Source organism: Pauljensenia sp. C0170B4, from assembly GCF_056590235.1.
Genome location: NZ_JBWPVS010000001.1, coordinates 519,043 through 569,522, shown reverse-complemented (window position 1 = coordinate 569,522; position 50,480 = coordinate 519,043). Strand labels below are relative to the sequence as shown.

General features: G+C 60.1%; 38 protein-coding genes, 4 tRNA genes and 1 pseudogene (1 of these 43 running past the window's edge). 6 read left to right on the top strand and 37 right to left on the bottom strand.

Annotation, left to right across the window (positions count from 1 at the left end; all coding sequences use genetic code 11):
• Positions 1 to 650: 650 nt before the first annotated feature.
• From AC1EJ1_RS02510 to AC1EJ1_RS02460, 11 genes are all read right to left on the bottom strand, one after another.
• Entirely contained in the window at positions 651 to 4,556 is a 3,906-nt protein-coding gene (locus AC1EJ1_RS02510) for a DNA-directed RNA polymerase subunit beta' (RefSeq protein WP_285014737.1), read from the bottom strand.
• Between the two features lie 150 nt (positions 4,557 to 4,706).
• Entirely contained in the window at positions 4,707 to 8,186 is a 3,480-nt protein-coding gene (gene rpoB / locus AC1EJ1_RS02505; RefSeq protein ID WP_480289465.1) for a DNA-directed RNA polymerase subunit beta, read from the bottom strand.
• Between the two features lie 760 nt (positions 8,187 to 8,946).
• Positions 8,947 to 10,296 (bottom strand): serine hydrolase domain-containing protein, encoded by a 1,350-nt coding sequence (locus AC1EJ1_RS02500; protein WP_092648788.1) that lies wholly within the window; start codon positions 10,294 to 10,296, stop codon positions 8,947 to 8,949.
• 399 nt (positions 10,297 to 10,695) lie between these two features.
• Positions 10,696 to 11,709, bottom strand: a complete 1,014-nt coding sequence (gene rfbB, locus AC1EJ1_RS02495; protein ID WP_070725390.1) for a dTDP-glucose 4,6-dehydratase — start codon at positions 11,707 to 11,709, stop codon at positions 10,696 to 10,698.
• A 255-nt stretch (positions 11,710 to 11,964) separates the two neighbouring features.
• Positions 11,965 to 12,351, bottom strand: coding sequence for a 50S ribosomal protein L7/L12 (gene rplL, locus AC1EJ1_RS02490; RefSeq protein WP_070725389.1), 387 nt, complete (start codon positions 12,349 to 12,351; stop codon positions 11,965 to 11,967).
• Positions 12,352 to 12,453: 102 nt separating this feature from the next.
• Complete coding sequence (gene rplJ / locus AC1EJ1_RS02485) at positions 12,454 to 12,975, bottom strand: 50S ribosomal protein L10 (protein WP_058237180.1); 522 nt, start codon at positions 12,973 to 12,975, stop codon at positions 12,454 to 12,456.
• Positions 12,976 to 13,983: 1,008 nt separating this feature from the next.
• Positions 13,984 to 14,697, bottom strand: a complete 714-nt coding sequence (gene rplA / locus AC1EJ1_RS02480; RefSeq protein ID WP_058237181.1) for a 50S ribosomal protein L1 — start codon at positions 14,695 to 14,697, stop codon at positions 13,984 to 13,986.
• 74 nt (positions 14,698 to 14,771) lie between these two features.
• On the bottom strand, positions 14,772 to 15,203 hold the full coding sequence (rplK, locus tag AC1EJ1_RS02475) for a 50S ribosomal protein L11 (protein ID WP_480295286.1): 432 nt from the start codon (positions 15,201 to 15,203) through the stop codon (positions 14,772 to 14,774).
• Between the two features lie 200 nt (positions 15,204 to 15,403).
• Positions 15,404 to 16,393, bottom strand: coding sequence for a transcription termination/antitermination protein NusG (nusG, locus tag AC1EJ1_RS02470; protein ID WP_307876267.1), 990 nt, complete (start codon positions 16,391 to 16,393; stop codon positions 15,404 to 15,406).
• Positions 16,394 to 16,493: 100 nt separating this feature from the next.
• Positions 16,494 to 16,790, bottom strand: coding sequence for a preprotein translocase subunit SecE (gene secE, locus AC1EJ1_RS02465; protein WP_058237861.1), 297 nt, complete (start codon positions 16,788 to 16,790; stop codon positions 16,494 to 16,496).
• Positions 16,791 to 16,873: 83 nt separating this feature from the next.
• Positions 16,874 to 16,947, bottom strand: a tRNA-Trp gene (locus AC1EJ1_RS02460).
• A 205-nt stretch (positions 16,948 to 17,152) separates the two neighbouring features.
• Between AC1EJ1_RS02460 and AC1EJ1_RS02455 the strand changes: the two genes are divergently transcribed.
• The 4 genes from AC1EJ1_RS02455 (at position 17,153) to AC1EJ1_RS02440 (ending at position 21,512) form a co-directional block, all read left to right on the top strand.
• Entirely contained in the window at positions 17,153 to 18,367 is a 1,215-nt protein-coding gene (locus AC1EJ1_RS02455; RefSeq protein ID WP_058237183.1) for a pyridoxal phosphate-dependent aminotransferase, read from the top strand.
• Positions 18,368 to 18,564: 197 nt separating this feature from the next.
• The gene (locus AC1EJ1_RS02450; RefSeq protein ID WP_058237184.1) at positions 18,565 to 19,404 is read left to right on the top strand and encodes an alpha/beta hydrolase; all 840 of its coding nucleotides are present in this window, start codon (positions 18,565 to 18,567) and stop codon (positions 19,402 to 19,404) included.
• 25 nt (positions 19,405 to 19,429) lie between these two features.
• Positions 19,430 to 20,530 (top strand): adenosine deaminase, encoded by a 1,101-nt coding sequence (locus AC1EJ1_RS02445; protein WP_480295296.1) that lies wholly within the window; start codon positions 19,430 to 19,432, stop codon positions 20,528 to 20,530.
• Position 20,531: 1 nt separating this feature from the next.
• Positions 20,532 to 21,512: an esterase/lipase family protein gene (locus AC1EJ1_RS02440; RefSeq protein WP_285014747.1), complete on the top strand. Its 981-nt coding sequence runs from the start codon at positions 20,532 to 20,534 to the stop codon at positions 21,510 to 21,512.
• On the opposite strand, the gene AC1EJ1_RS02435 is transcribed toward AC1EJ1_RS02440, so the two are convergent.
• From AC1EJ1_RS02435 to AC1EJ1_RS02410, 6 genes are all read right to left on the bottom strand, one after another.
• Positions 21,509 to 22,723 (bottom strand): UDP-N-acetylmuramate dehydrogenase, encoded by a 1,215-nt coding sequence (locus AC1EJ1_RS02435; RefSeq protein ID WP_285014748.1) that lies wholly within the window; start codon positions 22,721 to 22,723, stop codon positions 21,509 to 21,511. The two genes, AC1EJ1_RS02440 and AC1EJ1_RS02435, sit on opposite strands and share 4 nt — an antisense overlap.
• A 1-nt stretch (position 22,724) precedes the next feature.
• Entirely contained in the window at positions 22,725 to 23,957 is a 1,233-nt protein-coding gene (locus AC1EJ1_RS02430) for an MFS transporter (protein ID WP_285014750.1), read from the bottom strand.
• A gap of 151 nt (positions 23,958 to 24,108) precedes the next feature.
• Entirely contained in the window at positions 24,109 to 24,279 is a 171-nt protein-coding gene (rpmG, locus tag AC1EJ1_RS02425; RefSeq protein WP_074026201.1) for a 50S ribosomal protein L33, read from the bottom strand.
• Positions 24,280 to 24,334: 55 nt separating this feature from the next.
• A tRNA-Met gene (locus AC1EJ1_RS02420) sits at positions 24,335 to 24,408 on the bottom strand.
• 33 nt (positions 24,409 to 24,441) lie between these two features.
• Positions 24,442 to 24,514, bottom strand: a tRNA-Thr gene (locus tag AC1EJ1_RS02415).
• A gap of 116 nt (positions 24,515 to 24,630) precedes the next feature.
• Positions 24,631 to 24,712 (bottom strand) — tRNA-Tyr (locus AC1EJ1_RS02410).
• 137 nt (positions 24,713 to 24,849) lie between these two features.
• Between AC1EJ1_RS02410 and AC1EJ1_RS02405 the strand changes: the two genes are divergently transcribed.
• Positions 24,850 to 25,353 (top strand): YajQ family cyclic di-GMP-binding protein, encoded by a 504-nt coding sequence (locus AC1EJ1_RS02405; protein ID WP_480295285.1) that lies wholly within the window; start codon positions 24,850 to 24,852, stop codon positions 25,351 to 25,353.
• Between the two features lie 351 nt (positions 25,354 to 25,704).
• Here AC1EJ1_RS02405 and AC1EJ1_RS02400 read toward each other — a convergent pair whose 3' ends face one another.
• The 19 genes and pseudogenes from AC1EJ1_RS02400 to AC1EJ1_RS02310 form a co-directional block, all read right to left on the bottom strand.
• On the bottom strand, positions 25,705 to 26,595 hold the full coding sequence (locus tag AC1EJ1_RS02400; protein WP_480295284.1) for a M48 family metalloprotease: 891 nt from the start codon (positions 26,593 to 26,595) through the stop codon (positions 25,705 to 25,707).
• Positions 26,596 to 26,607: 12 nt separating this feature from the next.
• Positions 26,608 to 28,107 (bottom strand): FAD-dependent oxidoreductase, encoded by a 1,500-nt coding sequence (locus AC1EJ1_RS02395; protein ID WP_480295295.1) that lies wholly within the window; start codon positions 28,105 to 28,107, stop codon positions 26,608 to 26,610.
• Between the two features lie 123 nt (positions 28,108 to 28,230).
• Positions 28,231 to 29,256, bottom strand: a complete 1,026-nt coding sequence (locus AC1EJ1_RS02390; protein ID WP_227469105.1) for a polyprenyl synthetase family protein — start codon at positions 29,254 to 29,256, stop codon at positions 28,231 to 28,233.
• On the bottom strand, positions 29,253 to 30,821 hold the full coding sequence (nuoN, locus tag AC1EJ1_RS02385; protein ID WP_480295294.1) for an NADH-quinone oxidoreductase subunit NuoN: 1,569 nt from the start codon (positions 30,819 to 30,821) through the stop codon (positions 29,253 to 29,255). The genes AC1EJ1_RS02390 and nuoN overlap by 4 nt, the downstream gene beginning before the upstream one ends.
• A 5-nt stretch (positions 30,822 to 30,826) precedes the next feature.
• Positions 30,827 to 32,470 (bottom strand): complex I subunit 4 family protein, encoded by a 1,644-nt coding sequence (locus tag AC1EJ1_RS02380; protein ID WP_480295283.1) that lies wholly within the window; start codon positions 32,468 to 32,470, stop codon positions 30,827 to 30,829.
• A gap of 18 nt (positions 32,471 to 32,488) precedes the next feature.
• Complete coding sequence (gene nuoL / locus AC1EJ1_RS02375; RefSeq protein ID WP_480295282.1) at positions 32,489 to 34,444, bottom strand: NADH-quinone oxidoreductase subunit L; 1,956 nt, start codon at positions 34,442 to 34,444, stop codon at positions 32,489 to 32,491.
• Between the two features lie 15 nt (positions 34,445 to 34,459).
• Complete coding sequence (gene nuoK / locus AC1EJ1_RS02370) at positions 34,460 to 34,759, bottom strand: NADH-quinone oxidoreductase subunit NuoK (protein WP_058237190.1); 300 nt, start codon at positions 34,757 to 34,759, stop codon at positions 34,460 to 34,462.
• Positions 34,760 to 34,950: 191 nt separating this feature from the next.
• Positions 34,951 to 35,844, bottom strand: a pseudogene (locus tag AC1EJ1_RS02365) (NADH-quinone oxidoreductase subunit J); the annotation flags it as partial.
• 20 nt (positions 35,845 to 35,864) lie between these two features.
• On the bottom strand, positions 35,865 to 36,557 hold the full coding sequence (gene nuoI / locus AC1EJ1_RS02360) for an NADH-quinone oxidoreductase subunit NuoI (RefSeq protein ID WP_058237191.1): 693 nt from the start codon (positions 36,555 to 36,557) through the stop codon (positions 35,865 to 35,867).
• Positions 36,550 to 37,890: an NADH-quinone oxidoreductase subunit NuoH gene (gene nuoH, locus AC1EJ1_RS02355; protein WP_480289522.1), complete on the bottom strand. Its 1,341-nt coding sequence runs from the start codon at positions 37,888 to 37,890 to the stop codon at positions 36,550 to 36,552. The genes nuoI and nuoH overlap by 8 nt, the downstream gene beginning before the upstream one ends.
• Complete coding sequence (locus AC1EJ1_RS02350; RefSeq protein ID WP_285014763.1) at positions 37,890 to 40,484, bottom strand: NADH-quinone oxidoreductase subunit G; 2,595 nt, start codon at positions 40,482 to 40,484, stop codon at positions 37,890 to 37,892. Before AC1EJ1_RS02350 ends, nuoH begins: the two co-directional genes overlap by 1 nt.
• Entirely contained in the window at positions 40,481 to 41,782 is a 1,302-nt protein-coding gene (gene nuoF, locus AC1EJ1_RS02345; protein WP_058237193.1) for an NADH-quinone oxidoreductase subunit NuoF, read from the bottom strand. Before nuoF ends, AC1EJ1_RS02350 begins: the two co-directional genes overlap by 4 nt.
• Complete coding sequence (nuoE, locus tag AC1EJ1_RS02340) at positions 41,779 to 42,468, bottom strand: NADH-quinone oxidoreductase subunit NuoE (protein WP_092648796.1); 690 nt, start codon at positions 42,466 to 42,468, stop codon at positions 41,779 to 41,781. Before nuoE ends, nuoF begins: the two co-directional genes overlap by 4 nt.
• Positions 42,465 to 43,820 (bottom strand): NADH-quinone oxidoreductase subunit D, encoded by a 1,356-nt coding sequence (locus tag AC1EJ1_RS02335; RefSeq protein ID WP_092648797.1) that lies wholly within the window; start codon positions 43,818 to 43,820, stop codon positions 42,465 to 42,467. The genes nuoE and AC1EJ1_RS02335 overlap by 4 nt, the downstream gene beginning before the upstream one ends.
• Positions 43,820 to 44,506, bottom strand: coding sequence for an NADH-quinone oxidoreductase subunit C (locus tag AC1EJ1_RS02330; RefSeq protein WP_480295293.1), 687 nt, complete (start codon positions 44,504 to 44,506; stop codon positions 43,820 to 43,822). Before AC1EJ1_RS02330 ends, AC1EJ1_RS02335 begins: the two co-directional genes overlap by 1 nt.
• Before the next feature lie 53 nt (positions 44,507 to 44,559).
• Positions 44,560 to 45,114, bottom strand: coding sequence for an NADH-quinone oxidoreductase subunit B (locus AC1EJ1_RS02325; RefSeq protein ID WP_058237196.1), 555 nt, complete (start codon positions 45,112 to 45,114; stop codon positions 44,560 to 44,562).
• Between the two features lie 16 nt (positions 45,115 to 45,130).
• On the bottom strand, positions 45,131 to 45,490 hold the full coding sequence (locus AC1EJ1_RS02320) for an NADH-quinone oxidoreductase subunit A (protein ID WP_058237197.1): 360 nt from the start codon (positions 45,488 to 45,490) through the stop codon (positions 45,131 to 45,133).
• A 73-nt stretch (positions 45,491 to 45,563) separates the two neighbouring features.
• Positions 45,564 to 46,844: a geranylgeranyl reductase family protein gene (locus AC1EJ1_RS02315; protein ID WP_480295281.1), complete on the bottom strand. Its 1,281-nt coding sequence runs from the start codon at positions 46,842 to 46,844 to the stop codon at positions 45,564 to 45,566.
• A gap of 158 nt (positions 46,845 to 47,002) precedes the next feature.
• Positions 47,003 to 47,695 carry a class I SAM-dependent methyltransferase gene (locus AC1EJ1_RS02310; protein WP_285015077.1) on the bottom strand — a complete coding sequence of 231 codons (693 nt, stop codon included), beginning with the start codon at positions 47,693 to 47,695 and terminating at the stop codon, positions 47,003 to 47,005.
• A 114-nt stretch (positions 47,696 to 47,809) separates the two neighbouring features.
• On the opposite strand from AC1EJ1_RS02310, the gene AC1EJ1_RS02305 reads away from it, so the two are divergent.
• Complete coding sequence (locus AC1EJ1_RS02305; protein WP_480295280.1) at positions 47,810 to 49,096, top strand: isochorismate synthase; 1,287 nt, start codon at positions 47,810 to 47,812, stop codon at positions 49,094 to 49,096.
• A gap of 431 nt (positions 49,097 to 49,527) precedes the next feature.
• On the opposite strand, the gene AC1EJ1_RS02300 is transcribed toward AC1EJ1_RS02305, so the two are convergent.
• A protein-coding gene (locus tag AC1EJ1_RS02300) for a glycoside hydrolase family 31 protein (RefSeq protein ID WP_480295279.1) crosses the window boundary here: on the bottom strand, positions 49,528 to 50,480 show its final stretch. Its footprint extends 1,639 nt past the window's final position; only the last 953 of its 2,592 coding nucleotides appear in the window; the start codon falls outside the window, past its right edge; its stop codon occupies positions 49,528 to 49,530.

Here is a 50,480-nt window from a genome sequence, read left to right as displayed (position 1 = left end):
ACCCCAGGAAACCCCTACCCCAACATGGTGCACACACACTCATGGCAAAACGAATCACCCCACCAAACCGTCACACTCACCACCACGTGGGACGTCACACTAACCAACCCATTCACCAACACCACGCACACAATCCCTAGCATTACAAGCACAAGAGAAACCAGCGCCCCATTCCTGTTAACAAAACCCCACCAAGTCCTCACCGACCACGCCGAAAAAACCCACGGACACTAACCAAACAGAGAAACCACAAAGTAAACCGAGAAAACACCAGCTCATTCAAGAAAGATAACCGCCTCGACATCGCAATCGGTACTTCCTTGAAAGAGACAGTGACTGAGCGGGGAGGGAGTCGCCAGACCACACAATGAATCTCTCTCGCGCACCTTAAGCTTTCCCTCACCGCACAAGCTCTCCTTCACCGCACAAGGAAATTCGCCACTCCACAACGAGGAGCCTCCACCACACCGCTTAAGGCAACTCGCCCAGTCGCGGAGGAAATACTCCCCTCAGCGCACAAAGAGCCTCACCACGCCGTAACGAGGGACCTCATCACACCGTGCAAGGCACCATACCGCGCCATAAAAAGAAGCGGCTGGTGCAAGCCCGCCGCAATTCGCGGGCTTACACCAGCCACCTGAGGTTAACGGTCAGTTCTGGCCGTGGAACGGAATTCCGAAATCGATCGAGTCGAGCGAGGCCAGGAAGGACTCAGGAACTTCTCCATCCTGGAAATCCAGTTCGGAATAGTTCGCATCGGCCATTGCCTCAGCAGTGGGCTCCACGACAACCTCGTTGTAGCGAGCCAGGCCGGTGCCGGCCGGGATCAACTTTCCGAGGATGACGTTCTCCTTCAGACCCACCAGGTGATCAACCTTGCCGTTCATGGCGGCTTCGGTCAGGACCTTTGTGGTCTCCTGGAAGGACGCAGCCGACAGCCACGAATCCGTTGCCAACGACGCCTTGGTGATACCCATCAGCATCTGGCGACCTGACGCGGGCTGACCGCCCTCGGCGGCAACTCGACGGTTGGCCGACAAGTACGCTGAACGATCCACCAGCTGACCCGGCATGAACGAGGTGTCGCCCGGCTCCAGAATAGTGATCTTGCGCAGCATCTGGCGCACGATGACCTCGATGTGCTTGGCGTGAATACCCACACCCTGATCGCGGTAGACCTTCTGCACCTCATCAACCAGCTGCTTCTGAGCCACATTGCGGCCCATAATACGCAGGACCTCCTTGGGATCCAACTGGCCTTCAGTCAACGGGGTTCCAGCTTCGATGTGGTCGCCCTCGTTCACCAGGAGTTTCTGGCGACGAGTCACCTCGATGACTGAATCCTCACGGCCATCATCGCGAGTGATCACGATCTTACGTGAACCGGGATCTTCGTCGTCAATATGGACGCGACCGGCGGCCTCGTTCATCTTGGCTTCAATCTTCGGGCTGCGCGCCTCGAAAAGCTCCTGAACACGCGGCAGACCCTGGGTAATGTCAGCAGCCGACGCAGCACCACCGGTGTGGAACGTACGCATCGTCAGCTGGGTACCAGGCTCACCAATCGACTGAGCTGCGATAATACCGACAGCTTCACCGATCGAGACGCGCTTACCGGTGGCCAGCGAACGGCCGTAGCAGCTGGCGCACACGCCCACCGCCGACTCACAGGTCAGCACGGAACGGGTCGTCACCTCGGTCACACCGGCGGCAACCATCTGAGCAATCAGGTCATCACCAATGTCGGTGCCAGCCTCCGCCACGACAGTGCCATCTTCACCCACCGCATCGCGGGCAAGCGTACGGGCGTACGCAGTAGTCTCAACCGCTTCAACGGCTTCCCACTCGTCAAACTCGTTCTTGCGGGCGATCGGCACGCGAATGCCGGCGCGGGTACCGCAGTCCTCTTCACGCACAATCACGTCCTGCGACACGTCGACCAGACGGCGGGTCAGGTAACCAGATTCGGCGGTACGAAGAGCGGTATCAGCCAGACCCTTACGAGCGCCGTGAGTTGCGATGAAGTACTCCAGAACCGTCAGGCCTTCACGGTAGTTTGCCTTAATCGGACGCTCAATGAGCTTCTGCTTCGGGTCAGACACCAGGCCACGCATACCGGCGATCTGCTGGACCTGGCTCCAGTTACCACGAGCACCCGACGACACCATGCGGTAGACGGTGTTGCGCGCATCGAAGTTCTGACGCATGTCGTCAGCAACTTCCTCAGTGCACTTCAGCCACAGCTTGACCAGTTCCTCGTACCGGGTTTCTTCCAGGATGATACCGGTGTCGAACTGGTCCTGAATCTCCGCAGCCTTGGCTTCGTAACGCGCCAGGATTTCTTCCTTGCGGTCTGACGCCTGAATGTCAGAGAACGCGATTGTGATGCCAGACCAAGTTGACCAGTGGAAACCGGCAGCTTTCAGTGCGTCCAGAGATTCGGCGACGAGGACGTTCGGGTAACGCTCCGTCAATGTGTTAACGATTGTTCCCAGCTGCTTCTTACCCACAACGTAGTTGACGAACGGGTAGTCGACCGGCAGAGTCTCGTTGAAGATCGCGCGCCCCAGCGAGGTTTCCAGCAGGATCGGATCGCCTTCTTCCCAGTTCTCCGGGACTTCCCAGCCCTTGGGCGGCACAATGTCGGTGAAGCGGATCCGTGCACGGGCATTCAGATCCAGTTCGCCACGATCAAACGCCATACGTGCCTCAGCCACTGACGAATAGCACGGTACAACCGGCTCACCGTTTTCATCAGTCGCCACCTCAACAGCCGGATCAGGATCACTGGTCAGGTGGAACAGACCAATGATCATGTCCTGCGACGGCATTGCAACAGGGCGACCGTCGGAAGGCTTGAGGATGTTGTTCGTCGACAGCATCAGGATGCGTGCCTCAGCCTGAGCCTCAGCACCCAGCGGGAGGTGGACTGCCATCTGGTCACCGTCAAAGTCAGCGTTGAACGCGCCACAGGCCAGCGGGTGCAGCTGAATAGCTTTACCTTCAATCAGCTGCGGTTCGAAGGCCTGAATGCCCAGGCGGTGCAGTGTAGGTGCGCGGTTCAGCAGCACCGGGTGCTCACGAATAACGTCGTCGAGGACGTCCCACACCTCGGGGCGCTGGCGCTCAACCTTACGCTTGGCTGCCTTGACGTTCTGCGCGAACGACTTCTCAACCAGGCGCTTCATCACGAATGGCTTGAACAGTTCCAGAGCCATCTGCTTGGGCAGACCGCACTGGTGCAGTTTCAGCTGCGGGCCCACCACGATGACCGAACGGCCCGAGTAGTCCACGCGCTTACCGAGCAGGTTTTGACGGAAACGACCCTGCTTGCCTTTGAGCATGTCAGAGATCGACTTCAGCGGGCGGTTACCAGGACCGGCCACGGGGCGGCCACGACGGCCGTTGTCGAACAGGGCGTCCACAGACTCCTGCAGCATGCGCTTTTCGTTGTTGACAATGATCTCGGGCGCACCCAGCTCCAGCAGCCTCTTCAGGCGCGTGTTGCGGTTGATGACGCGACGGTACAGATCGTTCAGGTCCGAGGTCGCAAAGCGGCCACCGTCCAGCTGAACCATCGGGCGCAGATCCGGCGGGATGACGGGGATAGCGGTCAGCACCATCGACTCCGGCTTGTTACCGGTTTGCACAAAGGCGTTGACGACCTTCAGGCGCTTGATCGCACGGGTCTTGCGCGGGCCCGACTCGTTGGCGATCGTGTTGCGCAGGTTCTCCACTTCGGCATCCAGGTCGAAGGTCTGCAGACGCTTCTGAATGGCGGCTGCACCCATATCGCCCTTGAAGTACGTGCCGTAACGCAGCTGCATGGCGCGGTACAGGCGCTCGTCACCTTCCAGGTCACCAACCTTGAGGTCGCGGAAACGCTCCCACACGGTCTCCAGCTGTTCCAGGTCGCGGTCGAAACGGCGGCGAATCTGCCCCATTTCGCGTTCCCCTGCCTTGCGTTCACGGTCGCGATCGGCAGCTTTGGCGCCATCGGCTTCCATCTGTGCCAGGGTCTGCTCCAGCTTTTCGGCGCGCTGGTTGATCGCGTCGTCACGCTGGGACTCCAGGTGGCCCTTTTCAACTTCGAGCTCGCTGCGCAGGTCGGCAAGGTCCTCGTCGCGACCCTTTTCGTCAACCTCGGTGATCATGTAGGCAGCGAAGTAGATAACCTTTTCGAGGTCCTTCGGAGCCAGGTCCAGGACGTATCCGAGGCGTGAGGGCACGCCTTTGAAGTACCAGATGTGCGTGACAGGCGCTGCCAGGTCGATATGACCCATGCGCTCGCGACGCACCTTCGAGCGTGTGACTTCGACGCCACACTTTTCACACACGATGCCCTTGTAGCGCACGCGCTTGTACTTGCCACACGCACATTCCCAGTCGCGGGTCGGACCAAAAATCTGTTCACCGAACAAGCCGTCGCGCTCAGGCTTGAGGGTGCGGTAGTTAATCGTTTCGGGCTTTTTTACCTCGCCGTGGGACCATCCTGAGATGTCATCTGTCGTTGCCAGGGTGATCTTGAGGCTGTCGAACGTCTTAGCGTCGATCAAGGTCTCGCTCCTTGCATTAGTTCGTCGGTTCCAGCGTAAGTGGTCTGCTCAAGCCCGCCGCTGGAGGGGCTGAGGTTCCCCGCAAGCGCGTCGCCCTCGTTCGTCGTCTTGATTGACGAGGGCGACCTGTGCGCCGCGGAACCGACTGAGTTAAATGGCGTCAATGGTTGCTGCTGCGTTCGGACGGGCATCCAAGGTGATGCCCATATCCTCTTGCGCATCGTACGATTCGTCCTCGTCGCGCAGGTCAATCGGGTTGCCTGCCGCGTCGAGTGCTTCAACGTTCAAGCACAGCGAGCGCATTTCCTGGATGAGGACCCTGAAGGACTCTGGAATACCAGGTTCCGGGATGTCTTCACCCTTGACAATGGCTTCGTAGACCTTGACACGTCCAACGGTGTCGTCCGACTTGATGGTGAGCAGCTCCTGGAGGGCGTAGGCGGCACCGTAGGCCTCCAGTGCCCACACCTCCATCTCGCCGAAGCGCTGGCCACCGAACTGGGCTTTACCACCCAGCGGCTGCTGCGTAATCATCGAGTACGGGCCGGTTGAACGGGCATGAATCTTGTCGTCAACCAAGTGGTGCAGCTTGAGCATGTAGGCGTACCCCACTGCGATGGGGTACGGGAACGGTTCACCCGAACGGCCATCAAACAGCTGAGCTTTACCTTCATCGTTGGTCAAGCGCTCTCCATCACGGTTGGGACGAACTGAACGCAGCAGGCCTTGCAGCTCATCTGCTTCCAGACCGTCGAACACGGGGGTTGCAACCAAGGAGCCGGGCTCGGCGCTGATGCCGTTCTCAGGCAGGAACTTCGTCCAGTCTTCGCCAGCTTCCTTCGCCTTCGTGGCATCCCAACCCTGGTGGGCCAGCCAGCCGAGGTGGTACTCGAGCACCTGACCGACGTTCATACGTCCAGGAACGCCCAGCGGGTTCAAGATGATGTCCACAGGTGTGCCATCTTCCAGGAACGGCATGTCTTCGACAGGCAGAATCTTGGAGACGACGCCCTTGTTTCCGTGACGGCCAGCCATCTTGTCACCAATGGTGATCTTGCGGCGCTGAGCCACGTACACGCGCACCGTCTGGCGCACGCCGGGGTTCAGATCGTCTTCTTCGTCATTGAACTCGCGCACGCCAATGACGATGCCCTCTTCACCGTGTGGGACACGCAGGCAGGTGTCGCGCACTTCGCGCGCCTTCTCACCGAAGATGGCGCGTAGCAGGCGCTCCTCACTGGTCAGTTCGGTTTCACCCTTCGGGGTGACCTTGCCGACCAAAATGTCGCCGGCCTGAACCTCAGCACCGATGCGGATGATGCCGCGTTCGTCAAGGTCAGCCAGTGATTCCTCGGACACGTTCGGAATGTCGCGCGTGATTTCCTCGTCGCCCAGCTTCGTTTCGCGGGCGTCAACCTCGTACTCCTCAATATGGATGGAGGTCAGGACGTCATCCTGCACGACGCGGCGTGACAGAATCACGGCATCCTCGTAGTTCAGGCCTTCCCACGACATGTAGGCGACCAGCAGGTTCTTTCCGAGGGCGACTTCACCGTTGTCGGTGGCCGGGCCATCAGCCAGAACGTCTGCTTCTTCAACGCGTTGGCCTTCCTCGACAATGACACGCTGGTTCGTGCAGTTGCCGGGGTTGGAGCGTTCAAACTTTTCGAGTCGGTAGGTGTCGCGGCCACCCTCGTCAGTTTCAACGACGATCAAGTCGGCGCTGACCTCGGTGACGACACCGGCGCGCTCAGCGATCACCATTTCGCCTGAGTCCTGAGCGGCGCGGCGTTCCATGCCGGTGCCGACCAGTGGAGCTTCGGTGCGCAGCAACGGGACAGCCTGGCGCTGCATGTTCGCGCCCATCAGGGCTCGGTTGGCGTCATCGTGCTCGAGGAACGGGATGAACGCGGTGGCAACAGAGACCATCTGACGTGCAGAAACGTCCATGTAGTCAACGTCGTCGCGTGCAACGAGCAACGGGTCTTCGCCGGAGAGACGGCACAGAACCATCTCTTCGGCAAAAGTGTTGTCCTCCGTCAGCGGCGATGATGCCTGAGCGATGTAGTGGCCGTTCTCGTCATCAGCGGTCAGGTACTCGACCTCGTCGGTGACGTGGCCGCCACGCACCACGCGGTACGGCGTCTCGATGAAACCGAAGGGGTTGATGCGCGCGAACGTCGCCATCGTGCCGATCAGACCAATGTTTGGGCCTTCAGGGGTTTCAATCGGGCACATGCGTCCGTAGTGCGACGGGTGAACGTCACGGACCTCCATGCCGGCACGGTCACGCGACAGACCGCCAGGGCCCAGTGCCGACAGGCGGCGCTTGTGCGTCAAACCGGCCAGCGGGTTGTTCTGATCCATGAACTGTGACAGCTGGGATGTTCCGAAGAACTCCTTGATCGCTGCGACAACGGGGCGGATATTGATCAGCGACTGAGGCGTGATCGAATCGGCTTCCTGCGTTGTCATGCGTTCACGCACGGTGCGTTCCATGCGCGCCAGGCCGGTACGCACTTGCGACTGGATCAGTTCGCCCACCGCGCGGATACGACGGTTACCAAAGTGGTCAATATCGTCCGACTCAACGCTGACTTCCACGGCTTTGCCGCCACGCACGCCGGTGAACGTCTTGTCACCCTTATGCATCGAGAGCATGTATTTGATGGTCGTGACGATGTCTTCCAGCGTCAGAACGGAGGTACGAGGATCCGCATCCAGAGCCAGCTTCTTGTTGATCTTGTAGCGGCCAACCTTCGCCAGGTCGTAGCGCTTGGAATCGAAGTAGAAGTTGTTCAGCAGTGTCTGAGCTGCGTCGACGACTGCGGGCTCACCGGGGCGAATCTTGCGGTAGATATCCAGGAGAGCTTCCTCCTGGGTGTCGACCGTGTCCTTCTCAAGGGTTTCCAGCAAAACCGGGTAGTCCGCGAACTGTTCACGGATCTCAGCTTCGGTCATGCCGATAGCCTTGAGGAAGTGAGTCACCGACTGCTTACGCTTGCGGTCGATACGCACACCCACTGCGTCGCGCTTGTCGATCTCGAATTCGAGCCAGGCACCGCGGCTGGGGATGACTTTGGCTCCGAAGATTTCCTTATCGGAGGAGCGGTCAGATGTGCGCTCGAAGTACACGCCAGGCGAGCGGACCAGCTGGGAGACGACGACGCGCTCCGTGCCGTTAATGATGAAAGTGCCGCGCTTGGTCATCAGGGGGAAGTCACCCATGAAGACGGTCTGCGACTTGATTTCGCCGGTCATGTAATTCATGAACTCGGCGGTGACGTACATCGGTGCTGAGTACGTGTAATCCTTGGCCTTTGCCTCTTCGACCGAGTACTTCGGGCGTTCGAGTCGATGGTCGCGGAATGACAATGACATGGTTTGTGCGACGTCTTCAATCGGCGAGATCTCCTGGAAGATTTCTTCCAGCCCGGAAACGTCCGGCACGTCGAATCCGCCTGAAGCTTTCGCAGCCTCAACGCGTTGTTTCCAATTGTCGTTCCCCAGAAGCCAATCGAAGCTCTGAATCTGCAGACCCAGCAGGTTCGGGGCCTGCAAAGGTTCGCGAAGCTTCGCAAATGAGATACGGTTCCTGGGCTGATGTGCAGTGGTGCTACTGGCAGCCAAAGGGTGTCCTTCCCTGCAGTCGGTGAGTGCGCGCTCCCGCCTGCCGCCCCTATCTGATACTGTGTCGCTAGCACACTTAGCGCTGGTCTCGCGTGCGGGCACAGCTCACCTCGGGCGTCATCAGGCGCAAATAGTTATGTTAGAATCCTTCGCCGCCGTCGGCAAGGGGTATGCGCGAAGCTGTGCCCAATCTCACGGACCCCACCGCCGTGTTGCTTGGGGCCTGACCGGCGCTTTCACTTTTCTCTGCCCCTCCCGTTCACTGTTCTTTGCCCCCGTTTACTGTTCTCTGTCCCTCCCCTTCACTGTTTTCCACCCTTTCCATTCGCTGTTTCTGCCCTTTCCGTCTGGCTGGTTGTTGCCGGCGGCTGGTCGCCGTCTTTTCCCAGCCCCGAGTGCCGCCTCTCCCTCCTCCTCCCTCTCCCCCTCTCCCTCTCTCCTCCTCTCCCTCCGCTTCCCTTCTGTCGATCTCGACCGGTTTTCTTCGCAATTGACGAGGGTACCCATCCGTTTATGCAGGTCGCAGGCGCGGACGTGCAATGACACCCGAACTGAGTGCGCTGAGATCGACAGATGGGTGAATCGAAGGGAGGAAGTCAAGATCGACGGTCGGGTAAATGAGGGGAGAAAGTCGAGATCGACAGACGGGAATAGTACGGAAGGGGGTGGTGAGAGAAAGCGAGCACGGGAACGAACGGCGAACCGAATTAGGAACCGCTCGCCAGGTGCTCAATACACGCGAGCCAGCAGACACCAGGCCCTACCGGCCGCCGCCAAGGATGTCGCGAATACAAGCAGACAGCAGCACTGACTTCGGGTCCAGTCCGCCAGGCTCGTTCATGCGGCGCACATTGTATCCGAATGCCAAGCCGTAGAACGGATCAGCAAAGCCCAACGCTCCGCCCGCACCGTCGTGCCCGATAGCCTGATAGGAGCCAAACGGGAACATACCATTGGGCTTTTGAAACACCCGAGCAAAGCACATGACGTTTTGCAGCACTCGATCCATCCCGAACACCTGCTGCGTTCCCATTAGTTTCACCGTGTCAGGCGTTAAGAACGGCTCAGACAGATCATGGCGTGGGTTTCCCTCGTCAATTCGTGAAGCAGAACAGTCGTTGAGACCGGTGACAGCTGCTGCGTACAGGCGAGCCAGGCCGCGAGCGGAACCGACCCCACCTGTCGACGCAACGCCGGCGGCACGAATATGGCGGTGGTTCGGTGTGGGTGTGTTGTCTGGCTCAATGACGCCGCCACCGAGTGCGGACAGCGCGCCAAGCGAATCTCCGAGCTCGCACTGGCCTACCGCTGCCGCAAGCTCATCAGCGCTGACAGGCCCGGCGCCAGGATCGTCGGACAGAGCGGCCGTTCCCGGAACCCGTTCGCCACGCTTGTCACGTTCCGCCAGGGCTTTCTCGAAGGGAAGAGACGGCAGGATGGGTTCGTAGCGATCATCTTCCGATTCAGGAAAGCCGATATAGAAGTCAATGTCACGTGGGGCACGAACCTCACGCTCGTAATGGGTTTGCAGGTCCTCGCCGGCGACTCGACGGAAAAGTTCCTCCATCAGCGGTCCGATCGTGCGGCCGTGGTAGCCAAACGCCGTGCCCGGGCGCCACAGCGGTGACATGGCTGCCAACTTTGCCGCCATCCCGCGCGAGTCATAGGGCACATCCATCAAACGCATCGATTCTTCGCCAAGCAGTCCCGCCTGATGGGACAGCATTTGACTGACTGTAATCTGGTCTTTGCCACAGGCGGCAAACTCCGGCCAGTAATACGCAACTCGCTGCTCAAGATCCAAGTCACCTGAGTCAACCAAGCGCGCCAAGGTCAGTGCGGAAGCACCTTTTGTTGCCGAGAAAAACCCTGTAACCGTCTGCCCATCCATGAGACCGCCGCCCCATAAGTCAACGATCTTGTCACCGTTGACGTAGGCGCACACCTGAGCAGAGTAGGTGGGATCGCGCTGGAGCATGCGTGCGAAAAGAGTCTTGACCGACTCGAATCGTTCGTCGACCCAGCCGTGCACCTCTCCGGCGCGGCGCGGCTCATCCGCGTCGATGTCACGTGCGGCTGCATCTGTCCGGCTGTTCATTTCCGTATTCATGGCACTCTCCTTTGCGCGCTTGCACTGTCAGTTTCTCGCAGGTTCACCGCCGCTGCCACCGCTACCGCCGCACGGGCCGATCCGCATACCGCCCTTCGCTCCCTCACACCCCTCGTCCCCCATCTGTCGATTTCAACGGGTCTGAGTGACCTATTGCCGAGCAGACTCCGCTCCTTTTGCAGGTCAGAAGCTCGCGAGCATATACGGCGTGTCTGCAAACGAAGTGAGATCGACAGTTGGGGAATGGAATGGAGGGCGGAGTTGAAGCTGCCGCCTTTGCCGAGAGCTTCGGGAGCACAGAAAACCCGCATACCTGCAATTACACGACGCACCAGTCGCGGCTTGGCGCCCCAGTACACATCCTGCCCCCACACAGCGAGGATGCAGACGGCGAGATCTTCAGTGCCCCCAGCGCGCGTACTGATCTTCAATGACATCCTTGCCGTCACGCCACCACGATTCATGTGAGCGATACCAGGCGATCACCTCAGCCAGCCCCGCTTCAAAATCCCTCTTTTCCGGCTCCCACCCAAGATCCCGGCGCAGTTTGCTCGCATCCAGCGCGTATCGGCGATCATGGCCGGGCCGATCCCCGACCCAGTCGAAGTCATCCTCGTCCCTGCCCATGAGGCGCAAGATCGAGCGTAAAACGTCAAAGTTGGAACGCTCCCCTTCGGCGGAAATCAGGTATGTTTCTCCGGGTATGCCGCGACACAGGATCTGCCAAACGGCCGCCGAATGGTCGTCGACATGGATCCAGTCGCGAACGTTTCGTCCATCGCCGTACAGCTTGGCGCGCCGGCCGGTCAAAATGTTCGTGATCTGTCGAGGAATGAATTTCTCAATGTGTTGATATGGTCCGTAGTTGTTCGAGCTGTTCGAAATTGTCACCCGGACACCGAAGGTGCGAAACCATGCGCATGCCAGCAGGTCAGACGAGGCTTTGCTGGCGCTGTAAGGGCTTGACGGCTTCACAGGTGATTCTTCAGTGAATCGCATGGAATCATCGAGAGCCAGGTCGCCGTACACTTCGTCGGTGCTGACGTGATGAAAGCGCCGCTCATGGTGCCGGCATGCCTCCAGCAGTCTGTAGGTGCCTGAAATGTTAGTGTGGATGAAAGGCTCGGGGTCAGCAATCGATTTGTCATTGTGGCTTTCGGCGGCAAAGTTCACGACGGCCTCGTGGTCAGCGACCAGGGATTCAACCAGCTCCTCGTCACAGATATCCCCAACGACGAGGGCGACTCTGCCGGGCGGCAAACCATCAAGATTGTGCCGGTTCGCGGCATAGGTCAACTTGTCGAGCACCGTGATGCGAATATGAGGATCGCGTTCGAGTGCGAATCGCACAAAGTTACTGCCGACGAAACCGCAGCCACCGGTGACCAGCAGGGAGTTCATGGTGTCCGACATGGATCCTCCTTTCCCCTCGTCAATTGTCACACGGAAAGCACTCCCACTCGGAGCAGCGGGGCGCGGCATTCGCGTGCAGACATCGCGGCCGGGCGGCTAGCGTGCAGACATCACGGTTGCGGGGCTCGCGCGTCACCGCCTGCCCACACTGCGCACAGTGGCCACACCGCCCATATACAAGTGTCGCGGCCCAGCTGATGCTGAACCGCGACAACTTGATATGCGCTTAAGCTAGCGCGAGAGTTTCAAGTGAAATCACTTGAGGGTGACGGTGCCGCCAGCCTCTTCGATCTCTGCCTTGGCCTTCTCGGCGTCTTCCTTGGAAGCGTTCTCGAAGATGGTCGACGGTGCGCCGTCAACCAGGCCCTTGGCGTCCTTCAGGCCGAGGCCGGTGAGGGACTTGACAGCCTTGATAACGGCAACCTTCTTGTCGCCGGCTGCTTCGAGGACAACCTCGAACTCGGTCTTTTCCTCAGCTGCTGCTTCTTCACCGGCAGCGGCTGGTGCTGCAACAACGGCGGCGGCCGGTGCGGCAGCCTCAACGTCGAAGACCTCTTCGAACTGCTTGACGAAATCGGACAGCTCGATCAGGGTCATTTCCTTGAAAGCTTCGATGAGCTCATCTGCGGAGAGCTTAGCCATGAGTGGCATCCTTCCTTGTTTGGCCTGCTACGCGAGCAGATTACGTTGTGTAAATGAGTCCGGGTGCATGGCGGTGAGGCCAGTAACCCGGGGCCTGTCGCGTCAGGCCGCTTGCTCCTGCTTGTCGCGAAGAGCATCGATTGTGCGCACAGCCTTGGTGGGCAGTGCATTGAATGCGTACGCAGCCTGGGAGAGCTTCGCCTTGAGGGCACCTGCAGCCTTGGCCAGCAGGACCTCGCGGGATTCCAGATCAGCAAGCTTCTTGACGGCGTCAGCATCGAGTGCGACACCATCCATAGCGCCAGACTTCAAAACCAGCGCCGGGTTATCCTTGGCAAAATCACGCAGCGTCTTGGCGGCCTCAACCGGCTCACCGCTGACGAATGCAATAGCTGTCGGGCCCTTCAGGTCGTCCTCGAGGAAATCGAATCCGACTTCGCGGGCCGCCAGCCGTGCCAGCGTGTTCTTCACCACGGCGTAGCTCACGTCATTGCCCAAACCGCGACGCAGCTCCTTGAGCTGTGCAACGGTCAGACCGCGATACTCAGTCAGCAGCACGGCATCCGAGTTGCGGAACTTCTCCGTCAGCTCGGCGACAACTGCCTCCTTGTCAGACCTCGCCATGGTCCTCCTTCCGAAAAGTCAGCCGCCGTACCCACGAAAAAGCCCGACACGCAGGTTCGTGTCGGGCTTGCACCACGCTTGTCCAGTTTCCCGCAAGGGAGCTGTTCAAGTCACGTTACCTGCGTCGGTCGCTCTTGCGCTTCGATCTACTGTCAGTAGATGTCCGACGGTCTTTGGCTGTTCCACTATACCAAGATCGATGTGCGGCCTCTACTGTGCGCTGTGTGCAACAAAGCACGTTTGCGTGCCGCTATTTATTCCCGCCCTTATGCCTCTGGCATCCTGCACATTCCCACGTGTTCTCCTCTCGCTTTTTCTCGCCGTTCTCTCCGCTCGCTCTCTTAGCTCCCCTCGGCATCCCTCTTGGCCTGCTCTCGACCTGCTCCTCAGCCTTCCTCTCCGCCTTCCCTCATCTTCCCCCTCCCCCTCATCCTGTCCGCATTAATCCCCAACTGTCGATCTGGAGCTCCCGTTATCGTCCTAATTGACGAGGGAGGCCCACACCTTCCGCGAATAACACTCTCTGACCAGTGAAAACGTTCGTCAGTGTTGAAAGCCAGTAATCCAGCCCGCCTTCTTGGTCCATCGAGATCGACAGTTGGGATTGGTAGGGGTGGGTGGGCTTCGGGAAAAGGGGGCTGCCGAGAGTAAGACGAAATGCGGATGAGACCGGACGCGGAAAAGGTGGCACGCAACGAAGACGTTCCACTAGAGAGTCGCCATTTGCTGAAGTCGGCTCAGGTCAAAATGCCATGCGCTGGAGACGGCGTGCTAGAAAGGGGCCGCGCATTCAAGACAGGGCTCATCGATGACGGCACACAATGGGGGTGGGTTCGCACACGCGTGCGAACCCACCCCCATTTATCAAGATTGCGACGTGACGCGGGCGCTGCGGCACCCTCGTCGAGGATCGCTCAGGCATCAATCCGCCTGGTCATCAACCCAACCGGTCATCTCTGCAACCGATCGCCGAAGCACCGAGAATCAATGCCGTCAGGCATCGAACAATCAGTCGTCAGTGCCGAGCAGATCGCGCGTCTTGGTCGGATCCAACGGGATGCCAGGGCCCATCGTCGTTGAAACGGTGGCCTTCGTGATGTAGCGACCCTTGGAGGAGGACGGCTTCAGACGCAGGACTTCATCGAGGGCAGCGGCGTAGTTTTCCGTCAGCTGCTCAGCAGTGAAGGATGCCTTGCCGATGATGAACGCCAGGTTCGCGTGCTTGTCCACACGGAACTCGATACGGCCACCCTTGATCTCCTTGACAGCCTTGCCAACTTCCATCGTGACCGTTCCGGTCTTCGGGTTCGGCATGAGGCCACGAGGACCGAGGACGCGACCCAGACGGCCAACCTTGCCCATCATGTCAGGGGTTGCGACGGCCACATCAAAATCGGTGTAGCCCTTCTGGACCTTCTCAATCAGTTCGTCGCCGCCGACCTCGTCAGCTCCGGCGTCGATCGCTTCCTGCGCGCGCGGGCCCACAGCGAAGACCAAGACCCGTGAGGTCTTGCCAGTGCCGTGCGGCAGGGAAACGGTTCCGCGGACCATCTGGTCTGCTTTACGGGGATCGACACCCAGTCGGAACATCACCTCAACGGTGGCGTCAAACTTGGTGACAGTGGTTTCTTTTGCCAGTTTCATGGCTTCAAGAGGTTCGTATACCTCACCGGCGTGGATCTTCTCCGCGGCGGCCCGGTAGCTCTTCGAGCGCTTTGTCATTCTGCTATCTCCTTGCAGGTGTGGTGTGTTCGGGCAAGCGCTTGCCCTTCCACAAAGATTGGTTTGGTGACGTATCAGTCGCTGACGGTGATGCCCATGGAACGGGCGGTGCCGGCAATGATCTTGATCGCGGCTTCGATGTCGTTGGCGTTGAAGTCCTGCATCTTGGTCTCAGCGATCTCGCGAACCTGATCTTTGGTCAGGTTTGCCACCTTGGTGGTGTGAGGCGTCGGTGAGCCCTTGTCCACGCCAGCCGCCTTCTTGATCATCTGTGCAGCCGGAGGCGTCTTGAGAACGAACGTGAACGTACGGTCTTCATAGACGGTGATCTCAACAGGGACGATATTGCCGCGCTGAGATTCGGTTGCAGCGTTGTACGCCTTGGTGAACTCCACGATGTTCACGCCGTGCTGGCTCAGTGCCGGGCCAACTGGCGGAGCCGGAGTTGCAGCACCGGCAGGGATCTGCAGCTTGATCAGGCCGGTGACCTTCTTCTTTGGTGCCATATAAGTTACGGGTCTTTCATTGGTGATTCGAAGCGAACCGACGGTTGCCGATCCGCCTGCGCGTCCTACACGCAAATGCAGACGCACAAACAGCGATGATATCGCGTCAGATACCTTGATCCCAAGTTCTCGTGCGCGACATCACTCACTAAGCTGTGCGCAACACCTGGGCGGGCGTGTCCGCCCCTGCGCCGCGGCGACTAGTCGTCGATCTTTTGAACCTGATCGAAGTTGAGTTCCAGAGGCGTTTCGCGCTCGAAAATCGTGACCAGAACTTTCAGCTTCTGGGTCTCGGGCATGATCTCGGAGATTACGGCGTTCATCGTTTCGAACGGTCCGTCCACCACTGTGACAACTTCGCCCACCTCGTAGCTGACCTTGAGTTCCTGAACCGGAGCCGGGCCAGTCTTGTTTTCCTGAGCGGCCTCTTCCATGACGTTCGGGGTGAGCATCATGACAACCTCATCTTCAGACAGAGGCATCGGATTGTGCTGATCGCCAACGAAGCCGGTCACGGCTGGCGTTTCCTTGACAACTCGGTATGACGCGTCAGTGAAGTCCATGCACACCAGGACGTATCCGGGGATGCGCACACGACGCACACGCTTCTTCTGAGAGCCGCGGAATTCCATGACATATTCGTCGGGAACCTCAACGCGGTAGATGTAGTCCTCCATGTTCTGGCTGGTGATGCGCTGTTCAAGGTTAGCCTTGACCTTGCGCTCGTGGCCGGAATACGTGTGGATGACGTACCAGTCGCCTGGCAGAAGGCGCAGCTCGCCACGCAGAACTTCGATGGGGTCTTCGATTTCGTCAGCCGCGGATTCAGTGTCCGCATCGCCCGGCTGCTCGCTTGCTTCAGCGTCGCCAATTTCCGAGGGTGGCTGATCCTTAGCAGGCACCTCATCATGAGCGGGCGCCTCAGCTACAGCCGCATCAGCATCGGATCCACCGTGCTCGGTGGCAGCAACTGACTCAATCACAGCTGCAGTTTCTTCCTGCGCGAGGGTGGAGTCAGCTGTCTCGACGCCATCAGCTGTCTCGGCGTCATCAGCTTTCTGCGCGCCGCTGCCCTCCGATACAGATTCGGATGCAGAGACGAACTGAGGGGCAGAATCAGCGTCGACGTGCGTATCGTTTACAGCGGTAGTCTCATCCGCATCTGGTGCGTTTTCAATGTGGTCGCTCACGTGTCCTCCTTCAGAGCCAACGCGCGTGGGCTTGTCAGCAGTGGTTGACGAACCGTAGAAGAAACCCGCCTGCAGGTTCCTGCCGGCGGGTCAATCGGGTTCAGCCGAATATCAATGCGTTTAGCTTACCGAATATCAGGTCTAAAAGTCCTGTGTATGCCATCACAGCGGTGACGAAGACGATCACGACAACAAAGTACGTCCATGTTTCGTTGCGAGTCGGATACGTCACCTTCTTCATCTCAGCGATGACCTGGCTGATGAACAGGCGAATGCGGGAGAACAGTCCACGCTTTTCGCCTTCCTCATGCGTCGACTTCTCACGGCTCGGAGTCGGTGCACTCTTCGTGCGGTCACGACGCACAGGAGCGCTCGGCTTGTCCGGCACGTCGGGCAGACCGTCATTGTCGGGTCCGCCAAGTGCGCGACTGTCGCTCACAGAACCTCTCCTTGTCGTGTAGGCCGATATCTACAATGTAGCAGGGCAGGCGGGAATCGAACCCACAACCGCCGGTTTTGGAGACCGGTGCGCTACCTAATTGCGCCACTGCCCTTCACCGCTTGTCACAGGCTGACGCCCATGACCCGCCCCGCTAGTTTAGGGCGTTAACGCGCCAGTGTACAACTTCACGCCGCATGTAGAAAATCACAGATCTGTGTTTTTGGCTTCCACCGTCCGCACCAGCACCCCCTGATCATAGCGCGTCCATTCCTAGGAATTTTCTTCCGCACGGCCTCCAATCGTGCAACGATAGAGACATGTCGAACCAAACTGCTCACCGCGCCTCAGCGCGTCTTCGTTCCATCACACCATCAGCGACTTTAGCCGTGGATGCCAAGGCGAAAGCTCTCAAGGCTCAGGGCGTCCCCGTCATTGGTTTCGGCGCCGGCGAACCTGACTTCCCGACCCCCAACCAGATCGTCGAAGCAGCCGCCAAAGCCTGCCACGATCCTCGGATGCATCGTTACAGCCCAGCCTCAGGTCTGCCGGAACTGCGCGAGGCAATCGCAGCCAAGACGCTGCGCGACTCGGGCTACGAGGTCGACCCCAGCCAGATTCTGGTCACCAACGGCGGCAAGCAGGCCGTGTTCGAGGCGTTCGCAGCTGTCCTCGATCCCGGTGATGAAGTTCTCCTGCCAACCCCCTACTGGACGACCTACCCGGAGGCCATCAAACTTGCCGGAGGCACCACGGTTCCCGTTTTTGCCGGTGCTGACCAGGATTACAAAGTCACCGTTGACCAGCTCGAAGAGGCACGCACCGACAAGACTGTGGCATTGCTGCACTGTTCCCCCTCGAACCCGACAGGCACGGTGTACACACCCGAGGAAACTCGCCAAATCGGCCAGTGGGCACTGGAGCACGGTATCTGGGTCATCACCGATGAGATCTACGAGCATCTGCTGTACGACGGCGCCCAGACTGCTCACGTTGTCAAGCTGGTTCCCGAACTGGCTGACCAGACCCTCGTCCTTAACGGCGTCGCAAAGACATACGCGATGACCGGCTGGCGTGTGGGCTGGATGGTTGGCCCGCAGGACATGGTCAAGGCGGCCACATCTTTCCAGTCTCACTTAACCTCCAACGTCAACAACGTTGCCCAGTGGGCTGCCAAAACCGCGCTCGAGGGTGGCCTGGAGGACGTGGAGCGTATGCGCCAGGCGTTTGACCGCCGCCGACGCACGATGATCGACATGCTCAGTGAAATCGAAGGATTGACCGTACCCACACCGAAGGGCGCCTTCTACGCGTACCCATCGGTGGAGGGACTATTGAACACCTCCATTCGCGGCACCACGTGCACCACGTCCGCTGAACTCGCCGACTTCATCTTGAAGGAAGCTGAGGTCGCGGTAGTGCCGGGTGAGGCCTTTGGCCCCAGCGGCTTTATTCGCCTGTCGTACGCGCTTTCCGACGATGATCTGGCAGAAGGCGTTGGCCGTATTCAAAAGCTCCTGGCTGACCGCGACTAAGACTCACTTTCTGCCTGGGCGAGGCTGATCGCTGGTTCAGCATCGGCGAGCGTTGTTTCTGCTTCAGCATCGGCGAATTCCATCTCAGTCTCAGCATGCCCGCACCTGACCATTTGCTGTTGCGGTCGCACCACCAATTCTGCCCTTTTGGCGCTGATAAGCGCTCATCAGCGCCTTTTAACAGGCACAATAGTGGTATGCAGTTGTTCACCCATCACACATCCGATCCCCAGCCTCACGGCACCGTCTTGATCTGCCACGGATACGCCGAGCATCAAGGCCGCTACAGGCGCCTCGTCGATTCTCTCAATCACGATGGCTACGACGCAGTGACATTCGATCTGAGCGGACACGGAAGTGCAGATGGTCCACGTGCTCAAGTCGATGTCGGCCGTCTCATTACAGAGCACCGCGCAGCGCGCGCAGACGCCCTCGCCAATTCGCGCACGTCGCAGCTATTTGTGTTGGGTCATTCCATGGGCGGCATTATCACCGCTGCATCTGTCCTCATCGATCCGGATCATGTTGCCGGCATGGTGCTGACCGGTCCGGCATTTCGTCCCGCCGCGCCGATCACTGCCAAGGTAGCTCGCTCCATGCTGACACTGGCTCGCGTCGCCCCCGGATTGCCCACAGCGAAGCTTGATGCGGGCGGCGTCTCGCGCGACCCTGACGTGGTGGACGACTACGAAAACGATCCGCTCAATTTCCATGGACCCGTCCCGCTGATCACTGCTCTGACGATGTGCGTTCAGGGCGACCACACGATCGCACGAGCCGATTCACTCAGCGTGCCCACCCTGGTCATCCACGGTTCACACGACCATCTTGCTCGCCCGAGTGGGTCAGAGGAATTCGTGCGCAATGCTCGACTGTCACTGGCATGGGGCACGCACACCCCCGACGCGCACCTACGCGTCATCGACGGCGCATACCACGAAGTACTGAACGAGCCTGAAGGTCCCGGCCTGATGCGGGATATCGCCTTGTGGATGGACGCGCGCCGGCCGGCTGCCGATAATGGTGCTGATGCCTGAACATTCTCACAGCATGCCCCCGCCGATGCCGCTGCGTCCGATTGCTTCCCCCAGTCCCAGTGACCAGCCCATATTGACGAAGGCGGCGCCCACGCCCCCCGGCCGGCGGCCCCTGGCCACATTGCCCAAGGCACAGCTGCATCTGCACTTCACCGGCGCGATGCGACCGCGCACTCTGGTCGAACTCGCTGTGGAAAAAGGCGTCCGACTGCCGCCTCATTTGCTGGACATGGATCCGCTCACGGTCCCGGCAGATGCGCGCGGATGGTTCCGCTTCCAGCGCGCCTACGATGCAGCCCGCGTGTTAGTTCGCACCGAGGATGTTATGCGCCGCCTCGTGCGTGAGGCTGCCGAGGATGACGCGGCGGAAGGCTCTGTGCATCTGGAAATGCAGGTTGATCCCACGTCGTATGCACCGTGGGTTGGCGGCATCACTCCCGCCCTCGAAATCATTCTGGACGAGGCGCGCGCATCCAGCGAAGCAACTGGTGTGGATGTCAGCATCGTGGTCGCTGCCTCTCGTATCCGCCACCCCTTAGATGCACGCACCCTCGCCCGCCTGGCATCTCAGTACGCTGGCAGGGAGCCGGGCACCGTCGTGGGATTCGGTCTGTCCAACGACGAGCGGGTGGGCTCAACCGCGCAGTTCGGTGCTGCCTTCAACATTGCGCGTGACGCTGGTCTTGCGTCGGTTCCGCATGGAGGCGAGCTGCTGGGACCCTCATCGGTGCGTGAAGTCCTGGCAGCGCTCTCCCCGACCCGGCTGGGACACGGTGTCAGGAGCGCGGAGGATCCGGACCTGCTCAAGCGCCTGGTCGATGACGGCATTGCGTTGGAAGTATGTCCCACGTCTAACGTGCACCTCGGGGTGTATCCAGACATTGTGCACGTCCCTTTGCCTGACTTGATGGCAGCCGGCGCCACAATCGCCTTGAGCGCCGACGACCCGTTGCTGTTCCACTCGCGCCTGTTGGCTCAATACGAGGCTGCTCGAGATGTTTTCGGTCTGAGCGACGAGCAGCTTGCGGAACTGGCCCGTCAGTCGATCCGCGCCTCCCTAGTGTCATTTGACCGCAGGCGCATCTGGAACGCGCAGATTGATCGGTGGTTGGCCAATGAGCCGTGAGATGAACGAACACGAGAATGCTGCTGAATCGGTTCGGCAGTGGCCGCTGTGGCACTGGTTCGCCCCTGCGGAGACGTTGCGCCAAGAGGTACCTTCGTGGGTCACGATACCGCCAATTCCGCAGCGCCTGGCCGTCGCTGCCAACGATTTAGTGGGCGCTGCGCGCCGTCGCCTCCAGCTCATGACATCTGTCGTATGCGACACGCTTTCGGCGGCCGGTGATTCGTCCGGCAGTCAGAACGGTTCGGATGATTCGGCAGCCTCACCATCGGCCGGCCCGCAGTCACCCTCGTCGATAACCGTAACAAGTAGCGCGCTCGCCCAGCCTTCCACAGACGCGGGTACGCCCACTCAGCCTGCCGCGAGCGCACACACACCTGCGACGCTCGCTGCGAGCACAGCAACGCCTGACTGCGCGGCGCGTCCAGTCGCCATCGGGATTCCCGGCATCTGGGAGTCGCGCCACTATCTCGACCCGTGGGCGCGCGCGCTGGCCGACGCCGGGTGGGACGCACGAATCCTGGAAGGCGTGCGCGCTATGCGCCGCCCGATTGACACGATTGCTCAGATGGCCGAGCGCTACCTTGCGCGAGAAAACCTCACTCATGTGCTGCTCTATTCGCATTCCAAAGGCGGACTGGTGGCCAAAGCGATCATGGCCGGTCCCGAGGGATGGCGTATTCGGCACCTCATCACCTTTGCGACGCCCTTCGACGGAGCACCGATCGCACGCCTGTTGCCGATCCCGAGTTTGCGTGAACTCTCCCCCGGCTCCCCCGCCATTCGCCCCCTGGCCTCACGCACTGACCTGAACGCACGGATCACTCAGATTGAGGCGACGTGGGATGAGAACGTCCCTCCCACTACGCTTCCAGGCGCGCATCGCCGAGTCATTTTGCCCATCTACGGTCACGGTCAGATGCTTGAATCGCGCGGAGCAGCACGAACATTGGTCCAGCTGGCTGAGCCGTACCGCTGTTAAATTTGCTCTCCCAGGACAACGGGTTCTGGCACAAGCGTCACGCCAAAACTTCCCTTCACCCCTGCGCGCACCGCCCGCGCCAGATCACGGATATCCTGTGCGCAGGCTCCTCCTCGGTTAGTCAGCGCCAGGACGTGCTTAGTGGACAGTGAAGCGCGCGCCGAACTGTGGCCACCGCACGGTTCACACTCGTCAGACAGCGCAAACCCTTTTCCAAAACCCGCACGGTCGATCAGCCACGCTGCCGATGTCTTGACCAGGCCCCGCCCAGCGTCAAATCGCGGAGCCTCAGGTGGCAACAGCCGCTCCGCCTCATCGGCATCAAGAATCGGGTTCGTGAAGAACGATCCGGCCGACCACGTGTCATGGTCCCCCTCGTCAATCACCATGCCCTTGGAGGCACGCAGGCGCAGGACCTCGCTGCGTACGCGATTCGTCTCGACCTGCTGTCCAATTGGAACGTCCAATGCGCGCGCGAGCTGGGAATACGCGACGGGTGCAGACATGTGTGAGCGTGTGAGCTGCAGCGTGACATCTAGGACGACCCAGCGCCCGGTAGGCCCCCACTGCGAGCCGTCCATGCGAGGTGTCAGACGCGACTGCTTCAGAATGGATGAACGATAGCCGAGCTCAAGGTCATCGTGGGTCAACTCGACGCGGCGCTGCTCAAGGCGATCCCACGCGCCTATGTGGAGCAGTGTGTGGGCAACTTCGCCGCCGTACGCTCCGATGTTCTGCACAGGTGCCGCCCCAACCGTTCCGGGGATTCCTGACAGTGCTTCCAGGCCCGACAGCCCCCGCTTCACACTCTCATTGACGAGGGCGTCCCACGCCACGCCAGATGCAGCCGTCACGATGACAGGTGAGCTCTGCGGCGCGGATGGCTCCGAGGGGGTCCAGGTGACATCTGTTTCAAGGCTTGCGCGAGCGTCACGAATCACCGTTCCATCAAACGGTGCATCGTCAGCCAGGATGTTCGATCCGCCGCCCAAAATCAGGAGGCGGTCAGGGCTGTGTTCATCGTCGGCGCGGCGCAACGCGTCAACGAAGGCGTCTTCAGTGGAAGGCTCAACGAGGGTGGCCACCGGACCGCCGACACGAAAGGTCGTCATGTCAGACAGGCGGGGGGCATGCGTACGGGCGCGCGGGCGCCTATGCTCCTCGGCGTTGATCGATGGTCGGTTCTTCCCCTGTTCGCTCACGTAGGACATCCTAGCTGTCTGACTCAGGGCGCAGGTAGCGTGTCAGCCACGCACCAACCGCAACCGGAACAACCAGACACGTCAGAGCACGGTGGTACCCGATATGCGAGGCGAGCAAGCCGAGCACAGGCGGACCGATCAGGAATGCGCCGTAATTGATGGTGGACAGCACCGACAGGCGCGCAGCTGTCATCGACGGGTCGTGGGACAGGGCAGAAGCACCGGTGGGATACACCAGGGCGGCGCCGAATGCCCACAACACCACGCCAATCATCGCAATACCCCACACGGGTGCGAAACCGACCAGGACCAGTCCGGGACATGCGGCGATCAGCATGCCACGCAATAAAACATCAGGTGGCCAGTGCCGACGCAGCCACGCCGCACTGAGTCTGACGACCACCACCGTGGCGAGGAAACCGGACAGTACCGCAGAACCTTGCGCCGCCGTCATGTCGTACCCATCAACCATCGCCAGTGCAAGCCAATTATTTGCTGACCCCTCCAGCAATCCCGAGGACAACACCATCAGGCCGATCAACAGCGTGCGTTTTTCGCCCCACGCCTTTCGCGTACGGGCCGTTGATCCGCCGCTTCCAAATATCCGGCGACGCTTGGGAGCGCCGTCGCTCACAGATTGGGCGAGCACATCGTCCTCGGTGAGCAGGAACGCGGTTGCGACTGCGACGCAGGTCAGGCCAAAGACGATCACTCCCAGCAGATGATGGGTGACATGGACGGCCGCCCTCGCCATTGCGGCACCTGAGAGTGCGCCGGTGACTGTGCCGATCGAGAACATCGCGTGGAATCGATCCAGGATTGGGTGGCCGAGGGCGACTTCGATTAGTCCGCCTGCAGTGTTAATTGTTGACCCTGTCAACGACATCCCCATCGACACGAAGATGAGGCTCAGTGACAACAAATCGAGCGACCCCACGTGGATAGATGCCACCACGCAGCCCATACCCACAGCCCACAGCACACCCGCGAGGCGGCCGCTCATACGCGGCCCAATCGCCCCGACTACCGGGCCTGAGGAGGGAAGCGCCACAAGTGACCCGATAGAGCCGATGAGGAGCATTGCGCCGATCTGAGTCGGGCTGAGGTTCAGAGAATCACGCACTGCCGGCAAGCGAGACACCCACGAGGAACTGGCAAAGCCCATGAAAAAGAACATAGCGGCGTCAGCAATGACGGCACGACGTATCCGCGATTGGGGCAGATCTCTGCGTGACAGGCTCATGACAGCCTTCCCTGTGGCCATATTGTGCCGATCGAATAAGTGCCGTGCGTGGCTATCTAGTGCGCCGAGGCGGCGGAAACGCAGCGTGCATAAACCCCCGGGCTGTTGAACAGCTCCGGGGGCATGACAGTTGTGAGGCGTCGCTGGAACGTCACCGAGTTTCGCGGTGCGTCGTCGACTTGCGGCAACGCGGGCAATACTTGGCCAGCTCGAGGCGGTCAGGCGTATTGCGACGATTCTTCCTGGTGATGTAGTTACGTTCCTTGCACTCCGAGCACGCCAGAGTGATCTTGGGGCGAACGTCCTGAGACTTGCTTGCCACGATCTTTCCTTCACTTGAGGTTCTGAGATTATCGCCGGAGACCGGGAGGTCACGGTAGCGGGGGCGGGACTCGAACCCGCGACCTCACGATTATGAGTCGTGCGCTCTAACCAGCTGAGCTACCCCGCCGTGGTAGGTCGCGACTGCGAGGCCGCAAACCAGAGCCCCGAAAGGGAATCGAACCCTTGACCTTCTCCTTACCATGGAGACGCTCTGCCGACTGAGCTATCGGGGCAACGAGAGAAACTCTAGCCTGACACTCATGCTCGAAGCAATCTCCAGGCTTGAGAGCATCCTCACGTCGCAGAACTGAGTACCTCGAGAGCGAAGCACTTGTGGCATTCAGTCCAGTGGCGGGGGAGGGATTCGAACCCCCGAAGCATTCCGCGGCTGATTTACAGTCAGCTCCCTTTGGCCGCTCGGGCACCCCGCCATTGACACCAATCATCGGTGCCGTGAAAGAATAACAAAAATACAAGCGTGAGCGCCAATCGGATCACCGGTTTTGACCCGCTCAAATGCGAGATATCGAGCACACTCATAGCCAGACGCTGATAGGAAGGGATTCCCATGGCTGATTCATCATTCGACATTGTCTCCAAACTCGACCGGCAGGAAGTGGATAACGCTGTCAATCAGGCGGCGAGGGAGGTGTCCCAACGCTACGACTTCCGTAACGTGGACGCATCGATCGAACTGTCGGGCGATACGGTGGTGATGGAAGCGAACTCCCCCGAACGCGTGATGGCCATTGTGGACGTGCTGCGCTCCAAGCTCACCAGACGCAAGGTTTCACTTAAGGCGCTGGATCTGAAGGATCGTGAGCCTCAGCCGTCCGGAAAAATCTATCGACTGGTCGTTCCCCTGCGCGAAGGTATCAGCCAGGACAATGCCAGGAAGATTACGAAGCTGATTCGCGATGAAGGCCCGAAGGGCGTGAAGGCACAGATCCAGGGAGATGAGGTTCGCGTTTCGTCAAAGTCGCGCGATTCCCTGCAAGAAGTCATTGCACTGCTCAGAGGCGAAGCGGGCCGGAAGATCGACTGCGCGTTGCAGTTCGTGAACTATCGGTAGGATCATCGCCGTCAGATAGCGGCCTTCACCCCCTCTGCCTTGTCCCCAACTGTCGATCTCGAGGCAGTGCGGGCGTCCTCGCCCATATCTGAAGCACCCCACTCTCCTGTCCCCAACTGTCAACCTGGAGGCAGCTTCACCTATGCGAGCACTGATTGCTTCCCTCATTGCAAGGTAAAACTGCAGGAAAATAGGGATTTCCCACGTATCAGCCTGACAAGGCTGGCAGGGAAGGTGCAGCCTGGCGTCTTCTGATCGACAGTTGGGAAAATCAGAGAATGCGTGCGCAGGGAGCTCGCATTCGCGTCCTAATCGACAGATGGGAAAATGAGAGAGGAGCCGATGTTCGGCCTAATAGCCGGCCAGTTCCTCCAAGCGGCGGATCCGCTCTTCCATCGGCGGGTGCGTGGACATGAGCGAGCGCACCGATTCCCCGCTGAACGGATTGGCAATCATCATCTGGGCTGCGCCCTGGTGCTCCGGGGTGCGCTCAAGGGGCACGCGGCTTGTACCCACCTCAAGCTTCTTCAACGCCGACGCTAAAGCCAGGGGGTCGTGCGACAAAATCGCACCGTCGTGATCTGCCTCGTACTCACGCGTGCGTGAAATCGCCAGCTGGATGAGCATGCCGATCAGCGGCGCAACAATCGCGGCGACCAGTGACAGTATCAGTCCGGCCGCTCCTCCACCGTCACGGTTACGACGGCTGCCGCCTCCCATCCACAGCAGAGAGCGCCCAGCAATTGCCATGATGCCCGCCAGGGACGAGGCGATTGCAGTAATCAGAATGTCACGGTTGTACACATGAGACAGCTCATGCCCGATTACACCGCGCAGCTCACGCTCATTGAGCAGATCGAGGATACCGGCGGTCACACACACCGCAGCGTTTTTCGGGTTGCGCCCCGTTGCAAACGCGTTAGGCGCCATCGTCGGCGCAATCCACAGTGTCGGCATTGGCTGATCGGTCTGCCGGCTCAGATCCTCGACAATGCGGTAAACCTCCGGATACAGACTTTGATCCATAGGCTCGGCATTCATCTGGCGCAGCGCCAAGGACGCCGAGTTCCAGTAGGTGAAGAACGTACCGATCAGCGATACGCCGCCCATCACCCACAGCCACACCATCGACCCGGTTGTATGCGCCAAAATCGCACCAATACCGAGGAGCACCGCCCACAGGACGGCAAACAGAAGGATTGTGCGCACTGTGTTGGACGCGACACGCGAACGCGATTTCATAGCTCTAGTGTCTCATTCGCCGCGCGGACCGGTGTAGTGATCACCAAATCGCTCAATGGCAGTGGGCACGCCCATCTCACCGGGCTGACCAATCAGGTCCTCATCGTCGTGCGAATGCTCTTCACTGCGAGAAATCGCCGTCATCGCATTGCGGGAGACAACCTTGATGCGCTCACGGATGCCGCGACCACCAGAAAGCTCACCATACCGTGAGCCCAGTTCGCGTTCGTACGCATCCAGCAGCTCCCAGCCTTCCCATGTCGTGTAGGCGACGCCACGCTCGTCAAGCAGTTTGATCATCGCATCGTGCCCCACTGCTTCACTGGTGGCATGCAGAGCGCCAGCCTCGGCATCTTCAACCAGGTGCGCAATGGTCTGCTGCGCATCCGACTTCGTGGAGCCGATCAGGCCCACGGGGCCACGCTTCACCCATCCGGTCGCGTACACGCCTGAAACAATTTCCGTTGACCCCGGCTCGGTGACAACGCGTCCCTCGTTATTCGGGATCACGCCACGAACCTCGTCAAACGGCACGCCGGGGATGGGCGACGAAAAGTACCCGACGGCCCGGTACACGGCCTGCACTGGCCAGTCAGTCATCACTCCGGTGCCGCGCACACTGCCGTCACCGACCAGTTCAGTGCGTTCGGTGCGCAGTGCGCGCACGTTACCTTTGCTGTCCGCCAGAATTTCCGAGGGTGACTGGAACAGGTGGATATGGATACGGCGGGAGGCTTGGCGCTCTTCTGGATCCACCGAGGCGTAGTTCGTCAGTGTCTTGACGACCTGGCGCTGCTGGTTGGATGAGCGCATCGTCTGTTCGGAGCCTTCATCAAAATCAAAGTCTTCCTCATCGACGATCACGTCAACGTCGGGCACTTTGCCCAGTTCGCGCAGCTCGAGTGGCGTGAACTTGACTTGCGCGGGGCCTCGGCGGCCAAAAACATGCACATCGGTGATGGGATTGTCTTCGAGAATTTTCGCCACGTTGTCCGGCACTTCAGTCACCATCAGGTCATGCACATGCTTGGAGAGGATGCGGGACACATCCAGCGCCACATTGCCCACACCGATGACGGCAACCTCGCGCGCGTCAAGCGGCCAGGTGCGCGGGTAGTCCGGATGCCCGTCGTACCACGAGACAAAGTCGGCTGCACCATATGACTGCGGCAGGTCGACACCTGGGATGTTTAGCGGAGCATCACGGTCAGCTCCGGTTGCCAAGATGACGGCGTCGTAGTGTTCGCGCAGATCGTCGATCGTCACGTCGCGACCGATCTCCACGTTGCCGAGCAGGCGGATGTCGCCTCGCTGCAGGATCTTGTAGAGGGCAACGATGATTTGTTTGATGCGCGGATGATCAGGAGCCACGCCGTAGCGAACGAGTCCGTAGGGAGCAGGCAGGCGTTCGAACAGGTCGATATTCACATCGAGATCTGATTTCGACAAGATGTCCGAAGCATAAATACCAGCCGGGCCTGCCCCGACAACGGCAACGTTCGTTGCTGTCACAGTCATTCGTCCCTTCTCAGGCTCACCACGCACGAATGAGCGTGGCTCGAGCCGCGTTTTCGATACAACACACCATCCTAGCGCGCTTCACAGGAACGGCACTATGGCGCCGCCCACGCACGATCAGGACAAGCGGTTGACCATAAGATGAGCGAAAGCAGTCAGCGCCTGTTTGGGTTCAGAATCGTCGAGGGCGTCCAGCACTGCCACTGCATCGTCGCACCACTTTTCAGCTAGGTCGCGAGTCTCCTGCAGCACTTGGTGATGGCGCAGCTTGTCAACAACGTCAGCCAGGACGCCATCGGAACTCAGATCCCCGTCGATTGCGTCCAGGATTTCCTGACCTGCCGCATCGTCACCGTTGTGTGCCACGTGGCGGCGCAACAGCAAGACGGGCAGTGTATCCACGCCTTCACGCAGGTCAGTTCCCGGGGTCTTCCCTGAGGTCTCACCTGTGGAGGCAAGATCCAGAACATCATCAGCGATCTGGAAAGCGACGCCGACCTTCTCACCGTAGGTGGCAACAAGGTCAGCGACCTCTCTGCCGGCTCCGCCGTGGAAGGCTCCAAAGAAAGCTGATGCTGAAAGGAGCGATCCTGTCTTGTCTGCCAAAACCTGCAGATAGAACTCGACCGGGTCGGCGTCTTCGGGTGGTCCGAAGGTTTCGTTGAGCTGCCCCATGCACAGACGCTCAAAGGTGTCTGAGTGATGCGCCACCGATTCAGGTCCCAGGGAAGCTATCAGGCGTGATGCCCTGGCAAAGAGCACATCGCCAGCGAGGATGGCGCGGTTGTTACCCCACATGTGCTGTGCGGAGGTAACCCCGCGCCGAGTGGGTGCGCTGTCCATGACGTCGTCGTGATAGAGCGATGCCAGGTGCGTCAGCTCCATTGCGGTTGCTGCGCTGATGACACGCTCGCTCGTTGCGCGCTCGGGGTCACCGAGCTGCGCACACACAAGCGTCAAAGCCGGGCGGATCCGTTTGCCTCCCGCCACGCTCAGATGGCGTGTGAGTTCTTCGACCAGGTCACGCCCGCCTCGAACTGCGTCGTTCAGCAGCTCCTCCACGCTTTCCAGCGCAGGAGTGATACGCGCTTCGAGAGAAGGGACGTCAAGGTCAAGTACGGAATAAGAATTCACAGCTGTCACGGCAAGAAGATAGCGACATTTGAGAGCATTGACAAGACGGGCCCAGGAACGATGCCCAGCAGGATCGTCCCAAGCGCGCACACAGCAATAGCGATCGCAGTGAGGCCTTCGCTCTTAATGACCACGGTGTTCTCACTTGGTTCAGTGAAGAACATCAGGCGAACAACACGGAAGTAGTAGAACGCTGTTGCCACGGAGCACAGCAGGCCGATCGCAACCAACCATCCGAGTTGGCCAGCGAAGGCATCTGAAAATACAACGAACTTTCCAATGAAGCCGCTGGTCAATGGAATGCCGGCGAATGACATCAGGAACACCAGGACGCTGCCTGCCAGCAGCGGGCTGCGTTTGCCCAGTCCGGCCCAGCGATCCAAAGCCGTTGCCTCTCCGCCTACCTCCAGCGAATCACCAGAGCGGGTGCCGGAGCGAACCAGCGTAGCTGCAGCGAAGGAGCCGATGGTGGCCAGTGCGTATGCCAGGACGTAGAACAGGACGTGGCCTGCCGATCCCTTGACCAGGGACATGACCGCCAGCAGGATGAAGCCCGCATGCGCGATTGACGAGTACGCCAGCATGCGTTTGATGTCGGTTTGGACCAGACCTGCGACGGTGCCAACCACCATCGTCAGGACAGCGATAACACTCATCGGGATCAGCAGATCCCATGTGAAGTGTCCGGCGAGGACCTGGTAGAAACGCAGGATCGCGGCAAAGGCAGCCATTTTCACTGCAGCTGCCATGAAACCGGTGATCGGGCTGGGTGCGCCGGTGTAAACGTCAGGCGTCCATGCGTGGAACGGGGCAGCACCAACCTTGAAGAGCAGGCCCACCAGCACCATGACGATGCCGGCCAGCAGCAGCCAGTCCATCTCGCCCGTGCTCTGGGTCATGACCTTGTACACTCCGGAGAACTTCAGTCCACCTGAGTACCCGTACAGCAGTGCCATGCCCATCAGGAAGAAGGCCGAGGCGAATGCGCCGAGGATGAAGTACTTCAGCGCGGCTTCCTGTGACAGTTGGCGGCGACGGCGCGCTGTTGCACACAGGATGTACAGCGGTAGCGACATCACCTCGAGTGCCACGAACAGCATGATCATTGAGTCCGCTGCAGGGAACACCATCATGCCACCCAGCGAGAACAGGACGAGGGCAAACATTTCCGAACGTTGGTAGCGCTTCTTTTCTGTCAGCTCCTCATCGACGGAACCGGGACGGTCCGAGGGCTGTCCAGCGAAGGCTCCATCACGAATCTGCGTACGATCCGCGATGACGAGCAACGCCAGGAAGGTGATGACGGCAAGAATCAGTTGCGCACCCACTGTCAGCGGGTCCTCAATGTATTCATCGAAACCCTGCGGCGTGTCAGCTACGACAACCCAGCGCCATGAGAGCACGACGATAGCTGCAGCGGTCACGACGAGGGAGACCCCAATTCCCAGCGGGCGACGAAGGCGCGCGGGGGCAAATGATTCAACCAGGACTGCCAGTACTGCTCCACCGAGCACAATCAGCACTGGTGTCAGGCTCGCCCACGGAACACTGGCCGTAGTTGTAGCGACGTTCATGGGAATCACTTGGAGCTCCCTTCAGTTGACGTATCGGCAGGTGCGTCAGAGGTTTGCCCATCTGTCTGCGCTGGCGCACTCGCCGCGCTTCCTGCGTTCAAGACCTGGTCTGATACCGGGGTCAGTGCTCCGACAATCGGAGCAGACCACAAGCCGATGACAGCCATCGCGATGATCAGCGGCGTCACGACGGCCTTTTCGCGACCGTTCATGTCAGTGAGGTGGCGCATTGGTTCGTTTGGCGAGCCGGTGAAGACCTTCTGATACGGCAGCAGCACGTACAGGGCAGCGATGATGACACCCAGCACAGCGAACAGCGCGATCGGAACTGACACGGAGAAGGACCCCATCAGCACCATGTATTCAGGGACGAACCCTGACAAGCCAGGCAGGGCGATTGAAGCCAAACCGGACACCAACCACGTGCCGGCGATCACCGGAGTCACACGCTGCATTCCGCGGTATGCAGGAATCTCGCGTGTCCCGCCTCGGCGGGTCAGGAAGCCGGAGATCAGGAACATGGCGGCGATCGAGACACCGTGAGCGACCATGTAGATCATCGCGCCGGTCAACGCCAGCTGCGAGCCGATGAAGATGCCCAGCACCATGAAGCCGAAGTGTGACACCGAGGTGTAGGACACCAGTCGCATAATGTCGTTTTGTCCGATGGCGGCCAGACCGCCCCACAGGATTGAGACGATGGCGGCAACGCACATGGCGACGGCGCACTTGGCCGCTGCCTGCGGGAAAAGGCTCACGCACAGCGTGATCATTCCGAATGTGCCGATCTTGTCGAGCACGCCGACCAGCAGGACGGATGTACCTGGGCGGGCAACTGCCGCCGTGTCAGGCAGCCATGTGTGGACCGGAACCATCGGCGCCTTGATGATGAAGGCGACCATGAAGGCCCAGAAGATCCCCATTGCCCACGAGGACGGCAGCATCGGGGTGAATTGAGAGAGAGTGTCCAGGCGGAAGAACGTCTCGGACTTTTGCGGGACAACTGCCCACAGTGCCACCAGACCGCCCAACATGGCCAGGCCGCCGGCAAGCGAGTACAGCAGGAACTTGATGGCAGCCTTGCGGCGTGCCACGGCCTCGCCCACTCCGTAGGTGCCGATCATAAAGAACAGCGGCACCAGCATCGCTTCAAATGCGATGTAGAAGACGATCACGTCGAAGGCTGCGAAGATCACGACCATGAACATTTCAAGGACGAGGATCAGCGCGCTATAGGCGCCCTCACGCGACTCACGTTCGTCAGCGTCAGCGTCGCGCGCGTCGCCCTCGTGCGTGGAACCGGCGAGGCGAGCAGGCGCAGCAAGCAGAACGAGCGGCACCAGTGCGACGGCCAGCAAGATCATCACAAGGCCGAGGGCATTTACGCCGAGCGCCCATGACACGCCCATCTGCGGGATCCACGAATATGATTCACCGAGCTGGTGTGTGGCAGGTGTGGTCCAGTCGAATTGCGTGGCAACGATGATACCGAGCACCAATTCGATGAGCGAGGCGCCCAACGCCACAAGGCGTCCGCGCGCACGCAACCCCGGGATGAGGCCGACCAGTGCGCCGGCCACGAGCGGCCAGGCAACCATGATCGTCAGCCACGGGATTGAACTGGACTGGATGAGATCAGTAGTAGTCATTGATTCTCCTCCTCACCCTCACAGCCTGAAGCCGAGGACGATTGCCAAGACGACAAGAACGCCGCCAAGGATGTAAGACGCATAGGTTCGCACCAAACCGTTCTGTGTGATGGCGACGAGGCGACCCGCACCAACGGTGAGCCAGCTCAAGCCGCCCACTGCACCGTCGACCACCTTTCGATCGCCCTCTGTTGCCACGGTGACCAACGCCTGTCCGGGCATCATGAAGAGTTTCTCGTTGATGTGGTCCTGGTACAGATCCTGGCGTGCAGCCTGCGTGAGCGCGTTGCCTGCCGGGACGCCAATCGGGACCGGCTTCTTCACGTACATGAACCACGCAACGGCGACGCCGATCACGACAAGCAGCAGGGTGGCGACCTGGATCAGCCACATCGGCAGGACCGGCTCAACGTGAGGGGTCTCCCCCACTGCGGGAACCAGCCATGAGGTGAATGCTCCGCCGATGCTGAGCAGTCCACCGATGAGTACCGAGCAAACCGCCAGAATGATCATCGGGATGGTCATCAGAGGGGACGACTCGTGCGGGTGGACTTCCTGCTCGGGTGTCGAATCTGTCCAGCGTGCTTCTCCGTGGAAGATCATGAAGAACAGGCGCGACATGTAGAACGCGGTGATTCCGGCACCGAACATGGTGACCAGGCCGAATACCCACGGAGCCCAGGGTGTTGACATTCCGGAGAACGAGGACGCTGCAAATGCCGCCTCGATGAGCTTGTCCTTTGAGAAGAATCCGGAGAATGGCGGCACGCCGAGGATGGCGAGCCAGCCGCATGCGAACGTAATCCAGGTGACTTTCATCGCGGTGCGCAGGGCACCGAAGCGACGCATGTTGACCTGATCGTTCATGCCGTGCATGACGGAGCCTGCTCCCAAGAACATCAATGCCTTGAAGAAACCGTGCGTGAACAGGTGGAAGATGGCGAACGCCCAGCCGATGGGGCCAAGGCCCGCACCCAGAAGCATGTAGCCGATCTGCGACATCGTTGATGCTGCCAGCACCTTCTTCATGTCGTCCTTGGCCGAACCGACGATCGCGCCGAACAGCAACGTGATCGCACCGATGATCGCCACTGTCAGTGATGCGGCAGGGGCTGCCAGGAAGATCGCGCCGGAGCGGACAATCAGGTACACACCTGCGGTCACCATCGTGGCCGCGTGGATCAGCGCGGACACCGGCGTCGGGCCGGCCATTGCGTCACCGAGCCATGCCTGCAGTGGGAACTGCGCGGACTTACCGCAGGCAGCGACCAGCAGGAAGATACCGATGAGTGTCGCCTGTGCAGTGGACAGTCCCGCAGCTGCAGTGCTGACGTCATTCATGGAGACGGAGCCGACATAGGCAACCATCCCCATCATGGCGATCAGCATGCCCATGTCACCGACACGGTTCATGACAAACGCCTTCTTCGCGGCGGTCGCATTGTCGGGCACCTGGTTCCAGAAGCCGATCAGCAGGTATGAGGCAAGGCCTACGCCTTCCCATCCCATGAAGAGCACTGCGTAAGAATTCGCGATGACCAGTGTCAGCATGGAGGCGATGAAGAAGTTCAAGTAGGCAAAGAAGCGGCGGCGATCCCGGTCGTGTTCCATGTAGGCGATGGCGTATACGTGGATGAGCGAGCCCACGAAGGTCACGAGCATCACGAAGGTCATCGACAGCGGGTCGATCAGGGTTCCGAAGTTGATGGACAGGTCGCCGGCCGGAATCCACGAGAACAGATCGATGGACAGTCGTCGCTCACCTGCTGGAAGTCCAAGCATCTGCACCAGGATAACGACGCCGACAACGAATGACGCCCACGAGGCGATCACACCGAGGATGTGGCCCCATTTGTCTGCGCGCCGCCCAAGGACGAGCAACAGGATTGCGGACGCCAGTGGGATCGCGACCATAAGCCACGCAAGTGCTGCCGGCCCTGTTGCGGCCGTCAAAGCGGGGAGGGTAGTGGTCATTGAAATGGTCCTCCCTTAGTTCTTTAGCAGGTTGTTGTCGTCCACGCCGGTTGTCGCGCGTGCACGGAAGATGGATACGATGATGGCCAGTCCGACGACCACTTCAGCTGCGGCGACAACCATGACAAAGAACGCCATGATCTGTCCGGCAACATCTGCGTGGATACGTGCGAAGGTCACGAGGGCGAGGTTCGCGGAGTTCAGCATGAGCTCCACACCCATCAGTGAGATCACCGCAGAACGCCTCACGAGGACTACGACCGCTCCGATGGAGAAGATCACGCCCGCGAGGATCAGGTACCATGCCATACTCATTTGGCAGCTCCTTCACCAGGTGTGTGCGGCTGAGCATTGTTATTGCTTCCGCCCTGCGTAGGGCCGGCGTTCGCGCCCGGTCCCTGTACATGATCAGTATTGGCTTGTCCGGCATCCGGTGCGGTCTGCACCTCGCCCATGCCCTTCGGATCAGCTTCGTTGGCCGAGGTCTCGGCCTGCGCGTTGCGGTCAGCCGCGGACGCTTCAGGCTGGTTGAGGCCGGTGGGCGCGGAAGGCCCCGGCATGCCCCAGGCTCCGGATCGAGGAACCGACACGTTTTTTCCTGCCTTGAATGGTGAATCGTCCAGCAGCCCGGCGCGCGTCAGCTGCAAAGACTCTGCAATGTCAGGAGCAACCTGGTTCAGTGAACGGCCCAATCCTCGCACGCGGAAGACACGCGGCACGGAATCTTCCACCGGGGCGAGTGTGTCGCCGCCGATTGCCGGAACGTCCGTTGCGTTCGAATGAGCGAACACGCCAGGCGCCGGAAGCTGTCCAATGTGACGGCCGCTTTCCTTGAAGGCCTTCATCTTGGCTTCAGCCGTAGTGCGCTGGTTGAACGAGGGTCCCAGGCGGTCCGTGTGAGTCAGCAGCATCGCGCCGATCGCGGCAGTGATGAGCAGAGTGCCCGCGAGCTCCATTGACATCCAGTGGTCTGCGAACAGTGAGGATGCCAGCGAGGTGACCGGCTCATTGGAGTACGGGTCAACGCTCGAGGCTTTGCTCGCGGACAACACTGTTTTCGCGCCGATACCGGCAAAAATGGCGATCATGCCGAGCCCGCCGATGCATGCGGCAGTGATTGCACCGCGTGACTGGAATTGGTATCCGTCGGTGGCTCCCAGGCCGATCATCATGATGACGAACAAGAACAGCATCATGATGGCGCCGGTGTAGACAACGACTTGGACAGCACCCAAGAACGGTGCTCCCAGAGCGATGAACAATACTGCCAGTCCAATCATCACCGCGACCATACAGATCGCGGAGTACGCAGCTTTCTTGAAGAAGAGCACACCGAGGGCGCCCAGCACCATGACGACGGCGACGCAACTGAAAAGGATCGCCTCGCCTGTGCTGCCCATCAGTGGCCATGCTGTTTCTGTCACCGCGCAGCCTCCTGTTCAACTGGTTGTGCAACCGCCTGCTGAGCGGACTGCAGTGAAGAATCTTCGGGTCGACGCTCGCGTACCCAGTCGATCTGGCGTTGCGTCGGTCCAGTCACCTCACCCTTGTAGTAGTCGTCGTCGGACATGCCTTCGACCATCGGGTGCGGTGGTGCCAGCATGCCGTCGGCAAGGGGAACAAGGAGCTGGTGCTTTTCGTAGATTTCCGCTTCGCGGCGGTACTCGGACAGTTCGAAGTTGTGTCCCATGGTGAGCGCACGCGTGGGGCAAGCTTCGATGCAGAATCCGCAGAAGATGCAACGCAGGTAGTTGATCTGGTAGACCGCGCCGTAACGTTCCCCTGGCGAGTACTGTGCGTCAGGCGTGTTTGAGTGGGCTTCGACGAGGATGGCGTCGGCCGGGCAGGCCCACGCGCACAGCTCGCAGCCGATGCACTTTTCCAGGCCGTCAGCGTAACGGTTGAGCTGGTGACGCCCGTGGAAACGCGGCTGCACGAACGGCCCCTCGAAGGGGTACTGTTCGGTGACAGTGGGGCGGAAGAATGACGTGATCGTCACGCCATACCCTGCCACGGGGGCAAAGAACTCACTGACCGGGCCGCGATGATCGTGCTCGTAGAGCAGCTCCTCATCGGGTCCCAATGGCGGAAGATGCTTGTCTGACTTACTCATCGGTTTCCTCCTGAGCATCAGTCGCGACAGTCGTGTTGGCTGCAACCCCAACTGGCTGGGCTCTGCCGGCTCGCGGTGACGGCGGCAGCTGCTGGCCGGGCTTGGGCGGGACAGGGAATCCGTCGGCTAACGGATCGAACGTTTCGGTCACGTCGTCTCCCTCGCCGGTGGTTTCGCCCTCACCGGAATCCAGGAACCACATGACTGCAAGGGCGATGACGAAGATCGCGAGGATCACGCCGAGGATCACCGGCATTGAGGTGTCAACCCAGGCGGTCACTCCACGCAGCACTGCTACGGCAACGACCCATGCCAGGGCAACCGGGATGAGACGCTTCCAGCCAAACTGCATGAACTGGTCGTATCGGATACGCAGTAGCGTGCCTCGCGTCCAGATCATCAGGAACATGAAGAACCACATCTTCAGGAAGAACCACACGATTCCGAACCATCCGTCGTTGATGACGGGCACGTGCGACAACGGCCACGGTGCGTGCCATCCGCCAAAGAACATGGTGGTTGCCACGGCTGACACGTTCAGCATGTTGACGTATTCGGACAGGTAGTACCAGCCGAATTTCATGGAGGAGTACTCCGTCATGTGTCCGGCGACAAGTTCGCCTTCAGCTTCGGGCAGGTCAAAAGGCAGGCGGTTAACCTCGCCGACTGCCGAGATGCAGTAGATAACGAAGGCGGGTGCCAGCGTCACTGCCCACCAGAACGGAGTCTGTGCGGCAACGATCTGGGAGGTGGACATTGATCCCGACATGATGAACACGGAGACCAGGGCCAGGCCCATCGACAGTTCATAGGAGATCACCTGCGCGGATGAACGCACGGCGCCGTACAGCGGCAGCGTTGAACGCGTCGACCAGCCACCGAGGACGATGCCGTACAGGCCCAGCGAGGTGATCGCCAGGATATACAGCGCAGCAACCGGCATGTCGGCCAGCTGCAGTGGCGTTGAGTGGCCGAACATGCTGACGTTCGGGCCAAGCGGGATTACTGCGAACACGCTGAATGCGCAGAACGCTGCGATGGCCGGGGCCATGAAGTAGAGGAATTTATCGGAGCGCCTGGTCCACATGTCCTCTTTGAACAGCAGTTTCAACGCGTCAGCGAAAGCCTGGAACAGGCCGAACGGGCCGGCAACGTTCGGGCCGGGCCTGGTCTGCATGCGTCCCAGTCCGCGTCGTTCCACCCACAGGGCGAGCAACACGTTGAAAATCAGGAACAAGATGATGAAGACCGCTTTGATGAGGGTCAGCCACCACGTTTCCTGGGAGAAGTCCGCCACTGTGTAGTCGGGAATCGCCAGCGGAAGCGTTGTCATCATCGGGTCACCTCCACTGCGTGTGAGAGCGTCACAACGGAACCGGCTGTTCCCAGTGACTCATGTACAAGTGATCCTTGGGAGCACTCAGGCAGCCAGACCACACGATCGGGCAGATCGGTGACCTCCACCGGCAGCGTGAGCGATCCGCGTTCGGAGCTAACAGTCAGGGCGTCGCCTTGCGACATTCCCAAAGCCGACAGCGTTGCCTGCGAGATGAAGACAACGGGGCGGCGCGCTGTTCCAGCCAGCTGCGGTGCGCCGTCCTGAAGGCGTCCGGCGTCGAGCATCGGTTTGTGAGTGGCCAGAACAGCCTGTCCCTCGCTCACCGATTCGACGGGCGGGGCGGTTGTGGTAGCCACATCCATGACGCAGCGTTCACCGGACCAGTCCATCACGGGGTTGACCTCGTCATACAGATCCTTCAGCGTGGCTCCACCCAGATCGACATCAAATTCGCGCGCCAGTCGCACGAGCACATCGCGATCAGTCAGCGAGCGTGACGAGATCGCCTGGCCGAAGGGGCGCAGTCGGCCTTCCCAGTTGATGAAGGTACCGTTCTTTTCCAGCGGCGGGGCAACGGGCAGCACCACGTCAGCAAGCTCAGTGACATCGGACGCGCGCACTTCCATCGACACGAGGAAGTCCACTGCGTCGAGCGCATTGCGTGCCGCTTTCGGATCGGGCAGGTCACGCAGGTCAACACCTCCCACGATCAGGGCGCTGACAGAGCCGGTGCGCACACCGCCCAGAATGTCCTGAATGTCCATGCCGGTTGTGGTCGGCATGCCTGCCGTATCCCAGCCCATGCTTTCGCGGGCACCGGCATCGGCAAGTGAGCGACCAAATGGCAGCAGGCCGGGAAGAAGTCCGGCTTCAACCGCTGCGCGGTCACCGCTTCGGCGTGGAACCCACTGGAGTCGGGCTCCAGTTGCCTGAGCGAGCTTGGCGGTTGCAGTCAGCAGCCCGGGGGTGCGCGCTGCGCGTTCTCCGACCAGGATGATCCCGCCGTCGGACAGGGATTCGACGAGGGCGGTGCCTTCGGCCGCTGCTCCGCTGGTGAGCGACGCGAGAACTTCGGTTTCAGTTCCGGGTGCGGCGTGCACCACCTGTGCGTTGAGCTTGAGTGATCCACTTGTCGTCATCGGCGCAATGGTCGTGACGTGAGTGGTTCCCTTCAGGACGCCTTTACGCAAGCGCAGGAAAATGGATCCGCATTCGTCTTCGGGCTCGAGTGCGACCAGCAGGACGCTCCCGGCCTTTTCCAGATCCGCATACGTCACACCCAGCCCTGTTCCTGCTACGTGTGCTGCGAGGAATTGGCGTTCTTCCTCGCTGGTTTCGCGAACGCGTGCATCGATGGAATCGGTCCCCACAACAGTGCGAGCAAACTTGGACCATGCCCAGGCATCCTCGAAGGTCAGACGGCCGCCAGGAAGCATGCCAACTGTTCCCTTGTCACGCGCCACCTTCAGTCCTTCAGCCACGCGGTGCAGCGCGTCGGCCCAGGAGGTCGGCACCATCTGACCGTTTTCGCGAACCAGCGGTGTGGTCAGGCGGGATTCACGATCCCATTCAAAGGCGAAGCGATCCTTGTCGGTGATCCACTCTTCGTTCACGTCCGGATCGTTGCCGGCCATGCGGCGCACGACCTGGCCGCGACGCACGTCGATACGGATCGCTGATCCGGATGCGTCGTGTTCTGACACCGACGGTGTGGAAACCAGGTCGAAGGGGCGTGCACGGAAGCGGTAGGACGACGCGGTGAGCGCGCCGACCGGGCAGATCTGAATAACGTTGCCGGAGAAGTACGAGGCGAATGCGCGTCCCGACTGGTCGTATCCTGATGGTGGAAGCTCTCCCCCGTTGATGGATCCAATGACGCCAGCCTCGCCGTATGGGCCAGACAGCGGCACAGTTCTCGCGTCGTGGGCACCTTCGTCGTGGAACCCGATGACCTGGGTGTCGAAGGAGCCGATCTGTTCGCCCATGAAGTAATGGTCGTCTGTCGGTGAGGTACCGCCGCCGCGACCTTGCAGGTCGATGAACGCGTCGCCTGCAATCTCCTTACCGAAACGCACGCAGCGCTGGCACAGGATGCAGCGGTCACGGTCCAGCATGATGTGGCTGGTCAGCTTCAGAGGCTTGGGGAAGGTGCGCTTGGCGTCAGCGAATCGTGACTTTGCGCGTCCTTCTGTCATGGCCTGGTTCTGCAGGGGACATTCGCCGCCCTTGTCGCAGATAGGGCAGTCCAGCGGGTGGTTGATCAGCAGGAACTCCATAACGCCGCGCTGTGCTTTGTCGGCAATCTCGGAGGTGAACTGGGTCTTGACGACCATTCCCGGGCTGACTGTCTGTGCGCATGAGGGCTGCGGCTTGGGCATGAAGCGCAGCTCGCCGGTCTTGCGGTCAGGCATTCCGACTTCGACAAGGCACTGGCGGCATGCAGCTGCAGGTGCGAGCAGTGGGTGATCGCAGAATCGTGGAATACGAATTCCAGCCTGTTCCGCAGCGCGAATGACCAGCGTTCCCTTGGGAACGGACATCTGGATGTCATCGATCGTAATATCGACCATTTCTGGCGCGTCGCTCATCGGGCACCTCCTCTAGTGAAGTTAGCGGACGCTTCGTACGGGAACAGCTCCTGTGCGGGCGTCGTCAAACCGGCTTCGAATTCTTCTCGGAACTTGCTGATGCCGGACCTGATTGGTGTGGCTGCAGCGTCACCGAGTGCGCAGAAGCTGCGACCGGCGATGTTCCCGGCGATCTCTTCGAGCAGATCGACGTCTCCGGGAAGTCCTTTGCCCTGTTCCAGGCGCAGCATGATCTGCTTGAGCCAGTACGTTCCTTCACGGCACGGCGTGCATTTGCCGCACGATTCGTGCTGGTAGAACTCGGTCCAGCGGGTAATGACGCGCACGACCGATGTGGTCTCGTCGAACACCTGCAGTGCACGCGTTGCCAGCATCGATCCGGCCTGTCCCACGGATTCGTAATCGAGGGACACATCAAGTTCAGCTTCGGTAAACAGTGGGGTGGATGATCCGCCTGGTGTCCAGAACTTGAGGGTGTGGCCTTCGCGGATGCCTCCGGCCATGTCGATCAGTTCGCGCATCGTGATGCCGAATGGTGCTTCAAACTGGCCTGGGTTCTTGACGTGGCCTGAGACGGAGAAAATACCGTGGCCCTTGGATTTTTCCGTGCCCATCGAGGCGTACCAGTCGTCTCCGTTGCGGAAAATCCCTGGCACCTGCGAAATGGATTCGGCATTGTTAATAACAGTCGGGCGCGCGTACAGGCCTTCAGCTGCCGGGAACGGGGGCTTCAGGCGCGGATGTCCGCGACGACCTTCCAGGGAGTCCAGCAGTGCGGTTTCTTCACCGCAGATGTAGGCACCGGCACCTGCGTGAGCAATGATGCGCAGGTCTTCCAGCAGGCCAGCCTCTTCAGCTTCGCGAATCGCATTCAGGAGGCGGCGGTAGACGTGGACGACCTCGCCACGCAGGTAGACGAAAGCGTGGTGGCAGTTAATGGCGCGGCATGTGATCGCCATGCCTTCAACCAGAATGTGCGGGTTCGCCATGATCAGCGGGATGTCCTTGCAGGTTCCTGGTTCTGATTCGTCGGCGTTGACCACGAGGTACCGCGGCTTGCCGTCATCGGGAGGCAGGAAGGACCACTTGAGTCCGGTCGGGAAGCCTGCGCCGCCTCGGCCTCGCAGACCGGCAGCCTTGACCTTCTCGACGATGTCAGACGGTTCAAGGGCGCGGGCGGCTTTCAATCCTTCGTATCCGCCGCGGCTCAGGTAAGACTGCAGCGTCCATGACCGCTCTGCATCCCACCCGCGCGTCAGGATCGGCGTGAGGGTTGATGGTGCGCTTAAGGAGCTCACTTGTCCTCCTCCTGTTCAGAACCGGTCCGCACCGGAGCATTCCAGTTGTTCTGCTCTGCGATGCGCAGGCCCAGCAGTGAGTTCTCGCCCGCTGAAGGGCCCTCATGTTCGTGACCATCAAGAAAACCGGCAAGTACGTGCTCGACCTCTTTGAACGTGTGGACCGTGTCGGCACCACGCGTCGGGTGGATCGGCTTATCGGCCTCGATGTCGTCGATCAGCTGAATCGCTGATTGCGGTGTCTGGTTATCGAAGAACTCCCAGTTGACCATCATGACGGGCGCGTAGTCACACGCGGCGTTGCATTCGAGGCGTTCCAGCGTAATCTTGCCGGATTCACTGGTCTCATCGGTGCCAACTCCCACATGCTGTGAGACGGCCTCCCAGATTGCGTCACCGCCCAGCACGGCGCACAGCGCGTTCGTGCACACGCCCACCAGGTAGTCTCCCGTGGGATGGCGCTTGTACTGGGTATAGAACGTCGCCACAGCGGATACTTCCGCACGTGTCAGGTCGAGGATGTCAGCGCACAGCGCGATGCCGTCAGCAGTGATGTATCCGTCAACGGATTGCACGAGGTGCAGCAGCGGAATCAGTGCTGAGCGTGAATGTCCGGTGGGATACCGGTCCACAACCACCGCCGCTTCTTCACGCAGACGCTGTTCAACTTCTGGCGCGTAGCTCATCGGTCAACACCTCCCAAAACAGGGTCAATTGTTGCCAGGCAGACAACCACGTCAGCCAGCTGGCCCCCCTCGGTCATGATGGACAATGACTGCAGGTTGGCGAATGAAGGGTCACGGAAGTGCGCGCGGTAGGGGCGCGTGCCACCGCCGGAGACTACGTGGATCCCGAGCAGGCCCTTCGGATGTTCGATGGTCTGGTATACCTGACCGGCGGGAACAGAGAATCCCTCGGTCACCAGCTTGAAGTGGTGAATCAGCGACTCCATCGACTCGCCCATGATTTCGCGGATATGTTCGAGCGAGTTGCCCTGTCCGTCGGTTGCAACCGACAGCCGTGCCGGCCACGCGATCGAGGGGTCATCAACCATGGTCGGACCGCCCTCGCACTTCTCGAGGCGTCGGAGCACCTGCACGACGATGCGCAGTGACTGGTAGATCTCGTCGAAGCGAACGAGTGTGCGGTTGTAGGCGTCGGATGAATCGTAGGTGGGAACGTCGAATTCGAAATCTTCGTACCCGCAGTACGGTTGCATCTTTCGCAGATCAAACGGAATGCCGGCCGCTTTCAGGCCCGGTCCGGTCATACCGAGCGCCATAACTGCTGACAGCGGCATGTAGCCGGTACCAACGAAACGCTTTTTGAAGATCGGGTTCTGCAAGGTGAGGTCCTGCAGTTCGCCCACGTCTCTGCGGATGCGCGGCAGCTTTTCACGGATGAAGTCCACCGTTCCTGCCGGCAGGTCCTGTGCGACGCCGCCAGGTCGGATGTACGCGTGGTTCATGCGCAGGCCGGTGATGCGTTCGAAAATTCGCAGGATTTCTTCACGTGCGCGGAAGCCGATGGTCATCATCGTGGTGGCACCCAGCTCGTTGCCGCCGGTTCCGATTGCCACGATGTGCGAGGCTGCACGGTTGAGCTCCATCATGAGTACGCGGATCAGCGTGGCGCGCTCTGGAATCTGGTCGGTGATGCCCAGCAGTTTTTCCACCGCCAGGCAGTAGCCGACTTCCTGGAAGAACGGTGCGACGTAGTCCATGCGGGTGCAGAATGTGACGCCCTGTGTCCACGTGCGGTATTCCATGTTCTTTTCGATGCCGGTGTGCAGGTAGCCGGTGTCAACGCGTGTTTCGCGCACGAGTTCGCCGTCCAGTTCAAGGACCAGGCGGAGCACGCCGTGCGTCGAGGGGTGCACTGGACCCATGTTGAGCACGATGCGTTCGTTCGTGATCTTTTCGATTTCGGCGAGGACGTCTTCCCAGTCACCGCCCTGCGCCATGACTTCGGGAATGTCGTCGACATCGATGTTGGCTGTTCCGGGGGTTGCCCGGAAATTGACACGTTGTGCGTTCATCAGTTGTACGACCTCCGTGTGTCGGCCGGTGGAACGGTGGCTCCCTTGTATTCCACGGGAATGCCGCCCAGTGGGTAATCTTTGCGCTGCGGGTGTCCTACCCAGTCATCCGGCATCGCAGTACGCGTCAAAGAGGGGTGGCCATCAAAGATAATGCCGACCAGGTCCCACGTCTCGCGTTCCTGCCAGTCGTTCGCGGGGTAGATGTCGACGATGCTGGGGATGTGCGGATCTGCGTCCGGGCACGTGACTTCCAGTCGCAGCATCCTGTTATGGGTGATCGACATGAACGGGTAAATGGCGTGGAGTTCACGGCCCCTGTCGGCCGGGTAGTGCACGCCGTTGGTGCCGATGCACAGTTCAAAGCGCAGGTCCTGGTCGTCACGCAGGTGACGTGCCACGCGCTGAATGTGCTCGCGCGCAATGAAGATCGTCAGTTGATCGTGTTCGACAACGACCTTTTCGATGACGTCGTTGACATCAAGGCCATCCTCGGTAATCAGTTCTTCGAGGATGTCCACGACCGAGTCAAACCACGATCCGTACGGCCGCTGGCTGGGGGCAGCGAACGTCGCGGCCTGCTGCAGCCCGCCGAAACCGGTGGTGTCTCCGGCGTCGTGAACGCCGAACATGCCGGTGCGTTGGGCCACCACGTCGGGGGCCTGGAAGGATCCCAGCGCCTGCATCTGCCCCTGCGGCTGCACCTCATCAGGGGTAGGCGTCACTGATTCAGTTTCGCTCACGACAGGAGTCCCTTCATCTGGTGGGTCGGTGTAGCAGCAAGTGCTGCCTGCTCGGCCTTGCGTGCGATTTCCTGACGGTGGACGCCAAGCGGCTCTTTGCCGATCTGCTCACGCAGGGTGAGGACGGCGTGGATCAGCGCTTCGGGGCGAGGTGGGCATCCGGGCAGGTAGACATCCACAGGCAGGAAGTGATCGCAGCCCTGGATGACGGCGTAGTTGTTGAACATGCCGCCGGACGAAGCGCAGGCGCCCATCGAAATGACCCACTTGGGGTCGGCCATCGAGTCGTAGACGCGACGGATGATCGGTGCCATCTTGTGGGAGACACGACCCGAGACGATCATGAGGTCGGAGTGACGCGGCGAGGCGCGGAACACTTCCAGTCCGAATCGTGACATGTCAAAGCGAGGGGTGCCGGCTGCCATCATTTCAATCGCGCAGCACGCCAAGCCCATGGTGACAGGCCACTGGCTGTGTTTACGACCCAGCCCCAGCAGTTTTTCCATGCTGGTCAGAGCAATGCCTGCAGGTAACGCTTCTTCGATACCCATGAGTCCTCCTTCGCTCCTAGTAGTCCAGCCCGCCGCGGCGCCACTCGTAAATGTAGGGCACCGTGATCAGGGCGATAAAGGTCAACATGACAACAAGCCCGAACAAGCCCAGCTGGTTAAAGCTGACGGCCCACGGGTACATAAAGACGACCTCGATGTCGAAGATGATGAAGGTCATCGCGACGAGGTAGTAGCGCACCGGGAAACGGCCTTCCTCAATGTGCTGAGGGCCTGGATCAATGCCACATTCGTAGTTGTCAGCTTTGGTGCTGTTCTTGCGTGTGGGTCCCAGGATCGCTGATGCGCCCAGGCCGCCCAGCGCCAGCACGATGGCTGCTGCGGCCATAATCAGCAATGGCACGTAGGGATTGGTCATTGTTCCTCCCGGTTATTGACGAGGGCGGTCAGCCCGATGGCACAACTGCAACACGGAGATTGCTGAGTCGATCTCATACCTTGGGCACCACCTTCGTGAGGGTAGTAATCAGACGGTCGTCCCATTGACCGCCGCTACGTTCAAAACCATCTGATAACAGTTTATGGACAAGTGTCATCAAGCGTGGGATTCCAAGCCCCGTATGTGTACACAAGTGCATCACTTTCGGGTTCTCGATCAGCCGCACGAAGATTCGTCCCATGGAATAGTACCCGCCATATTCCTGTTTCATCGCATGAGGGTACTCTTCCATCGCCTTATCCATGCCGGCAAGCGTCGTGCGGGCAAGACCCTGAGCCATCGCCATTGCAGCAAGACGACCCGCTTTCAGGGCCGGCGCGATTCCCTCGCCGTTGAAGGGTGAGACCATTCCGCCAGCATCACCCACCAGCACCAGTGAGTTCGCGTAGTGGGGTGTGCGGTTAAAGCTCATCGGCAACGCTGCGCTGCGCAGGGGGCCTACCTGATTGTCAGGCGTGAAACCCCACTCGTCGGGAAGGGAATCGACCCATTGCTTCAGCACTTTGTGGTACGGCAGTTTGGTTGCCTTCGCATCTGAAGAGACTGATCCCAGGCCGACGTTGACGGTGCCGTCACCCATCGGGAAGATCCAGCCGTAACCGGGCAGCGGTTCGGATTTGCCGGGCTGTCCTGCATACAGTTCGAGGTGGGATTCCATCCACTCTTCATTTGAGCGAGGTGAGCGGAAGTACGTGCGTGCCGCCACTCCGAGGGGACGGCGCGGATTCTTTTCACGTCCCATTGCGGTGGCCAGTCGCGCCGACACGCCGCCTGCATCCACCACAAGTTTGGCGTGGAACTCGACATCTTCAGCGTCTTTACCCTGCCCGATGCGCGCGCGCACGCCAGTGATGCGCCCAGTTGAGTCAGTCAACGGTCCTGTCACCGTACAGTTTTCGACCAGGCGCGCACCACGATTGCATGCGTGCTGAATGAGGTCTTGGTCGAGTTCCGTGCGGCGACGTGTCATGCCGTATCCGGGCAGTGATTTTTGGTCAGGCCATTCCAGTTGCAGGCGATGCCCGCCACCAATGACCGTCAATCCGCGGTTACGCGTCCACGTGCTTGTATCGACGCCCATCACAATGAGTTCGTACACGGCTGCAGGGGTCAGCCCGTCGCCGCATATCTTGTCCCGCGGGAATGATGCTTTTTCAAGTACGAGGGCATCAATGCCGGCACTTGCCAGGTGGTAGGCAGTTGATGCACCTGCCGGCCCGCCACCGACGATTACGACGTCAGCATCATCATGCTTCGCCACACCGTCAGACACAGTGTCTCCTCTACTTGTTGTCAAGCCTCATTCGACTAGCACCCTACTCCGATTGCCCCAAAGGGCGCATTTCGTCATTTTGGCGCGAAAAAAGACTGGTTCTTTGATGTATTTGAGAAAGGGGGCCTTTACCTATTTCAGGTATCGTGAAGCGCGTCTCATTGGGCACGTCGGGCACGATGCAGCGCAACGATGCCGCCTGTCAGATTCCTGTACTCCACGCTCTCCCATCCGCTCCGCGCGATCATCTGCCCCACAGTGATCTGGTCGGGCCAGCTCTGGATCGTCTCAACCAGGTAGTCGTACGCCACGTCGTCAGATGAAACCAGGCGTGCCAGCGTCGGCATGACCACCATCTGGTGGATGCGGTACAGGCGCGAGAAAATCGGGTCAGTCGGGTGGGAGAATTCACAGATCACCAGTCGCCCGCCCGGTTTCGTCACGCGTGCCATTTCACGCAAGGCGCGTTCCGGGTCGCTGATATTGCGCAGCCCGTACGACATGGTCACGGCGTCGAATGTCGCGTCTCCGAATTGGAGGTTGGTGGCATCGCCCTGAACAAATGAGATCTCCGGGTGGCGCTCACGGCCTACCGCAATCATTCCTTCTGACAGGTCGCACGCCGTCACGCGTGCGCCACCGGCAGCGATCGCCGCAGCTGATGCACCGGTTCCGGCAGCAAGGTCGAGGATTTCCTCCCCAGGCTCGCCATCGACTGCAGTGCGCAATGCGCGCAGCCACACATGATCCATCCCACCGCTGGCAAGTGCATTCATCATGTCGTATCGACGTGCCACGGAATTAAACATTGCCGCAACTTCGCCGGGATCCTTATTCAGTTGCGCGCGCATGCCCGCCGGTGAGCTGTCGTCATTGAGGTCAGCGTCCTGGTCATAGACGTCGTAGTTCAGACCTGCCGTTTCATTCATGTCTCTATCTTTTCATGGTCTGGATACGATGGCCTCATGTCTGGCACTTTCGGTTCCGTATCTCTCAATGGCAAACTCCACGTCTCTATTGCATCACTACCGCCTTCACACCTCTGTGCGACGCGTCCGCTGGCCTCACTGCTGCCCAGCCCTGCAGACGCGTTGACGTGGTTGGGAGATCGCTGTTCGATCGTTGCCGATGGGCGCACTGCCACGATCACTGTGACAGGTACACAGGCCATCAGACAGGCGTCGTCAGAGTGGACGAACGTGTGCCAGGACGCCCTCGTCGATACTGATTCGACAATTGACGAGGGGAGCTCACGCCTTTGTGGACCGGTTGCATTGGCCTCGTTCGGTTTTGCATGGAATACGCGCGGTGTCCTGATCATTCCGCACACCGCAATCGTCGAGCGCGATGGCGCGCGCTTCGTGATCACGACAGCGCTCGACCAGGATCCTGCTGATCCGATTCAGGCAGCCTCCGCTCTTGCCGAGGCAGCGCTCAGTACGCAGCTGACTACGCCGAAAGGACTGATGACACAGGCCGGGCGTATGACGCAGAACCAGTGGCTCAGCGCGGTGCGCCGCGTGATCCGGCGCCTGAACTCGGGAGCAGCATCGAAAGTGGTGATGAGTCGCGACATGGTCGTGGACAGTCCGACCGCTATGGATGAGCGATACCTGGTCACCCAGTTGCACGAGCAGTTTCCTTCGACCTGGACATATGCCGTTGCCGGTTTAGTGGGCGCCACACCGGAGATATTGGCGTCTAAAGAAGCTGATCATGTGTACTCGCGCGTCCTGGCTGGCACTGCAGCTCCCGGAAATGCTGACGAGTTGATGTCGTCAGATAAGAATCGTCGTGAACACGCGCTGGCCGTTGAATCTGTCACCCGCCGCCTCGAACCGATGGCCACGTCCGTCGAGTGCCCGTCCCAGCCTAGCGTGATCGAACTTCCAAACGTCATTCACCTGGCAACCGAAGTCAACGCTGTTGTGCCGGATCACTCCCTCCTCGACGTGGTGGCTGCTTTACATCCCACGGCAGCGGTGTGCGGCACACCGACAACACTGGCGTACGATCTGCTGGAATCCTTCGAGCAGACTCGTCGCGGCCGCTATTCAGGCCCGGTGGGCTGGGTTGATGCGAATGGCGACGGTGAGTTCGGCATTGCGTTGCGATGCGGACAGTTCACGCGTGAGCGCACACAGATCCGTGTCTTCGCTGGTGGGGGCATCATGCCTGACTCCGTGCCGGAGATGGAACTGGCCGAAACGCGCGCGAAGATGTCCCCTGTTCTGGACGCGCTGGGCGTGTAGATTGCGCGATTGGGTACTGGTGGTATCCGCCTAACGGAAGTATCGGCGGCCGTGTGGCGCGGCGTGGTGTGGTTGCCTCGGTGACGACGCTGCGGCGGCGCGGCGTGGTCACGTCGGTGCGGGCGTGCGTGCACCGACCCCTCAAACTGGCGGGCGCACGTGCATATACCCCTAAAAAGTCTCGCCAGAATGCACATACCCCTAGAATTGGCGGTTAGCCATTTCATCGCTTTCCCATATGCGCAGGTCACGGGGTGTTGCGCGGAGAGCGCCAGCGGACGGTCGCGGTTCTTCTAGGGGTATGTGCACAAAATGCCGAAGATTTAGGGGTATGTGCACAAAAAGATCGAAAATCTAGGGGAATGTGCACGATTCAGCCTTAAATCTAGGGGGTCGTGCGCCGACAGTCGGGCGATGCGTGAAAAGAGCCTCTACCTAGATGACGATGCTGGCGGACATGCGGGAACTACATGCGGCTGGGAGGTTCGGGTCAGGATCTCATCGAGAGCGCTGCGCACGCTGTCAGGAACCACAAGGTATTCGGGTTTGTGCGGCCACTGTATCGTCGGGGTTGGCTCACCCAAAGAGACGAGGCCACCCAAAGCGCGTTCACCTTCCTCACGAATCATCTCGATCGCGCGTTCCTTGGCCGGATAGCCGATCTGCGCCTTGAACAGCAGGTCGAATGCGTCATCAAACCACGGATCGTCCGCCACTGTCAGTGCTTCCGCAGACATCTCAACCGTAACCTGCTGATCTGCCGGAACGTCAGCAATCGTGACTTCATAGGACAAGGTCTTGTTGCAGTAGGTCAGCGCCACGCGTTCAGAGGCAACCTTGTCGTTGTTGACGGTGATCGTCACGTCACCCTCGTCAATGGGCGCAACGCCGCGGAAGACGAGGGTCCACGTGCGCGTGGCCGGGAGAACGTCGACATGGTCGGCAGGCGGGTAAATGGTGAAGGTACGCGTGTCGGAATCATCGGCAGGCGACCAGTTCAGTGAAAGAGTGGTTGCGGCCCATGCGACATTTTCCTGTGCGGCTCCGTCATCTTCCCACAGGACGAACTCACCATTATCACCGGGCATGACGATGACGCGCAGATGCTCGGGGTTGTCAACATTGTTGAGCTGGTCGGGCGCGTTATCCTGCAGCGGGATGATTGCGCCTGCGGGAGCGAAAACCGGGTAAGAATCCAGATCGCGCCATACGCGCAGGCGACGGCCGGCTTCACCGCGAGATTCGACTCGTCGACCTGTAAAGAAATCGAACCACGTGCCGCGCGGGAACCAGACGTCGGCCTGGGCTTTCATCGTGTCGTGCTCGCGTGGATCAGTGATGGCAGCGACCAGCAGCTGCGAACCGAAGCGGAATTCGTGCGGGT

Bases quoted from the DNA above. Each gene is read 5' to 3' on its own strand.
- rplJ (WP_058237180.1), bottom strand. From the start codon at position 12,975: ATGGCGAGGTCTGACAAGGAGGCAGTTGTCGCCGAGCTGACGGAGAAG.
- nuoI (WP_058237191.1), bottom strand. From the start codon at position 36,557: ATGAGTAAGTCAGACAAGCATCTTCCGCCATTGGGACCCGATGAGGAG.
- nuoH (WP_480289522.1), bottom strand. From the start codon at position 37,890: ATGACAACGCTTCCGCTGGCGATTCCCGACTACACAGTGGCGGACTTC.
- AC1EJ1_RS02445 (WP_480295296.1), top strand. From the start codon at position 19,430: ATGCCGCTGCGTCCGATTGCTTCCCCCAGTCCCAGTGACCAGCCCATA.
- AC1EJ1_RS02430 (WP_285014750.1), bottom strand. From the start codon at position 23,957: ATGAGCCTGTCACGCAGAGATCTGCCCCAATCGCGGATACGTCGTGCC.
- AC1EJ1_RS02450 (WP_058237184.1), top strand. From the start codon at position 18,565: ATGCAGTTGTTCACCCATCACACATCCGATCCCCAGCCTCACGGCACC.
- nuoL (WP_480295282.1), bottom strand. From the start codon at position 34,444: ATGACCACTACCCTCCCCGCTTTGACGGCCGCAACAGGGCCGGCAGCA.
- AC1EJ1_RS02330 (WP_480295293.1), bottom strand. From the start codon at position 44,506: ATGCAGGCGCTGGGATCCTTCCAGGCCCCCGACGTGGTGGCCCAACGC.
- AC1EJ1_RS02380 (WP_480295283.1), bottom strand. From the start codon at position 32,470: ATGACTACTACTGATCTCATCCAGTCCAGTTCAATCCCGTGGCTGACG.
- AC1EJ1_RS02400 (WP_480295284.1), bottom strand. From the start codon at position 26,595: ATGAAATCGCGTTCGCGTGTCGCGTCCAACACAGTGCGCACAATCCTT.
- AC1EJ1_RS02350 (WP_285014763.1), bottom strand. From the start codon at position 40,484: ATGAGCGACGCGCCAGAAATGGTCGATATTACGATCGATGACATCCAG.
- AC1EJ1_RS02455 (WP_058237183.1), top strand. From the start codon at position 17,153: ATGTCGAACCAAACTGCTCACCGCGCCTCAGCGCGTCTTCGTTCCATC.
- AC1EJ1_RS02325 (WP_058237196.1), bottom strand. From the start codon at position 45,114: ATGGGTATCGAAGAAGCGTTACCTGCAGGCATTGCTCTGACCAGCATG.
- AC1EJ1_RS02305 (WP_480295280.1), top strand. From the start codon at position 47,810: ATGTCTGGCACTTTCGGTTCCGTATCTCTCAATGGCAAACTCCACGTC.
- rplA (WP_058237181.1), bottom strand. From the start codon at position 14,697: ATGACAAAGCGCTCGAAGAGCTACCGGGCCGCCGCGGAGAAGATCCAC.
- nuoN (WP_480295294.1), bottom strand. From the start codon at position 30,821: ATGAACGTCGCTACAACTACGGCCAGTGTTCCGTGGGCGAGCCTGACA.
- nuoK (WP_058237190.1), bottom strand. From the start codon at position 34,759: ATGAGTATGGCATGGTACCTGATCCTCGCGGGCGTGATCTTCTCCATC.
- AC1EJ1_RS02335 (WP_092648797.1), bottom strand. From the start codon at position 43,820: ATGAACGCACAACGTGTCAATTTCCGGGCAACCCCCGGAACAGCCAAC.
- rplK (WP_480295286.1), bottom strand. From the start codon at position 15,203: ATGGCACCAAAGAAGAAGGTCACCGGCCTGATCAAGCTGCAGATCCCT.
- AC1EJ1_RS02435 (WP_285014748.1), bottom strand. From the start codon at position 22,723: ATGTCCTACGTGAGCGAACAGGGGAAGAACCGACCATCGATCAACGCC.
- AC1EJ1_RS02320 (WP_058237197.1), bottom strand. From the start codon at position 45,490: ATGACCAATCCCTACGTGCCATTGCTGATTATGGCCGCAGCAGCCATC.
- AC1EJ1_RS02310 (WP_285015077.1), bottom strand. From the start codon at position 47,695: ATGCGCGCGCAACTGAATAAGGATCCCGGCGAAGTTGCGGCAATGTTT.
- AC1EJ1_RS02500 (WP_092648788.1), bottom strand. From the start codon at position 10,296: ATGAATACGGAAATGAACAGCCGGACAGATGCAGCCGCACGTGACATC.
- nuoE (WP_092648796.1), bottom strand. From the start codon at position 42,468: ATGAGCTACGCGCCAGAAGTTGAACAGCGTCTGCGTGAAGAAGCGGCG.
- rplL (WP_070725389.1), bottom strand. From the start codon at position 12,351: ATGGCTAAGCTCTCCGCAGATGAGCTCATCGAAGCTTTCAAGGAAATG.
- AC1EJ1_RS02405 (WP_480295285.1), top strand. From the start codon at position 24,850: ATGGCTGATTCATCATTCGACATTGTCTCCAAACTCGACCGGCAGGAA.
- AC1EJ1_RS02440 (WP_285014747.1), top strand. From the start codon at position 20,532: ATGAACGAACACGAGAATGCTGCTGAATCGGTTCGGCAGTGGCCGCTG.
- rfbB (WP_070725390.1), bottom strand. From the start codon at position 11,709: ATGTCGGACACCATGAACTCCCTGCTGGTCACCGGTGGCTGCGGTTTC.